At 72.1% G+C, this 55,516-nt stretch carries 50 protein-coding genes, 7 tRNA genes, 1 other RNA gene and 2 pseudogenes (2 of these 60 cut by a window edge); 33 read left to right on the top strand and 27 right to left on the bottom strand.

Features of this window, described 5'->3' with window-relative positions:
* The 6 genes from purF to purS all read right to left on the bottom strand — a co-directional run.
* Window positions 1-1,147, bottom strand: the 5' portion of a protein-coding gene (gene purF / locus ACGFT1_RS11165; RefSeq protein WP_356819309.1) for an amidophosphoribosyltransferase. 383 nt of this gene lie to the left of the window's left edge; only the first 1,147 of its 1,530 coding nucleotides appear in the window; the start codon lies at window positions 1,145-1,147; its stop codon lies beyond the left edge, outside the window.
* Window positions 1,148-1,347: 200 nt separating this feature from the next.
* On the bottom strand, window positions 1,348-1,782 hold the full coding sequence (locus tag ACGFT1_RS11160; RefSeq protein WP_373908710.1) for an META domain-containing protein: 435 nt from the start codon (window positions 1,780-1,782) through the stop codon (window positions 1,348-1,350).
* A 127-nt stretch (window positions 1,783-1,909) separates the two neighbouring features.
* Entirely contained in the window at window positions 1,910-2,707 is a 798-nt protein-coding gene (locus ACGFT1_RS11155; protein ID WP_373908709.1) for a sterol carrier family protein, read from the bottom strand.
* Between the two features lie 198 nt (window positions 2,708-2,905).
* Window positions 2,906-5,164, bottom strand: coding sequence for a phosphoribosylformylglycinamidine synthase subunit PurL (gene purL, locus ACGFT1_RS11150; RefSeq protein ID WP_373908708.1), 2,259 nt, complete (start codon window positions 5,162-5,164; stop codon window positions 2,906-2,908).
* Window positions 5,161-5,841: a phosphoribosylformylglycinamidine synthase subunit PurQ gene (gene purQ, locus ACGFT1_RS11145; protein WP_373908707.1), complete on the bottom strand. Its 681-nt coding sequence runs from the start codon at window positions 5,839-5,841 to the stop codon at window positions 5,161-5,163. The genes purL and purQ overlap by 4 nt, the downstream gene beginning before the upstream one ends.
* A complete protein-coding gene (gene purS, locus ACGFT1_RS11140; protein ID WP_373908706.1) occupies window positions 5,838-6,101 on the bottom strand; it encodes a phosphoribosylformylglycinamidine synthase subunit PurS in 264 nt (87 codons plus the stop codon). The genes purQ and purS overlap by 4 nt, the downstream gene beginning before the upstream one ends.
* A gap of 333 nt (window positions 6,102-6,434) precedes the next feature.
* Between purS and ACGFT1_RS11135 the strand changes: the two genes are divergently transcribed.
* From ACGFT1_RS11135 to ACGFT1_RS11100, 8 genes are all read left to right on the top strand, one after another.
* Window positions 6,435-6,752, top strand: a complete 318-nt coding sequence (locus tag ACGFT1_RS11135) for an Lsr2 family protein (RefSeq protein WP_020940956.1) — start codon at window positions 6,435-6,437, stop codon at window positions 6,750-6,752.
* A 166-nt stretch (window positions 6,753-6,918) separates the two neighbouring features.
* A tRNA-Gly gene (locus tag ACGFT1_RS11130) sits at window positions 6,919-6,990 on the top strand.
* 79 nt (window positions 6,991-7,069) lie between these two features.
* Window positions 7,070-7,142: transfer RNA gene (locus ACGFT1_RS11125), tRNA-Gly, on the top strand.
* 170 nt (window positions 7,143-7,312) lie between these two features.
* Window positions 7,313-8,248, top strand: coding sequence for an ABC transporter ATP-binding protein (locus tag ACGFT1_RS11120; protein ID WP_373908705.1), 936 nt, complete (start codon window positions 7,313-7,315; stop codon window positions 8,246-8,248).
* Between the two features lie 65 nt (window positions 8,249-8,313).
* Window positions 8,314-9,069 carry an ABC transporter permease gene (locus ACGFT1_RS11115; protein ID WP_373908704.1) on the top strand — a complete coding sequence of 252 codons (756 nt, stop codon included), beginning with the start codon at window positions 8,314-8,316 and terminating at the stop codon, window positions 9,067-9,069.
* A gap of 16 nt (window positions 9,070-9,085) precedes the next feature.
* Entirely contained in the window at window positions 9,086-10,330 is a 1,245-nt protein-coding gene (locus ACGFT1_RS11110) for a sensor histidine kinase (protein ID WP_373908703.1), read from the top strand.
* Complete coding sequence (locus ACGFT1_RS11105) at window positions 10,327-10,941, top strand: response regulator (RefSeq protein ID WP_373908702.1); 615 nt, start codon at window positions 10,327-10,329, stop codon at window positions 10,939-10,941. Before ACGFT1_RS11110 ends, ACGFT1_RS11105 begins: the two co-directional genes overlap by 4 nt.
* A 23-nt stretch (window positions 10,942-10,964) precedes the next feature.
* A tRNA-Gly gene (locus ACGFT1_RS11100) sits at window positions 10,965-11,037 on the top strand.
* A 44-nt stretch (window positions 11,038-11,081) separates the two neighbouring features.
* Here ACGFT1_RS11100 and ACGFT1_RS11095 read toward each other — a convergent pair.
* From ACGFT1_RS11095 to ffs, 6 genes are all read right to left on the bottom strand, one after another.
* The gene (locus ACGFT1_RS11095) at window positions 11,082-11,981 is read right to left on the bottom strand and encodes a phosphoribosylaminoimidazolesuccinocarboxamide synthase (protein WP_373908701.1); all 900 of its coding nucleotides are present in this window, start codon (window positions 11,979-11,981) and stop codon (window positions 11,082-11,084) included.
* 70 nt (window positions 11,982-12,051) lie between these two features.
* Window positions 12,052-13,548, bottom strand: coding sequence for a N,N-dimethylformamidase beta subunit family domain-containing protein (locus ACGFT1_RS11090; protein WP_373908700.1), 1,497 nt, complete (start codon window positions 13,546-13,548; stop codon window positions 12,052-12,054).
* 237 nt (window positions 13,549-13,785) lie between these two features.
* On the bottom strand, window positions 13,786-15,549 hold the full coding sequence (locus tag ACGFT1_RS11085; RefSeq protein ID WP_373908699.1) for a hypothetical protein: 1,764 nt from the start codon (window positions 15,547-15,549) through the stop codon (window positions 13,786-13,788).
* A 343-nt stretch (window positions 15,550-15,892) separates the two neighbouring features.
* A complete protein-coding gene (purD, locus tag ACGFT1_RS11080; protein WP_373908698.1) occupies window positions 15,893-17,173 on the bottom strand; it encodes a phosphoribosylamine--glycine ligase in 1,281 nt (426 codons plus the stop codon).
* Between the two features lie 341 nt (window positions 17,174-17,514).
* The gene (locus ACGFT1_RS11075) at window positions 17,515-19,788 is read right to left on the bottom strand and encodes a DNA polymerase III subunit gamma and tau (protein ID WP_373908697.1); all 2,274 of its coding nucleotides are present in this window, start codon (window positions 19,786-19,788) and stop codon (window positions 17,515-17,517) included.
* Window positions 19,789-19,898: 110 nt separating this feature from the next.
* Window positions 19,899-19,997: signal recognition particle sRNA small type (gene ffs / locus ACGFT1_RS11070), an RNA gene on the bottom strand.
* 96 nt (window positions 19,998-20,093) lie between these two features.
* On the opposite strand from ffs, the gene ACGFT1_RS11065 reads away from it, so the two are divergent.
* Window positions 20,094-20,181 (top strand) — tRNA-Ser (locus tag ACGFT1_RS11065).
* Between the two features lie 360 nt (window positions 20,182-20,541).
* A complete protein-coding gene (locus ACGFT1_RS11060) occupies window positions 20,542-20,763 on the top strand; it encodes a hypothetical protein (protein ID WP_121788003.1) in 222 nt (73 codons plus the stop codon).
* Window positions 20,764-21,461: 698 nt separating this feature from the next.
* Here the strand turns inward: ACGFT1_RS11060 and ACGFT1_RS11055 are convergent.
* From ACGFT1_RS11055 to ACGFT1_RS11045, 3 genes are all read right to left on the bottom strand, one after another.
* A complete protein-coding gene (locus ACGFT1_RS11055) occupies window positions 21,462-23,297 on the bottom strand; it encodes a copper resistance CopC/CopD family protein (RefSeq protein ID WP_373908696.1) in 1,836 nt (611 codons plus the stop codon).
* Window positions 23,298-23,419: 122 nt separating this feature from the next.
* A complete protein-coding gene (locus tag ACGFT1_RS11050; protein WP_373908695.1) occupies window positions 23,420-24,007 on the bottom strand; it encodes a GNAT family N-acetyltransferase in 588 nt (195 codons plus the stop codon).
* Window positions 24,000-26,228 carry a penicillin acylase family protein gene (locus tag ACGFT1_RS11045; protein ID WP_373908694.1) on the bottom strand — a complete coding sequence of 743 codons (2,229 nt, stop codon included), beginning with the start codon at window positions 26,226-26,228 and terminating at the stop codon, window positions 24,000-24,002. The genes ACGFT1_RS11050 and ACGFT1_RS11045 overlap by 8 nt, the downstream gene beginning before the upstream one ends.
* 72 nt (window positions 26,229-26,300) lie before the next feature.
* Here ACGFT1_RS11045 and ACGFT1_RS11040 point away from each other — a divergent pair, with 72 nt between their 5' ends.
* From ACGFT1_RS11040 to ACGFT1_RS11025, 4 genes are all read left to right on the top strand, one after another.
* Window positions 26,301-27,023: a siderophore-interacting protein gene (locus tag ACGFT1_RS11040; RefSeq protein ID WP_373908693.1), complete on the top strand. Its 723-nt coding sequence runs from the start codon at window positions 26,301-26,303 to the stop codon at window positions 27,021-27,023.
* Window positions 27,024-27,047: 24 nt separating this feature from the next.
* Window positions 27,048-27,620, top strand: coding sequence for an HhH-GPD-type base excision DNA repair protein (locus ACGFT1_RS11035; RefSeq protein ID WP_373908692.1), 573 nt, complete (start codon window positions 27,048-27,050; stop codon window positions 27,618-27,620).
* Window positions 27,621-27,911: 291 nt separating this feature from the next.
* The gene (locus tag ACGFT1_RS11030; protein WP_003986294.1) at window positions 27,912-28,208 is read left to right on the top strand and encodes a type II toxin-antitoxin system VapB family antitoxin; all 297 of its coding nucleotides are present in this window, start codon (window positions 27,912-27,914) and stop codon (window positions 28,206-28,208) included.
* Window positions 28,209-28,305: 97 nt separating this feature from the next.
* Window positions 28,306-28,968 (top strand): LytR C-terminal domain-containing protein, encoded by a 663-nt coding sequence (locus ACGFT1_RS11025; RefSeq protein ID WP_373908691.1) that lies wholly within the window; start codon window positions 28,306-28,308, stop codon window positions 28,966-28,968.
* 48 nt (window positions 28,969-29,016) lie between these two features.
* Here ACGFT1_RS11025 and upp read toward each other — a convergent pair whose 3' ends face one another.
* On the bottom strand, window positions 29,017-29,652 hold the full coding sequence (upp, locus tag ACGFT1_RS11020; RefSeq protein ID WP_373908690.1) for a uracil phosphoribosyltransferase: 636 nt from the start codon (window positions 29,650-29,652) through the stop codon (window positions 29,017-29,019).
* A 93-nt stretch (window positions 29,653-29,745) separates the two neighbouring features.
* Between upp and ACGFT1_RS11015 the strand changes: the two genes are divergently transcribed.
* From ACGFT1_RS11015 to ACGFT1_RS10980, 8 genes are all read left to right on the top strand, one after another.
* Complete coding sequence (locus ACGFT1_RS11015) at window positions 29,746-29,991, top strand: hypothetical protein (RefSeq protein ID WP_373908689.1); 246 nt, start codon at window positions 29,746-29,748, stop codon at window positions 29,989-29,991.
* 334 nt (window positions 29,992-30,325) lie between these two features.
* Entirely contained in the window at window positions 30,326-30,865 is a 540-nt protein-coding gene (locus ACGFT1_RS11010) for a hypothetical protein (protein WP_373908766.1), read from the top strand.
* Window positions 30,866-30,924: 59 nt separating this feature from the next.
* Window positions 30,925-31,356 carry a tRNA adenosine(34) deaminase TadA gene (tadA, locus tag ACGFT1_RS11005; RefSeq protein ID WP_373908688.1) on the top strand — a complete coding sequence of 144 codons (432 nt, stop codon included), beginning with the start codon at window positions 30,925-30,927 and terminating at the stop codon, window positions 31,354-31,356.
* Between the two features lie 45 nt (window positions 31,357-31,401).
* Window positions 31,402-31,486, top strand: a tRNA-Ser gene (locus ACGFT1_RS11000).
* Window positions 31,487-31,641: 155 nt separating this feature from the next.
* A complete protein-coding gene (locus ACGFT1_RS10995) occupies window positions 31,642-31,821 on the top strand; it encodes a hypothetical protein (RefSeq protein ID WP_373908687.1) in 180 nt (59 codons plus the stop codon).
* 10 nt (window positions 31,822-31,831) lie between these two features.
* Window positions 31,832-32,125 (top strand): Dabb family protein, encoded by a 294-nt coding sequence (locus ACGFT1_RS10990; protein ID WP_373908686.1) that lies wholly within the window; start codon window positions 31,832-31,834, stop codon window positions 32,123-32,125.
* A gap of 149 nt (window positions 32,126-32,274) precedes the next feature.
* Window positions 32,275-33,135 carry an RNA polymerase sigma factor SigF gene (locus tag ACGFT1_RS10985; RefSeq protein ID WP_373908685.1) on the top strand — a complete coding sequence of 287 codons (861 nt, stop codon included), beginning with the start codon at window positions 32,275-32,277 and terminating at the stop codon, window positions 33,133-33,135.
* Between the two features lie 358 nt (window positions 33,136-33,493).
* Entirely contained in the window at window positions 33,494-34,435 is a 942-nt protein-coding gene (locus ACGFT1_RS10980) for an RNA polymerase sigma factor SigF (protein ID WP_373908684.1), read from the top strand.
* 446 nt (window positions 34,436-34,881) lie between these two features.
* Here ACGFT1_RS10980 and ACGFT1_RS10975 read toward each other — a convergent pair whose 3' ends face one another.
* Window positions 34,882-35,076, bottom strand: coding sequence for a hypothetical protein (locus tag ACGFT1_RS10975; RefSeq protein WP_356819260.1), 195 nt, complete (start codon window positions 35,074-35,076; stop codon window positions 34,882-34,884).
* Window positions 35,077-35,292: 216 nt separating this feature from the next.
* On the opposite strand from ACGFT1_RS10975, the gene ACGFT1_RS10970 reads away from it, so the two are divergent.
* The 4 genes from ACGFT1_RS10970 (at window position 35,293) to ACGFT1_RS10955 (ending at window position 39,849) form a co-directional block, all read left to right on the top strand.
* The gene (locus tag ACGFT1_RS10970; protein WP_373908683.1) at window positions 35,293-35,784 is read left to right on the top strand and encodes a MarR family winged helix-turn-helix transcriptional regulator; all 492 of its coding nucleotides are present in this window, start codon (window positions 35,293-35,295) and stop codon (window positions 35,782-35,784) included.
* A 13-nt stretch (window positions 35,785-35,797) separates the two neighbouring features.
* Window positions 35,798-38,347 carry an MFS transporter gene (locus ACGFT1_RS10965; RefSeq protein ID WP_373908682.1) on the top strand — a complete coding sequence of 850 codons (2,550 nt, stop codon included), beginning with the start codon at window positions 35,798-35,800 and terminating at the stop codon, window positions 38,345-38,347.
* 103 nt (window positions 38,348-38,450) lie between these two features.
* Entirely contained in the window at window positions 38,451-39,272 is an 822-nt protein-coding gene (locus ACGFT1_RS10960; RefSeq protein ID WP_373908681.1) for a YceI family protein, read from the top strand.
* A gap of 106 nt (window positions 39,273-39,378) precedes the next feature.
* The gene (locus tag ACGFT1_RS10955) at window positions 39,379-39,849 is read left to right on the top strand and encodes a PPOX class F420-dependent oxidoreductase (protein ID WP_373908680.1); all 471 of its coding nucleotides are present in this window, start codon (window positions 39,379-39,381) and stop codon (window positions 39,847-39,849) included.
* Here ACGFT1_RS10955 and ACGFT1_RS10950 read toward each other — a convergent pair whose 3' ends face one another.
* The 8 genes and pseudogenes from ACGFT1_RS10950 to ACGFT1_RS10915 all read right to left on the bottom strand — a co-directional run bounded on the left by ACGFT1_RS10950 (window position 39,850) and on the right by ACGFT1_RS10915 (window position 48,854).
* On the bottom strand, window positions 39,850-40,608 hold the full coding sequence (locus ACGFT1_RS10950; protein ID WP_373908679.1) for a TetR/AcrR family transcriptional regulator: 759 nt from the start codon (window positions 40,606-40,608) through the stop codon (window positions 39,850-39,852).
* A gap of 205 nt (window positions 40,609-40,813) precedes the next feature.
* Window positions 40,814-43,012 carry an ArnT family glycosyltransferase gene (locus ACGFT1_RS10945; protein WP_373908678.1) on the bottom strand — a complete coding sequence of 733 codons (2,199 nt, stop codon included), beginning with the start codon at window positions 43,010-43,012 and terminating at the stop codon, window positions 40,814-40,816.
* On the bottom strand, window positions 43,009-44,532 hold the full coding sequence (locus ACGFT1_RS10940; RefSeq protein ID WP_373908677.1) for a glycosyltransferase: 1,524 nt from the start codon (window positions 44,530-44,532) through the stop codon (window positions 43,009-43,011). Before ACGFT1_RS10940 ends, ACGFT1_RS10945 begins: the two co-directional genes overlap by 4 nt.
* A gap of 13 nt (window positions 44,533-44,545) precedes the next feature.
* Window positions 44,546-46,177, bottom strand: coding sequence for an ATP-binding protein (locus tag ACGFT1_RS10935; protein WP_373908676.1), 1,632 nt, complete (start codon window positions 46,175-46,177; stop codon window positions 44,546-44,548).
* On the bottom strand, window positions 46,174-46,914 hold the full coding sequence (locus tag ACGFT1_RS10930) for a response regulator transcription factor (RefSeq protein WP_356819245.1): 741 nt from the start codon (window positions 46,912-46,914) through the stop codon (window positions 46,174-46,176). Before ACGFT1_RS10930 ends, ACGFT1_RS10935 begins: the two co-directional genes overlap by 4 nt.
* A gap of 101 nt (window positions 46,915-47,015) precedes the next feature.
* Window positions 47,016-47,408: an antibiotic biosynthesis monooxygenase gene (locus tag ACGFT1_RS10925; protein WP_373908675.1), complete on the bottom strand. Its 393-nt coding sequence runs from the start codon at window positions 47,406-47,408 to the stop codon at window positions 47,016-47,018.
* A gap of 146 nt (window positions 47,409-47,554) precedes the next feature.
* On the bottom strand, window positions 47,555-48,427 hold the full coding sequence (locus ACGFT1_RS10920) for a DUF2797 domain-containing protein (protein ID WP_373908674.1): 873 nt from the start codon (window positions 48,425-48,427) through the stop codon (window positions 47,555-47,557).
* Between the two features lie 54 nt (window positions 48,428-48,481).
* Window positions 48,482-48,854, bottom strand: a pseudogene (locus tag ACGFT1_RS10915) (HGxxPAAW family protein).
* A gap of 283 nt (window positions 48,855-49,137) precedes the next feature.
* On the opposite strand from ACGFT1_RS10915, the gene ACGFT1_RS10910 reads away from it, so the two are divergent.
* The 5 genes and pseudogenes from ACGFT1_RS10910 to ACGFT1_RS10890 all read left to right on the top strand — a co-directional run.
* Window positions 49,138-49,764 (top strand): hypothetical protein, encoded by a 627-nt coding sequence (locus ACGFT1_RS10910; protein WP_373908673.1) that lies wholly within the window; start codon window positions 49,138-49,140, stop codon window positions 49,762-49,764.
* A gap of 768 nt (window positions 49,765-50,532) precedes the next feature.
* Window positions 50,533-51,135: a hypothetical protein gene (locus ACGFT1_RS10905; protein ID WP_373908672.1), complete on the top strand. Its 603-nt coding sequence runs from the start codon at window positions 50,533-50,535 to the stop codon at window positions 51,133-51,135.
* 307 nt (window positions 51,136-51,442) lie between these two features.
* On the top strand, window positions 51,443-52,450 hold the full coding sequence (locus ACGFT1_RS10900; protein ID WP_373908671.1) for a hypothetical protein: 1,008 nt from the start codon (window positions 51,443-51,445) through the stop codon (window positions 52,448-52,450).
* A 321-nt stretch (window positions 52,451-52,771) separates the two neighbouring features.
* A complete protein-coding gene (locus ACGFT1_RS10895; RefSeq protein WP_373908670.1) occupies window positions 52,772-53,254 on the top strand; it encodes a hypothetical protein in 483 nt (160 codons plus the stop codon).
* A 40-nt stretch (window positions 53,255-53,294) separates the two neighbouring features.
* Window positions 53,295-53,801, top strand: a pseudogene (locus tag ACGFT1_RS10890) (tyrosine-type recombinase/integrase); the annotation flags it as partial.
* Window positions 53,802-53,882: 81 nt separating this feature from the next.
* Here ACGFT1_RS10890 and ACGFT1_RS10885 read toward each other — a convergent pair.
* Both ACGFT1_RS10885 and ACGFT1_RS10880 read right to left on the bottom strand, forming a co-directional pair.
* Window positions 53,883-53,955: transfer RNA gene (locus ACGFT1_RS10885), tRNA-Arg, on the bottom strand.
* 204 nt (window positions 53,956-54,159) lie between these two features.
* Window positions 54,160-54,250: transfer RNA gene (locus ACGFT1_RS10880), tRNA-Ser, on the bottom strand.
* Between the two features lie 201 nt (window positions 54,251-54,451).
* On the opposite strand from ACGFT1_RS10880, the gene ACGFT1_RS10875 reads away from it, so the two are divergent.
* Window positions 54,452-54,919: an SSI family serine proteinase inhibitor gene (locus ACGFT1_RS10875; protein ID WP_373908669.1), complete on the top strand. Its 468-nt coding sequence runs from the start codon at window positions 54,452-54,454 to the stop codon at window positions 54,917-54,919.
* A gap of 247 nt (window positions 54,920-55,166) precedes the next feature.
* Window positions 55,167-55,516, top strand: partial view of a PAS domain-containing protein gene (locus ACGFT1_RS10870; protein WP_373908668.1) — the start only. The gene runs 4,516 nt beyond the window's last position; only the first 350 of its 4,866 coding nucleotides appear in the window; it begins with the start codon at window positions 55,167-55,169; its stop codon lies off the right edge, out of view.

The raw sequence follows: 55,516 nt of genomic DNA, 5'->3' as shown, positions 1-55,516 counted from the left end.
GCACGATCGAGTCGTCGACGACGACCAGGCGCTTGCCCTTGATGACTTCCTTCAGCGGGTTCAGCTTCAGGCGGATACCCAGCTGGCGGATGGTCTGGGAGGGCTGGATGAACGTACGTCCGACGTAGGCGTTCTTCACCAGGCCGGCGCCGAAGGGGATGCCGGAGGCCTCCGCGTAGCCGATGGCGGCCGGGGTGCCGGATTCCGGCGTCGCTATGACCAGGTCGGCCTCGGCGGGCGCTTCCTTGGCCAGGCGGCGGCCCATCTCCACGCGGGAGAGGTACACGTTCCGGCCGGCGATGTCGGTGTCCGGACGGGCCAGGTACACGTACTCGAAGACACAGCCCTTGGGCTTCGCTTCCGCGAATCGCGAGCTGCGCAGGCCGTTCTCGTCGATGGCGACGAACTCGCCCGGCTCGATCTCGCGCACATAGCTGGCGCCGCAGATGTCGAGGGCGGCGGACTCGGAGGCCACCACCCAGCCGCGCTCCAGACGGCCGAGGACCAGCGGCCGGATGCCCTGCGGGTCGCGGCCGGCGTAGAGGGTGTGCTCGTCCATGAAGACGAGGGAGAAGGCGCCCTGGACCTTCGGGAGGACCGCGTGGGCGGCCTCCTCGATGGTCAGCGGCTTGCCGTCCTCGTCGACCTGGGCGGCCAGCAGGGCCGTCAGCAGGTCGGTGTCGTTGGTGGCCGCGACGCGGGTGGAGCGGCTGTTGTTGTCGTTGGGCAGCGCGGCGACCATCTCGGCGAGCTGCGCCGTGTTGACCAGGTTGCCGTTGTGCCCGAGCGCGATCGAGCCGTGCGCGGTGGCGCGGAACGTCGGCTGGGCGTTCTCCCACACGGAGGCACCGGTGGTCGAGTAGCGGGCGTGTCCGACCGCGATGTGGCCCTGGAGCGAGCCGAGAGAGGTTTCGTCGAAGACCTGGGAGACCAGGCCCATGTCCTTGAAGACGAGGATCTGGGAGCCGTTGCTGACCGCGATTCCCGCGGATTCCTGGCCCCGGTGCTGGAGGGCGTAGAGCCCGAAGTACGTGAGCTTTGCGACCTCTTCACCCGGCGCCCAGACACCGAAGACGCCGCAAGCGTCCTGGGGGCCCTTTTCGCCGGGAAGCAGATCGTGATTGAGTCGACCGTCACCACGTGGCACGCCACCGAGTGTAGGCGAGATCGACCACGGGTCCGAATTGGGGATCGTGTCGGTTGCCGAGAACGCGGATGCGATCACCTTGGGTGTTTTCGCGTTAACGCAGGTCAGGGCCGCGCGCCATGGACGGCCGGGGGCTCGGACCGTGCCGTGCGGGCCCGCCACGAGGCTTTTCGCCGGGTGCGTGAGTGAGGTGTCGCACATCATGCGGGCGTGCGGCGGCTGAGGTGGACGCGGTCGCCGTCGCCGTCGGTGAGGGTCGCCTTCACCCCGTCGGCCCGGGCGGTGAGCGTGCCGGTGGTGAGGGCGCGGGCGAGGGCGCGCTCGAAGTCCATCCGGGCCGGGGCGCAGGCCATCCGGGTCGTACGCAGGTCGCCGATGGTGATCCGGTCGCCGTGCACGGTGGCCCGGGCGCTGAAGCGGTTGCAGCCGAGATTGCCGGCCGCCCTGCCGTCCTCGTCGATGCGCAGGCGCGCCGTGGCGGGCGCGTGCAGGGTCGCGCCGCCGACGGTGATGCCGTCGACCCGCCAGTCGATCCCGGTCACCGGCTGCTGGGCGCTCACCGCTCCACTGTCCCCCGCCGCGCTGGCGCCGGCCACCACCAGCGGGAGGAACACGGCGGCCACCGCCAAGGACATGTACCGCTCGTACCGGTTCATACGGATTCGACGGGCGAGCGGTGCGACCGGTTCCGCGGGGGCCTGACGGACCGGCGGGCAGCGGCATGACCGGCGGACGGCGCCGCGGCAGGACCCGCGGGCAGGCCTACGACATGACCGGCAGGAGTCCGCCGATGTCCGCCCGCTCCCCGCTCGCGCCGACCTTCGCCCCGGCCAGCGCGTCGGCCCAGGACAGGCGCCCGGTGGCCAGCCGGATCCAGGTCAGCGGGTCGGTCTCCACGACGTTGGGCGGGGTGCCGCGGGTGTGCCGGGGCCCCTCGACGCACTGCACGACGGCGTACGGCGGCACCCGCACCTCGGTGGAGCCGCCGGGTGCCTTCACGGCGAGGGCGTCGGCGAGCAGCCGGGTGGCGGCGGCCAGGGCCTGCCGGTCGTACGGCACCTCGAGGCCGGGGACGGCGGCGTTGAGGTCGTCGGTGTGGACGACGAGTTCGACGGCGCGGGTGACGAGGTAGTCGTCCAGCGGCATGGCGCCCGCGTTGGTCTCCAGGAGCCGGCTGCCGGGGTGTGCGGCGAGCAGGGCGCGCAGGCCGTCCTCGGCCTCGGTGAGGTAGGCGCCGAGGTCGGGGTGGTCCGCGGCGAGGTCGCGGGTGAAGTCGGCGATCTCGGCGGACTTGGCGGCGGTGGCGAAGGGCCACTGGACCACCTGGACGTCCTGCCTGGGCGGGGCCGGCCGGTCCAGGGCGCGGTGGACGGCCGTGACGGCCATGCCGATGTGGGCGATCAGGTCCCGTACGGTCCAGTCGCCGAGCCGGGTGGGCAGGGCGAGTTGCCCGGGGTCGAGCCCGCGGACGGCCTCCCGTACGGTGCCGAGCTGGGTGAAGACCGCGGCGCGGGTCTTGGCGGGGTCATAACTGCGGGCGCGCTTCCTGGCCGGTGGCATGGGAGCGACCTTAACCCCGCGGGCGCCGGGGCTTCAGCGGCTCTTGCCGGGGTCACCGCTGCGAAGCCCACCGCGGCCGCCCGGGCTCCTCCGGTGGCACGGGGCGGCCGCCCGGGACCCGGGGACGACGCCGCCCCGGGCGGTACGCGCGAAAGCCCCGCCCGGTGCCGGGCAGGGCTTTCGGCGGGACCGCGGCCACTACGCCAGCAGCGCCGGGATCGTGCTCTCGTGGACCTCGCGGAGTTCGGTGAGGGTGAGGGTGAACTCGCCCTGCACCTCGACCGTGTCACCGTCCACGACACCGATGCGGGTGACCGGCAGGCCGCGCGCACCGCACATGTCGTTGAAGCGGACCTCCTCCGAGCGCGGCACGGCGACGATCGCACGGCCGGCCGACTCGGAGAACAGGAAGGTGAAGGCGTCCAGGCCGTCCGGGACGACCAGGCGGGCGCCCTTGCCGCCGAGCAGCGCCGACTCGACCACGGCCTGGACCAGGCCGCCGTCGGACAGGTCGTGCGCGGAGTCGATCATGCCGTCGCGGGAGGCGGAGATCAGGATCTCGGCCAGCAGCCGCTCCCGTTCCAGGTCCACCGTGGGCGGCATCCCGCCGAGGTGGTCGTGGATCACCTGCGACCAGGCCGAGCCGCCGAACTCCTCGCGGGTGTCGCCGAGGAGGTAGAGCAGCTGGCCCTCCTCCTGGAAGGCGACCGGGGTGCGGCGGGCGACGTCGTCGATGACGCCGAGGACGGCCACGACCGGGGTCGGGTGGATGGCGGCCTCGCCGGTCTGGTTGTACAGCGAGACGTTGCCGCCGGTCACGGGCGTGCCGAGCTGACGGCAGCCGTCGGCGAGACCGCGCACGGCCTCCGCGAACTGCCACATGACCGCCGGGTCCTCGGGCGAACCGAAGTTCAGGCAGTCGGAGACGGCCAGCGGCTTGGCGCCGGTGGTCGCCACGTTCCGGTAGGCCTCGGCCAGGGCCAGCTGGGCGCCGGTGTACGGGTCCAGCTTGGCGTAGCGGCCGTTGCCGTCCGTCGCGATCGCGACGCCGAGCCCGGTCTCCTCGTCCACGCGGATCATGCCGGAGTCCTCCGGCTGGGCGAGGACGGTGTTGCCCTGCACGAAGTGGTCGTACTGGGACGTGATCCACTTCTTGGAGGCCTGGTTGGGGGAGCCGACCAGCTTCAGAACCTGGTCCTTCAGCTCCTCGGAGGTCTCCGGGCGCGCCAGCTTGTTCGCGTCGTCCGCCTGGAGCGCGTCCTGCCAGTCGGGGCGCGCGTAGGGGCGCTCGTAGACCGGGCCCTCGTGCGCGACCGTGCGCGGGTCGACGTCGACGATCTTCTCGCCGTGCCAGAAGATCTCCAGCCGGTCGCCGTCGGTCACCTCACCGATGACGGTGGCGATGACGTCCCACTTCTCGCAGATCTCCAGGAACCGGCCGACCTTCTCCGGTTCCACGACCGCGCACATGCGCTCCTGCGACTCGCTCATGAGGATCTCCTCGGGCGAGAGCGTCGAGTCGCGCAGCGGTACGTCGTCCAGCGTCACGCGCATGCCGCCGGAGCCGTTGGAGGCCAGCTCGGAGGTGGCGCAGGACAGGCCGGCCGCACCGAGGTCCTGGATGCCGACGACCAGCTTCTCGCTGAACGCCTCCAGGGTGCACTCGATGAGGAGCTTCTCCTGGAAGGGGTCGCCGACCTGGACCGCGGGCCGCTTGGACGGCTTGGCGTCGTCGAAGGTCTCGGAGGCGAGGATCGAGGCGCCGCCGATGCCGTCGCCGCCGGTCCGGGCGCCGTACAGGATGACCTTGTTGCCCGTGCCGGAGGCCTTGGCGAGGTGGATGTCCTCGTGCCGCATCACACCGATGGCACCGGCGTTGACCAGCGGATTGCCCTGGTAGCAGGCGTCGAAGACGACCTCGCCGCCGATGTTGGGCAGGCCCAGGCAGTTGCCGTAGCCGCCGATGCCCGCGACCACGCCCGGCAGGACGCGCTTGGTGTCGGGGTGGTCGGCGGCGCCGAAGCGCAGCGGGTCCACGACCGCCACCGGGCGGGCGCCCATGGCGATGATGTCGCGGACGATGCCGCCGACGCCCGTGGCCGCGCCCTGGTAGGGCTCGACGTAGGAGGGGTGGTTGTGCGACTCGACCTTGAAGGTCACCGCGTAGCCCTGGCCGACGTCCACGACGCCGGCGTTCTCGCCGATGCCGACGAGCAGGGCGTCCGACTCGGGTGCCTTCTCGCCGAACTGGCGCAGGTGGACCTTGGAGGACTTGTACGAGCAGTGCTCGGACCACATGACCGAGTACATGGCGAGTTCGGCGCCGGTGGGACGGCGGCCGAGGATCTCCACCACCCGCTCGTACTCGTCCTTCTTCAGGCCCAGCTCGGCCCAGGGCAGCTCGACGTCGGGGGTTCCGGCCGCGTGCTCGACCGTGTCCAGAGGCGTCCGGCTCATGCGTTGACCAGCTTCTTGAGGATCGAGGTGAAGAAGGGGAGGCCGTCGGTGCGGCCGGTGCCGACGAGCGGCTCCACGGCGTGCTCCGGGTGCGGCATCAGCCCGACGACGTTCCCGGCCTCGTTGGTGATGCCGGCGATGTCGCGGAGCGAGCCGTTCGGGTTGAAGTCCACGTACCGGAAGGCGACCCGGCCCTCCGCCTCCAGCTCGTCCAGCGTGTAGGCGTCGGCGACGTACCGGCCGTCCATGTTCTTCAGCGGGATGTGGATCTCCTGACCGGCACGGTAGTCGCCGGTCCAGGCCGTCCCCGCGTTCTCCACCCGCAGCTTCTGATCGCGGCAGATGAAGTGGAGGTGGTCGTTGCCGAGCATCGCGCCCGGGAGGAGGTGGGCCTCGGTGAGGATCTGGAAGCCGTTGCAGATCCCGAGGACCGGGAGGCCGGCCTTCGCCTGTTCGACAAGGGTCTCCATGACCGGCGAGAAACGGGCGATGGCGCCGGCCCGCAGATAGTCGCCGTAGGAGAAACCGCCGCACAGGACGACGGCGTCGACCTGCTTGAGGTCCTTGTCCTTGTGCCACAGGGCGACCGGCTCGGCGCCCGCCAGACGGACCGCGCGCCGGGTGTCCTGGTCGTCCAGGCTGCCCGGGAAAGTGACGACGCCAATACGAGCGGTCACTTGGCCGCCTCCGCGACTTCCTCGACCCGGACGGTGAAGTCCTCGATCACGGTGTTGGCGAGGAAGGATTCCGCAAGATCGCGGATGCGGGTGAGCGCGGCCTCGTCGACCGGTCCGTCAACTTCCAGTTCGAAACGCTTTCCCTGACGTACGTCCGAGATCCCCTCGAAACCCAGGCGCGGCAGCGCACGCTGGACCGCCTGGCCCTGGGGGTCGAGGATCTCCGGCTTGAGCATGACGTCGACTACGACGCGTGCCACTGGCACTCCCGGTGTGTGGTGCTGAGCAGGTCCCTTCAGACTACCCGCACAAAATTTCTACGCGAGTAGAGTTGGAGGAAACTACGTGAGGCGCATCACGATCGGGTGTCGGACCTGCCCGCCCGTGAAAAATTCTGGGAAAGTTCGACCATCCTCCCGATCCGCCTATTGTGCTGGGACACGCGGGCGGATTTAGTCGGGCTTCACTTTGCAATGCCGGGCGCGGTACATTTGCATTGCCGGGCACCATACAAATGAATTGGCAATAGCCGATACCCGGCACGTCGTCGGCGATGAGCTGTATCGACGTGCCGCACGAAGGGACCGATATTCGTGGCGCAAAAGGTCGTGGTCACTCTCTTCGACGACATCGACGGCTCGGAAGCGGCGGAGACGATCGCCTTCGGACTCGACGGCCGGTCGTACGAGATCGACCTGAACGAAACCAACGCCAGGAAACTGCGCAAGGCGCTCGCGCCCTACGTCGAGGCCGGCCGCAAGCGGTCGCGGTCCGGCAAGGCGTACAAGCAGACCGAGGTCGCCCCCGACCCGGCGGCCGTCCGCGCCTGGGCCCAGGCCAACAAGATGGACGTGCCCGCGCGCGGGCGCATCCCGAAGAAGGTCTACGAGGCGTTCAGCGCCGCGCAGTGAGCCCGCGAAGGGGCGAGTCCTCAGGGTCCGTCAGCGGGCCCTGAGGACCGTGCACTTGGGGCGAACCGGGTCACAAGGGGAGCCGACTTGCGCAACCCCCCCGCCGATCGGCTAATGTCTGGGACACGCCGAGGGGCGAGGCCGGAAGGCCGGATCCCGAGGACACGCGGGTGTAGTTCAGTAGTAGAACATCCCCCTTCCAGGGGGAAGGCGCAGTGTGCAATTCCTGTCACCCGCTCTGCACCGCTGACATGACCACCCCGGTGGATCAGGTAGGCTGGTGCCGCACCGATCGGTGGGAGCCGGTCGGGGGCAGTGCGGACGTAGCTCAGTTGGTAGAGCGCAACCTTGCCAAGGTTGAGGTCGCGAGTTCGAGCCTCGTCGTCCGCTCGGGAAGAAGACCCCGGTCCACTGGACCGGGGTCTTCTCGTTGTCCGCCCCCTTGTCGCCCCCTCCCGTCGTCCGTCTCCTCCGTGTGCGTGACCCGTACTGACATATGTCATGCCGGGTGATGACACCGCGCACTGCCTGCCGGGCCGCGCCGCCGGGACGCTTGCTCCATGGACATCGACGGACACGAGCACGTGATCGAGGCCACCGGCCTCAGACGTGTCTACGGAGGCGGGTTCGAGGCCGTGCGCGGCATCACCTTCTCCGTGCGGCGCGGGGAGATCTTCGCCCTGCTGGGCACCAACGGTGCCGGGAAGACCTCCACGGTCGAACTGCTGGAAGGGCTCGCGGCACCCGCCGCCGGCCGGGTCCGGGTCCTCGGCCACGATCCCCACCGCGAACGGGCCGCCGTGCGCCCCCGCACCGGCGTGATGCTCCAGGAGGGCGGCTTCCCCGCCGAGCTGACCGTCGCCGAGACCGCCCGGATGTGGGCGGGATGCACCAGCGGGGCCCGGCCGGAACACGAGGTCCTCGCGCGGGTCGGGCTCGCGGACAAGCGGCGGGTGCGGGTCAAGCAGCTGTCCGGCGGGGAGCGCCGGCGCCTCGACCTGGCGCTCGCCCTGCTCGGCGATCCCGAGGTGCTCTTCCTCGACGAGCCGACGACCGGGCTCGACGCGGAGGGCCGCCGGGACACCTGGGCGCTGGTGCGGGAGCTGCGGGACGCGGGCACGACCGTGCTGCTCACCACGCACTACCTGGAGGAGGCCGAGGATCTCGCCGACCGGCTCGCCATCCTGCACGAGGGGCGCATCGCCGCCTGCGGCACCCCGGCCGAGGTCACCGCCGGCCGGCCGTCCCGGATCTCCTTCGAACTGCCCGCCGGCCACTTCCCCGGCGACCTGCCGCCCCTCGGCGGCCTCGGCGTCTGCGGACACGAGAACGACGGCCGAGTCGTGCGGCTGCGCACCCGCGAACTCCAGCGGACCGCCACCGCCGTCCTCGCCTGGGCCGAGCGGACCGGTGTCGAACTGCGCGGCCTGGAGATGCACCCGGCCTCCCTGGAGGAGGCCTTCCTCGGGATCGCCCGGGACGAGGTGGCGGCGTGAACGGCGTGCCCCCCGAAGCCGGAGCCGGCCGCGCGCACCGTGCGTCCCCCGGTGCCCCGGCGCCCGTGACCCGGCGACTGCGGGCGCTGGCCCTGGCCGAGCTGGTCCTGCTCGGCCGCAACCGCGGCGTCCTGTTCACCGCGCTCGTCGTGCCGCTCGCGCTGCCGTTCAGCGTGCGGCCCGCCCTGGACCAGGCGGGCCTGGAGAAGCACGGCGTGAGCGCCGGCGCGGCCCTGCTCACGGCCGCCGTCGCCTTCTCCCTGCTCTTCACCGTCTACACCGCGCTGGTCAACGTCTTCGTCGCCCGCCGCGAGGAACTCGTCCTCAAACGGCTGCGCACCGGCGAACCGACCGATGCCGAGATCCTCACCGGCACCGCCCTGCCCGCCATGGCCGTGGGGTTCGCGCAGGCGCTGCTGCTGTGCGCCGGGGGCGCGGTGCTGCTGCACGCCGGGGCCCCCAGGGCGCCGTACCTGAGTCTGCTGGGACTCGCGGCCGGGCTGGTGCTGAGTGCCGCGCTCGCCGGGCTGACCGCCTCCTTCACCCGGTCCGTGGAGAGCGGCCAGATCACCTCGCTGCCCCTGGTGTTCGTGACGATGATCGGCTCGGGGGTCGCGTTCCCCACAGAGGCCATGCCGGACGGACTGGCCTTCGTCTGCGAACTGCTCCCGCTGTCCCCGGCGATACGGCTCGTCCGGGCGGGCTGGACCGGGCAGCCGGGCGCGTACGAGATCCTGGGCGCCCTCGCGACCGCCCTGGCCTGGACGGTCGTGGCGGTGTTTGCTGTACGGCGGTGGTTCCGGTGGGAGCCGCGGCGCTGAGGGGCGGGGAGCGCGCATGACGGGGCGGATACGGCGCTGGCAGCAGCGGCAGTGGCGGGAGCGCAGCAAGGCCGAACGGGTCGAGCTGTACACCGTCGTCTCCTGGTACGTGTCGGTCTGGGTGTTCTCGCTCGGCTGGCTGCTTCTGCCCTTGGTGGCGGGGCTCGGCCACCGGCCCGTGGCGGTCGCTCTCGGCGCGCTGCTCGTCCTCGTCTCGGTCCTCCAGTGCGCGGTCTCCAACCGGCTCACCCGGTCCGCGCTCGACCACTACCTGGGGCGCGCCCGGCTGCCGGCCGGCGCGCACCGCGTCCCGGCGGTCCTGCTCGGGCTCGCCCTGGCGCTGGTCCTGGCCCTCTCCGCGCTGGACGCGGCTGACCCGATGACCGTCCGGTGGGTGGTCGCCGCCGTCCTGCTGCCGTTCGGACTGCTCCACGGACTCACCGTCCCCGTACGGGTGTTCCTGCGCCGGTCGGCGGTGCTCGCGACGCTGGTGTCGGGTGCCGTCTGGCTCACCGACCGCGACGGCGCCGGGCTCCTCGTGACCGCTCTGACGGCCGCTTTCCAAGCGGTGTTCGCGCTGTTCGCCTGCCGCGTCGGCGCCTGGACCCTGGCCGTGCTCTGGGAGGCGGAACGGGCCCGTGAGGCCGAGGCCCGCCTCGCGGTCGCCGAGGAACGGCTGCGGTTCGGGCGGGACCTGCACGACGTGCTGGGCCGGAACCTGTCCGTGATCTCCCTCAAGAGCGAACTGGCCGTCCAACTCGCCCGCCGGGGGCGGCCGGAGGCCGTGGAGCAGATGATCGAGGTGCAACGCGTCGCACAGGAGTCCCAGCGGGAGGTACGGGCCGTCGTACGGGGTTACCGCGAGGCCGACCTGGGGGCCGAACTCGCCGGGGCCGAGGGGGTGCTGGCGGCGGCCGGGATCGACTGCTCGGTGCGTGCGGAGGTCCGCGGGCTGCCCGCCGAGGTGCAGTCCGCGCTCGGCTGGGTGGTGCGTGAGGCGACCACCAACGTGCTGCGGCACGGGAACGCGGGGCGGTGCGACGTGGGGCTGTCCGTGCGGGAGGGACATGTGGTGCTGACGGTGGAGAACGACGGGGTCCCGGACGGGCCGGGCGGCGGCGGCACGGGACTCGCCGGGCTGCGGGAGCGGCTGGCCGCCGTCGACGGGACCCTTCAGGCGGGCGTGGTCGGGACCGCACGCGACCGGTTCCGGCTGGTCGCCGACGTGCCCCTGACCCAGGTGGAAGGAGTCACCCCGTGAACGCTCCGGTACGGCTGCTGCTCGCGGACGACGAGCATCTGATCCGGGGGGCGCTGACCGCGCTGCTCTCGCTGGAGGACGATCTGCTGGTCGTCGCCGAGGCGGCCACCGGGCCCGAGGCACTGGCCATGGCCCGGGCGCACACCCCCGACGTGGCCGTGCTCGACCTTCAGATGCCTGGCGCCGACGGTGTGAAGGTCGCCACATCCCTGCGTACGGAGCTGCCCGGCTGCCGGGTGCTGATCGTCACCGGGCACGGACGGCCCGGGCATCTCAAACGGGCGCTCGCGGCCGGTGTGCGCGGGTTCGTCCCGAAGACCGTCAGCGCCCGGCGTCTCGCCGAGATCATCCGGACGGTGCACGCGGGAAACCGTTACGTGGATCCGGAGTTGGCCGCCGACGCGATCTCCGCGGGCGACTCGCCGCTGACCGCGCGGGAGGCCGAGGTGCTGGAGCTGGCCGCCGACGGCGCGCCCGTCGCGGAGATCGCCGAGCGGGCCGCGCTGTCCCCGGGGACCGTGCGCAACTACCTCTCCTCGGCCGTCACGAAGCTCGGCGCCGAGAACCGGCACACCGCGGTGCGTCTCGCCCGCGAGCGCGGTTGGGTATAGTTGCTCTCGCGCCACGGCGCCACGCGGACGTAGCTCAGTTGGTAGAGCGCAACCTTGCCAAGGTTGAGGTCGCGAGTTCGAGCCTCGTCGTCCGCTCGGGATGAGCCCCCCGGTTTCCACCGGGGGGCTTCTTCGTTCCCCTACGACCAGCTGGTCCCCGTCAGCCGCTCGTACGCCTCCACGTACTTCTGGCGGGTCGCCGCCACGACCTTCTCCGGCAGCGGCGGCGGGGGCTGCTCGCTCTTGCGGTCCCAGCCGGACTCCGGCGAGGTCAGCCAGTCGCGCACGAACTGCTTGTCGTACGACGGCTGCGCCCGGCCCGGCTGCCACTGGTCGGCCGGCCAGAAGCGGGACGAGTCCGGGGTGAGGATCTCGTCGGCGAGGACGAGCGTGTCACCGTCGAAGCCGAACTCGAACTTGGTGTCCGCCAGGATGATGCCCCGGTCCCGGGCGATGTCCCGGGCGCGCGCGTACACGGCGAGCGTGGCCTGGCGCAGCTCGGCGGCGGTGTCCGCGCCGACCTGGCGGGCCACCTCCTCGTAGGAGACGTTCTCGTCGTGCTCGCCGACCTCGGCCTTGGTGGCCGGGGTGAAGATCGGGGCGGGCAGTTCCGAGCCGTCCACGAGTCCCTCGGGGAGGGCGAGCCCGCAGACCGTGCGGGACTCCCGGTACTCCAGCAGGCCGGAGCCGGTGAGGTAGCCGCGCGCCACGCACTCCACCGGGACCATGCGCAGCGACTTGCAGACCAGTGTGCGGCCCTCCCAGTCGGCGGGGGCGCCCTCGGGGACGTCCGTGCTGATGACGTGGTGGGCGGCCAGGTCGCGCAGCTGGTCGAACCACCACAGGGAGAGCCGGGTCAGGACGCGGCCCTTGTCGGGGATCTGGGTGGGTAGCACCCAGTCGAAGGCGGACATGCGGTCACTGGCGACCATCACGAGGTCGCCCGCCTCGTTGCGGTACAGCTCGCGCACCTTCCCGGTGTGCAGGTGCACCAGGCCCGGAACCTCGATCGGCTCGGGCTTTTCTACGAATCCGGACACGGTTCCTCCCCGTGGGTCTGTCCAATCGCCTCGATTCTCCCGTATGGGGGCGATCGGCCGCGCCCGGGGGTCAGTCGCGCTTGCAGATGCGGTCCAGCAGGTTCGCCGTGGCGCGCTGGACACGGGCGTCCAGGTGCTCGGGGCGGTCCAGGGCCGGGGACCAGGCGAAGGTGCCTGAGGCGAACACCCAGGCGCCGGAGGGCGCGCGGTAGAGGGAGGTCTCCTGGTGGCGCAGGACGCCGTCGTTGTCCGTGTAGGGGGAGTGCGCGAGCAGGATCCGCTCGTCGTGCTCCGGCAGCGGGGTGCGCGGGAAGTAACGGTCCGCCTCGCCGGCGACCAGACCCTCGATCGCGTCGCCCTCGTGGGCGCCGGTCGCCTCCCACAGCCAGTGGTCGGCGTTGCGGACGATCAGCGGGTGCGGCTCGGGGACGCGGCCCGCGTACTGGATGCCGGCCAGCTGCTGCTCGGGCCGGTCGACCTCGCGCCACAGCACCGGCCGGCCGGGGCCCTTGCGTTTGCGGCAGGTCAGCAGCCGGTCCGGGACGCCGGACGGGGACGGTCCCAGCTCCACCCGCCAGTACATGGTGTTGGCCGAGAGGAACACCAGTGAGGTGCCGCGGGCGCGGGCGTCCTCGACGGCGCGGCGCATCGGCACCGACCAGTACTCGTCGTGGCCGGGGAAGACCAGGCCCCGGTAGCGGGTGGGGTCGACGCGGCCGGCGTGCAGGTCACGGGCGTCTGCGTAGGCGAGGTCGTAGCCGTAGCGCTCGGCCCAGCGGATGAAGTCGTAGGCGTGGCCGACGTGCAGGGGCAGGCCCGCGCCCGCGTACGGGCGGTCGAAGGAGACGGTGGTGGCCGCGTCGGCCTCGCCGAGGAGACGGCCGTGCTCGTCCCAGGCGTGGTAGAGGCTGGCGCCGGTGTGGCCGTCCTCCGGATACAGGTTGTAGGCCTGCCAGGTGATGTCCGGCAGCAGCAGGAGCAGATCGGCGGGGTGGTCGTCGCGGACCGTGAACGGCACGTGGGAGCGGTAGCCGTCGACGGTGGTGAGGACGGCCACATAGGCGCCGATGTTCCAGTAGGAAGGCACCTGGAGGCGCCAGGACAGCCACCAGTGGTGGCAGGAGACCGTGCGGTCGGCGGTCAGCGGCGGGGGCTGGACGATGCCGGAGAGCCGGGGGCTCGTGGTGATCTTGGACGCGCCGTCGCCGCCGTAGTGGCCGATGCGGTAGATGTCGACGCTGAACTCCTGCGGCGGGTCGACCGTGACGTGGAAGTCGATCGCCTCGCCCGGTGCGACCGCGCCGGTGGCGGTGAAGCCCTTGATCTGGCGGTGCACGTCGTCGGCCGAACGGGGCCCGGCACCCGACCGCGGTGCGGGAACACGCGCGCCGGACCTGCCGGTGGACTGCTGCGGGCTGGGGTCGACGTACCAGGGGACGACGTGACCGGTGTCGTCGAAGTACGTCTCACTGCCGCGCAGCCACGGCACCGGGCCCTGACCGAAGGGGTCCGTGACGGCGTGCGCGAGTGCTCCGGACTCCCAGCGGCGGATGTGGTCCGAGGCCATGGTCGCTCCCCTCCCTGGTGCCCCCGTGTCCTGTTCGTGCACGCCGGGCCGTGCCCGCCCGTGCTGCCGTATGCGGTGTCGTACGTCGCCGTGTCGTATGTCGTGAGCCTTTGCCAACGGCGTGGTCGGTCCCAGCACATCACATAACGCACGGGCCCGGTCACTAGTCGTTGCGAATTGACCTGAAGTGGAAGTCGTCTTTCCGTTACGGCGGACGGTGCGGACGGGACGGCGGGGTCAGACGAGCCGTACGGGCTTCTCGGGGCGTATGCCGGACGCGGCCAGCCAGTCCCGCAGCGGGCCCGGGTCCCCCTCCTCTATCAGGCTCAGCACCCTGGGCGTCAGATCGGCGGCCCGCTCGCCGTCCAGCAGCAGGGACGGGCCGTCCAGCCAGTCCAGGGCCGGAGCCGCACCGGCGGTGTCGACGGCCGCGCAGCACACCATCGCGGTGACATGGTCGGTGAGCAGCTCGCGGGCGGTGCGCGGCGGTTGCAGCGGGAAGAGCGGCAGACCGCCGCCGTCCCACAGGTCGCTCTCCGCGCTGCGCCGGGCCGCGCCGGCGCCCGTCACGGCACCTTCCTCCCGGGCCACCTCGGCACTCAGCCCGGCGGCGAGAACCGCACTGCGCTCGGTGGTGGGATCGGGATCCTCTTCGTCGCCGCGGGAAGCGCCGGTACCGGTGGCGGCGACGGGAGCCGCGGCCCGGCCGGCCGGTTCCGTGAGGTGGTCCAGGACGCGGGCCAGGGTGGCGGCGCCGGGATCGGGGGCGGCGGGGTCCGGGGAGGGGCGCACGCCCAGGGCGTCCAGGACGCGGTGCAGGCGGGCCGCGTGGGCGCGCCAGGCGCGGTCCACGACCTCCTCCGGATACGCCTGCCAGTCCACCGGGGCCCAGTCCTGACCGGTCTCGGCCGGGCCGCCGTGGAAGAGGCGGGCGGCGAGCAGCGAGGCGGCCTCGTCCACGGCGCCGGGCTCCTCCAGCAGGTCACAGGCGGGGCGCTCGCCGAGCCGGGAGGCGAAGCCCTCGGCGAGACGGTCACGGCGGGACAGCTCGGTGAGCGCCGCCACCACGCCCGCGTCCAGCCGGGCGGGCCAGCGGCCCATGCGCCAGGCGGGCAGCGCCACCCTGGTCAGCAGCCGGTCCCAGCCGGCGTAGGCGAGTCCCACCTGCTCCTGGGCGACGATCCGCAGGCCGTAGTCCACCGTCTTGGCGCGCTCGGCCGCCGCCGCCGCGACCCCGCGCTCCATCAGCGTGGCGTGCTCCCGGCAGCCGCGCAGCAGCAGCCGGGCCACCCAGCCGAGGGCCGCGCACAGCCCGCGCACCGGCGGACAGCGCCCCGGTGTCGAGGCGACGGCCACGGCCGCGTCCAGCCCGCGCACGAAGCGGCGGGCGGCGGCTATGTCCGGGTGCGCCGAGGGGCCCGTACCCGCGATGACCGGGGCGAGGACCGCGCGCAGCTCGCCGACGCGCATCCACCACAGGAACGGGGAGCCGATGACGAGGACCGGCGCGGCCGGGGTCCGGCGGCGGGCCGGGGCTGCCGGCCCGCCGGGCGCCGGCCCGTCCGGCGCGGGGCGCGGAGGCGGACCGTGGGCCGCGTGGGTGCGGTCCTCCAGCCAGCTGTCGCAGTCAGGGGTGAGCGCTATGGCGGACGGGACCGGCACGTCCAGGCGGTCGGCCAGGTCGCGCACCATCCGGTACAGGTCCGGGGCGGTCCTCTCCGCGATCGGCACCGTGGGGCTCACGGCGGGGCGGGCCCGGGCGACGACCAGGCCGACACCGGCTGCGGCCAGCAGCACCAGCACGGCGAGCACGCCCACCGTCCAGCGGGCGGCGTCCCACGCCGGGCCGGCGAGACGGCCGGTGGAGGCGCCGGCCAGCAGGATCACCGCGGCGCCCGCGGGCAGCAGGGCGACGGCCAGCGCCCGGCCCCGCACCCGCAGCACCGCGAGCGCCCGGGAACGCGCGGCCTGCGCGCCCGCCTCCACACCGATTCCGGTCACGTGCCGACCTCGCCCCCTCGCTGTCCGACGTGTGCCGTTCTGGTCTTGCTCACTCCCCCACTGTGGCACCCGCCGCTGACATCGCAATGCCGGTGGGGCCAAGTGCCGGAACGCTTGCGCGGCACCCTAGTTGGGGCCCAGGCGCCAGTCAGCCGTATGGGCGATCGCTCACTCGATGGAATGGCTTTGGTCAGAGCTGGGTGACAGACAGCGAAGATCAGGCCCCGGATCGCAATCCGGGGCCTGAGGGAGAAGGAGCAGGTCGCACAAGGGGGCGCGCAAGGACCGGACAGGGCCCGCGGCCGGAGGGCCGGCCCGCCGGCCGCACCGCCTTCGCCTCGGGTCAGCCCTCCGGCTGCGCCACCTTCCTGGCGATGTCCGTGCGGTACTGCGAGCCGTCGAGCCGGATCCGGCCCACCGCCCGGTACGCCCGCGTCCGCGCCTCGGCCAGGTCCGTGCCGGTGGCCGTCACGGACAGCACCCGGCCGCCCGCGCTGACGACCGCGTCGCCGTCCCGCCGGGTGCCGGCGTGCAGCACGTACGCGTGCGGGGCGTCCTCGGCGACCACCTCGTCCAGACCGGTGATCGGGTCCCCGGTACGCGGGGTGCCCGGGTAGTTGTGCGAGGCGACGACGACCGTGACGGCCGCGTCCTCGCTCCAGCGCAGGGGCGGCAGGTCGGCCAGGGTGCCGGTGGCGGCGGCCATGAGGACACCGGCCAGCGGGGTCCTCAGACGGGCCAGCACGACCTGCGTCTCCGGGTCACCGAAACGGGCGTTGAACTCGATGACCCGGATCCCGCGCGAGGTGATCGCGAGACCGGCGTAGAGCAGTCCCGAGAAGGGCGTGCCCCGGCGGCGCATCTCGTCCACCGTCGGCTGGAGCACCGTCTCCAGCACCTCGTCGACCAGCTTCGGGTCGGCCCACGGCAGCGGCGAGTACGCGCCCATGCCGCCGGTGTTCGGGCCCTCGTCGCCGTCCAGCGCACGCTTGAAGTCCTGGGCGGGCTGGAGCGGTACGACCGTCCGCCCGTCGGTGACGGCGAACAGGGAGACCTCGGGACCGTCGAGGAACTCCTCGATCACCACGCTCCCCCGCTTCCCGGGAGGCGCCCCCATGCACGCCGCGGCGTGCGCCTTGGCGGCCTCCTGGTCGGAGGTGACGACGACGCCCTTGCCGGCGGCGAGGCCGTCGTCCTTGACGACGTAGGGAGCGCCGAACGCGTCGAGCGCGACGGCGGCCTCCTCCGCGGTGGTGCAGACGTAGGACCGGGCGGTCGGCACCCCGGCCCGCGCCATGACGTCCTTGGCGAAGGCCTTGGAGCCCTCGATCCGCGCGGCCTCGCCGGAGGGGCCGAACACGGGAACGCCCGCGGCGCGGACGGCGTCGGCCACCCCGGCGACCAGTGGGGCCTCCGGGCCGACGACGACCAGGTCGGCCCCGAGACGGGTGGCCAGCCCGGCCACCGCGGCACCGTCGAGCGCGTCGACCTGGTGCAGCTCGGCGACCTCGGCGATGCCGGCGTTGCCGGGGGCGCAGTGCAGCGCGGTGACGTCGGGATCGAGGGACAGGGAGTGGCACAGGGCGTGTTCGCGGGCGCCGGTTCCGATGACGAGGACCTTCACGCGCCCAGCCTAATGGCAAGGTCGCCGAACCCAGGGGGGCGGGTTTGTCGTACGTTCCTCCGAACGGGGCGGCTACCCGCTCCGGCTCTGCTCACCCCACGGGACAGACACCCCCCGGACGGACCCGTCGCCCGGGGCGGCGCGGCATCCGGCGGCGCCGGGCGTCACCGGCCGGGGCGGTCCGTCAGCCGGCGAGGCGAGGTGTCGTTCGGCGGGCCGACCCGTCACTCGACGGTCCGGGCCCGTCACCCGGGGCCTCCGCTCAGCCGGCGGGGCACGCGGCACCCCGGGCGACCGTCACCCGGGAGTGCCGTACCGCGGCTCGACCGGGGAGCGGCCTGTCACTCGTTGGCGATTTCCTCCACCACCGTCGCTCCCAGTTCCCGCACGATCAGCTCGTGGCCGGAGAGTGCCGACTCGTCCAGGTCCGGGTCGTCGTCCTCGGGGGTGTCGTCCTCGGGGGCGACGGACCGTGGTTCGGGGGCGGCCACCGGCCGGGGAGCAGGGGCGGGCGCGGCGGACGCGCTGTGCGGGGCGGCGGGGGCCTGGGGCGCCGCGGGGCGGGGGGCGGCGGCCGGTGCGCCGTAGCCACCGCCGGGGGCGCCGCCGTGGCCGGCCGTGGGAGCGCCGCCGTAGCCACCGCCGCCGTAGCCGGACGGGCCGCCCGGGGCTGCCGGGGCGGAGCCGCCACCGGACGGGTCGACGACCGCCTCGATCTTCCAGTGCACGTTGAACTGCTCGGTCAGCGCCTGCCGCAGCACGTCCTCGCTGCCGCTGCCGGCGAAGTTGTCACGGGCACCGGCGTTGACGAAGCCGAGCTGGAGCGTGGTGCCGTCGAAGCCGGTCACCTGGGCGTTCTGGCTGAGCAGGATCCAGGTGAAGCGGCGGCGGTTCTTCACGGCCTCCAGGATGTTGGGCCAGAGCGAGCGCGGGTCGGGGCCGCCGGCAGGGGCGGGCGCCGGGGCCGCCGGTGCGGGCGCGGCCCGGCTCGGCTGGGGCTGCGGCTGGGCGGGGGCCGCCGGGCCGGCACCCTGGCCCGGCCCGGCCTCCGCCGGAGCGGCGGCCGTCGGCCAGCCACCGGGACGCCTGCCGCCACCGGCGGTGGCCGCGGTGGGCCAGGCGCCGGGGGCCGGGGCGGCCGGCGGTGGCGCCGGGGCCTGGGCGGCGGGTGCGGAGACGGCGGCCTGGGCCGGAGCCGGGGTGGGCGTGGGGGCCGGGGTGGGAACCGGGGCGGGCGCCGGAGCAGGGGCCGTGGGCGCGGCAGCGGCCTCAGGCCCGTCCGCGGCGGCCGGATCCGCGGGAGAACCCGGACCTCCCCCCCGTACGGCCGCGCGGGCCGCCGCGGGGCCGCCGCCGGGCGGCACGGCCACCGCACCGGCGCCCGCGAGGGCCGCGCCGTGGGCTTCCGGACCCGGGGCGTAGCCCATGGCGGGCGCGCCGGCGCCGCCGGAGAACTGGACGCCGCGCTCGATGCGGTCGAGGCGGGCCATCAGCGACCGCTGGTCGCCGTAGGCGGCGGGCAGCAGCACGCGGGCGCAGATCAGTTCCAGCTGCAGGCGGGGCGAGGTGGCGCCGCGCATCTCGGTGAGACCCTCGTTGACGAGGTCGGCGGCGCGGCTCAGCTCGGCGGCGCCGAAGGTGCCGGCCTGGGCCTGCATGCGCTCCAGGACGTCGGCCGGGGCGTCGATGAGCCCCTTCTCCAAGGCGTCCGGCACCGCGGCGAGGATGACCAGGTCCCGCAGCCGCTCCAGCAGGTCGGCGACGAACCGCCGCGGATCGTTGCCCCCCTCGATGACATGGTCGACGACCTCGAAGGCGGCGGCCCCGTCGCCCGTGGCGAAGGCCTCGACCACGGAGTCGAGCAGGGAGCTGTCCGTGTATCCGAGGAGGGACGTGGCCATGGCGTATGTCACACCCTCCGCCCCGGCGCCGGCGAGCAGCTGGTCCATGACGGACATGGAGTCACGCACGGACCCGGCACCGGCGCGCACGACCAGCGGCAGCACGCCGTCCGCGACCGGGATGTCCTCTCGCCGGCACACCTCGGCGAGGTATTCCCGCAGGGTGCCCGGGGGGACGAGCCGGAAGGGGTAGTGGTGCGTACGCGACCGGATCGTGCCGATGACCTTCTCGGGCTCGGTGGTCGCGAAGATGAACTTCAGATGCTCGGGCGGCTCCTCGACGACCTTCAGCAGGGCGTTGAAGCCGGCCGACGTGACCATGTGGGCCTCGTCGATGATGTAGATCTTGTACCGGCTGCCGGCGGGGCCGAAGAAGGCCTTCTCGCGCAGGTCACGGGCGTCGTCCACGCCTCCGTGGGAAGCGGCGTCGATCTCGATGACGTCGATCGAACCCGGTCCGTTGCGGGCCAGGTCCTGGCAGGACTGGCAGGTGCCGCACGGGGTGGGGGTGGGACCCTGCTCGCAGTTCAGGCAACGGGCGAGGATGCGCGCGCTGGTCGTCTTGCCGCATCCCCGGGGACCGCTGAACAGGTACGCGTGATTGACCCGGTTGTTCCGCAGCGCCTGCTGCAACGGGTCGGTGACATGCTCCTGCCCGATGACCTCGGCAAAGGTCTCCGGTCGGTAGCGGCGGTACAGCGCGAGAGACGACACGCTTACGAGGTTAATGGCGCCCACCGACAACGGGCTCCGCCCGCAGACCCCGGGAACGCGGACTTCAGGAGCGCGGACCTGAACGCAGACCTCGGGAACGCGGACCCGGGAACGCAAGCGCCCCCCACGCACCCGCCAGAGCCGACCTACCCTTGCTGCCTTCCGGCCCTGGGGGAGTTCAGTCAGATAGCGCCGCGTGAGGGGCTGCGCCCACAGTACCCGATGCGGGCCCGCGGTCAGTACCCGGTGCGGGCCCGCGGGAACGGGTTCGTGAGCACCCCCCACGGTCATGTAATGTTTGCGGCGGAGGATTCGCCTAGAGGCCTAGGGCGCACGCTTGGAAAGCGTGTTGGGGGCAACCCCTCACGAGTTCGAATCTCGTATCCTCCGCCAGTGCCTCACCGGGCACGATGTCGAAGGGCCCCACCGTTCACGGTGGGGCCCTTCGGCGTTGCCCGTCCGGCCGAGGGAGCGGGGACGATCGACGCCGGACGCCGGACGCCGAGAGGATCCGACGCGGCACGCCGGAACGAGCGAGGCGGGACACCGGAACCAGCCGGGGCCGGATGTCGGAAACGACCCGAGGTCCGGCGGTCACCTCGGCCGGCAGCCGCCTGGCCGTGGAAGGCGCAGGTCACGGGCGGGGCGGTCGCATCCCGCCCCCGCACGGCCGGTGCCGGCCGGACCCCCGCCTTGATAACGGATGTGTACGGCCGCAGCGGACCGGAGCCACTTGGGCGCATACTGGGGACAATGACAAAGCCTGCTGCACCCAAGCGTCACTTGCCGACCAGCCCCTTCAAGGCCCCGGCCGCACCGGCTCCCAAGCATTTCGCCGTGGGCGACCAGGTCACACACGACATGTACGGCCTCGGCCGCGTGATCGGCGTCGAGGAAGGAATCGCGGTCCTCGTCGATTTCGGCTCTGCGCAGATGCGGATCCTGAGCCCGTACGCCAAGATGACCAAGCTGTAGACCGCCGTGCCCGGGCACGGCACGCCGGGCCCCGACAGGGGCCCGTAACGAAAGAGAGACCTCTCATCGAACCCACGTCGCTGTTCTCCGCTCCGGAAGGCCAGCCCAGCAGTTCCACCGCGGGCTCGCCGCGTCCGGCGACGAACCCCTTCCAGGCCCCGGACTTCGGGGAGGACGAGACGCTCTGGACCGAGGATGCCGAGGACCAGGGCCCTGACAGTGTCCCCGACATGCGCGTGGCGCGGCGCGCGGCGGCCTAGCCCCACCCGAGCGCCTCGCGCGGCCGCCGGCCCGGTGCGGCCCGCCTCCACAGGCGGCCGGCCGCTACCTCCTGCCCGGCGACTCCGGTCTCCTCCGCGACGTCGGACGGCGTGCCGCCGCGCCCCATGACGATCCACCGCGTGGTGCCGCGCCCACCGTACGGCGGTGAACAGCCGCACCGTGCTGACCAGGTTGCCCGGGGAGCGGCGCTCCCCGCCGATCTTCCGGTGCTGGTCCGGGTGGAGGGTGACGGATTCGCGCGCCCGCGCCGTCCCGTCTCGTCTCGCTCATCCTCCTGCGTGACCGCGTGAGTTCTGGCCGCGGTCCAGGCCCCCGTTGACGCCCTTGCACTCCTGCGTGCGCACTCCTGCGTGCGCACTCCTGCGTGCGCTTCGGCCCCCCAGGCAGCCGCTGCCTGCCCTGCCGAGCCGAAGCGGCTAGCGCGTCACCCGTAGCGGTGCCGTCACCGTCACCTGGTCGAGGTCAGAGACGCGGACCGTCGCCTTCATCGTCCACGTGCCGGGCAGGGGCAGGGTGAAGGAGGGGGCGGACCAGTAACCGCCGCGGTCGGTGACGCGCGTGTCCAGGGGGCCCAGGTGCCGGGACGGGAGCGTGAGGGTGACGCGGAGTCCGGGGACGGTGGAGAGGCCGCCGTCGGCGCCGTAGACCACCGCTTGGACGGAACCGGTGCCGACGCGGCCGGGGTCCAGGGTGATCTGGACCGTGCCCCGGCCCCCGGGGGCGCCGGTGTCGAAGGGGATGGTGGTGACGGATGCCGAGGGGATGCCGGCCGTCACCGGGGCGCCGGCCGGCGCGGACCCGGTCGCCGCGCGGCCGGGCTCGGTGCTGGTCAGGAGTGTGGTCAGGGCCAGGACCAGCAGGGCGACCGTCGCCTCCGCCAGCACCGAGCGCCGCAGCAGGTGGAGTGGGACGGCGGGGGCGGGCTCCGGGGGTTCCGGGGGCAGCGGGGGGCCCGTGGCCGGTTCGGGCACGCGTGCGCGGGCGGGGGTGGCGGCCCGGGTGAGGCGGGCGGTCCAGGTGCGTGAGCAGGCCGCCGCCAGGAGGAGCGCGGCGACCGCGGCGAGCTTGGCCAGGAGGGTACGGCCGTACGTCGTGTCCGTCAGCGCCTGCCAGGAGCCGAGGCCCCGCCAGGACTGGTAGACGCCGGTCAGGGCCAGGACCGTCACCGAGACGGCGGCCAGGCGGGAGAAGCGGGCCGGGACCGTCGCCGGCAGGCCGCCCGGCGCCGTGGTGTGCCGGAACGTCCACAGGAGGGCGGCCAGGCCGCCGAGCCAGGCCGCCATGGCCAGCAGGTGCAGGGTGGCGGAGACGATCGCGGCCGGGACCTGGATGCCCGCCGAGGCGTGGTCGGACGCCGGCCAGGTCAGGGACAGGGCGACGGCGAGGACCGCGGCCGCCGCGAGACCGGCACGGCGCGGGAGCCGGACCCGGCGGGTTCCCGGCAGGGCCACGGCCACCGCGGCCGGCAGCAGCAGCGCCAGCCGGGTCAGGAGTAGTTGCCCCGGGCGGGTCGTCGCCGTGTGGGTCAGGCCGGAGAGTTCGAGGGCGGTCGCCGGGGAGGCCGCCTCCTCGTAGGGGGCGCGCAGGAGGTACAGCGCGACGGTGGACAGGACGAGCGTGACCACGGCGGCCAGGGCCGGGGCGCGCAGGTGGGCCGTCTCCGGCGGACGGCAGTACGCCACGAACGCGGCCGTGCCCAGGAGCAGGGCGAGGGAGAGGTAGGCGAGGTAGCGGGCGATGGTGTGCAGGGCGGTGGTCGCCCCGTTCTCCGTGCGCTCCGGGGGCGGGGCCACCGGGGCCGCCGTGCGCTCGCCGACCGAGAAGGTGAGGGCGCCGGACACCGGGTGGCTGTCGGCCGACACCACCCGCCAGGCGACCGTGTACGTGCCGGTGGCCAGCCGGGCGGGCAGGGACACGCGGGCCGTGTCGGAAGAGCCGGGCGCGTGGCCGGCGGGGCCGGTGCGGAGCCGGTGGTTGCGGGGGTCGTACACGCGGAAGGAGTCGGTCAGCAGGCCGACCGACTCGGTGAAGGTGAGGGTGACGTGGCGGGGGGCCGTGCGCAGGACCGTTCCGTCGGCGGGGTCCGAGGCGCGCAGGACGGCGTGCGCGGAGGCGGGGGCGGCCGTGCCCAGCACCAGGCCCGGCAGGAGAGCGAGCAGGAGCGCCGGGAGCAGCAGGAGCGCCGGGAGCGGGCGCCTCGTGGCACTTCGGGTGTGCCGCCGCGCCGGTCGCCGGGGTCCGTCGCGCAGCACCGTCGTCAGCCTCCGTCCCCACGACCACGTGCACCAGTGCCGGTGCCTCGGTAGGGGTACGGGAAGAAACGCCCGTCTGCTCACCGGGCCGGGACGCCGTCAGGGGCGCTTTTCGGGCGTCGTCATCCGGGGAGGGCCACCGCCCGGTCGAGGAAGGCGAGTTGGGCGTGCTTCTCCGGCAGGTACACGTCGGGCAGGTCGATCTCGGGGAGGACGACCGCGGGGCCGCGGCGGAAACCCTGGCGTGCGAGGCGGGCGAGCGCCTTGGTGTTGCGGACGTCCGGGTCGGCCACGATCCGCTGCCGGTCCAGGACCTGGAGCGCGAACGCCGTCACCGCCGTCAGCAGGGCCGACGTCCAGCCGGGGTGCGGGCCTGCGGGGCCGGCGGGGGCGAGGAGGATGTGCAGGCCGAGGTCGCCGGGGCGGACGTCGTAGCACTCGCCCACGCGGTCGGCGGCCGGTTCGTACGTCTGGAGGAGTGCGGCCGGCCGGCCGTCCTTGGTGACGAGGTAGGCGTGGTGGGTGTCGAGGGTGGCCAGGTGCCCGTAGATCTCGGCGACCTGGGCCTCGGACAGGCCGTTCATGCCCCAGAACGCGGCGCGTTCCTCGCTCACCCAGGCGTGGACGAGGCCCGCGTCGCCGTCCGGGTCGAGGGGGCGGACGCGGACGGTGCCGTAACCGTCGATGTGCTGGACGTGCAGGTCAGTCATCGGTCTCCTCCGGGGTGAGCAGGGTCCAGTCGGTGACGACCGGGGCGAGGTCTCCCCCGAGCCACAGGGGGAGCTGGTCGCGGTGGTGGGCGGCGCCGGGGACGCCGTCGGCGCCGAAGGGGACCACCCAGCGGCTGTTGTCGCGGTCGGCCAGGTCCCAGACGTAGCGGGCGGCCGGCCCGCGGGCGCAGTGGTCGGTGAGACCGGGGAGGGACGAGGTGCAGAGCACGCAGTCGTGGTCACCGGCGAGGCCCGGGCCGGGCGTGTCGGGGCCGGGGGGCGGGTCCGCCGGCAGCGCCCTCCAGGGAGCCAGCCGGTGGGTGGCGGACCAGGGCCCGGTGGGAGGTGCGGCGGCGATCTCCTCCAGGGCCGCACGGACGGCCGCGGCGCGGTCGATGCCGTACAGGCTCCCGGCGCGCAGCAGGTGTTCCAGGGCGTGGCCGACGCGGGGGACCAGGGCGAGCCATGGGAGCAGGACGTCCGGGTAGGCCGGGGGCTCGCCGAGCGGGGCGAGGACGGGGTGCGCGGCGAGGTGGCGGACGACCGCACCCCGCACCGCCGCGTACACCGCCGCGTCCGTGCTGTCCGCCTCCATGCGGCGGTCCCAGGCCAGGAGGCGGTCGCGGAGGCCGGCCGCGGCGGGGGTGAGGGCGGTGAGGGCGGCGACGTGGTCCAGGAGCGGGCCGGCGGAGGCGAGGTGGGTGTCCGTGTGGATCGCGGCCATGTCGTCGGCGGTCCAGGTGCGGCGCGCCTCGAGGAGGGCGCGGATGCGGGCGGCGCGGTGCGGTGGGGCGAACTCGACGCCGAGGGGGGCGGCGAGCCCGCGTTCGTTCGCCATCACCGCGATGCCGTCGTCCGGGGCGGCGTACGGCGTCTCGTGCGTGCCCCGCCATGCGTGACCGGGACTCCAGGCGGGGACCGGGTGGACGCGGTTGGCCTCGGCGCGCAGGGGGACGCGGCCGGCGACGCGGTGCAGGGTGCCTCCCTCGGTGTCGGCGGCGTGGACGACGTTGACCGGTTCGGCCCAGGCGTCCAGGGCCCTGTCGACGTCGCGGACGGTGCGGGAGCGGAGGAGGGGGAGGAGGGCGCCGAAACCGAGGTCCTCGGTGACCCGGGGCGGACAGCGGAGGGCGAGCGCCTCGGCCACACCCTCGGCGGCCCCGACGCTCCCGCCCGGACCGGCCGTGCGGCGCTCCGACGTGCCCGTACGGCTCTCACCGGCGGGGGTGAGCGGCCCCGGCGGTACGGCCCCGCCGTCGGCGGCCTCGGGCCCGTGTGCCCCGTCCCGGCCGTCCGGGCCGTCCGGGCCGCCCACGATGACCGGGCCCCGGGCGGTCTCGACGATCTCCAGTACGAGCGGGTGTCCGCCGGCGATCTCGACGGTCTCGGTGTGGCGGGCGGCGCGGTGCCAGGTGCCGTCCGGTGAGAGGGCCTCGACGCCGGTGCCCGTGCGGCGCAGGCGTTCGCGGTAGAGGTCCTGGTAGTCGGCCATGGCGTTGGTGATGGCCCAGGCGACGGTTCCGGTGTGGCCGAAGTGGGCGATGCCGGGGACCCCGGGGACGGCGAGGCCGACGACATCGAAGTCGGGGCAGGAGAGGCGGATCTGCTGGTAGACGCCGGGGTCCTCGATGAAGCGGTGGGGGTCGCCGGCGATGAGGGCGTGGCCGGTGGCGGTGCGCTCGCCGGTGAGGAGCCAGCCGTTGCTGCCGGCGGTGCCCGGGCCGTCGGTGGCGAACAGGCCGACGGCGTCGGGGCCGAGGTGGCGTATCGCGTGCTCGCGCCAGAGCTTGGCGGGGAAGCCGGCGAAGAGGAGGTGGGTGGCGAGCCAGATGCCGAGGGGGGTCCAGGGCTGCCACCGGCCGGGTGCCAGACCGGTGCGGGTGAACTCGGGGGCGCGGCGGGCGCCCGCGGGCAGGCCCGCGTTGACACCGTCGACGTACGCCCGGACCCAGTCCGCCGTCCCGGGGTCCCGGCGTTCCAGGGCGGCGAAGCAGCGGCGGGCGGTGTCGTCCAGCCGGGCACGGCGGGCGAGGACGTCCCAGGAGACGGCCGGGGCGCCGAGGAAGGCGGCCGAGGTGCCCTGCGCGCGGTGCCGTTCGACCTCCAGCTGCCAGGCCCGGTCGTGGGCGGTGACCCTGCCCTGGGCGTGGGCGAGTTCGCGGACGCCGGACGCGCGCAGGTGGGGAATGCCCCAGGCGTCGCGGTAGGTCTCGGTGGTCACCCGGAACACCTCCCTCTTAGGTTAGCCTGACCTAATTATCAGCGGGAATCGTACGCGAGCGGCGGAGGGGTCATGGGGCAGGGGCGGGGTTGGGAAGGCACGTTGCTCAGGCTGCTCGGCGGCAAGGACTTCCGCTGCACGGTCCTAGAGGCGGAGGACGTCACCCCGCACTACCGGCGGCTCCGGCTGAGCGACGGCGGCCTCCTCGCCGCGGCCGGCGTCCACCCCACGATGTGGGTACGGCTGTGGTTCGCGAACGCCGGCCGGCCGCACCAGCGCGCCTACACCCTGGTCGACCCCGACCCGGCCGCCGGCACCTTCGGCCTGGAGTTCGCGCTGCACGAGGGCCGGGCCTCCGACTGGGCGCGGGCCGCGCGCCCCGGCGACACCGTCGGGGCCACCGTGCAGGGCACCGGGTTCCGGTACCCGGACCCCACGCCTTCGCACCTCGTCGCGATCGGCGACCCGGCCTCCCTGCCCGCCGTCAACTCCCTGCTGGGCGCGCTGCCTTCCGTCCCGGCGACCGCCTGGTTCGAGGGGGACCCGGCGGGACTGCCCGGCCCGGCCGGACGGGGCCCCCACGCGATACGGCCGGTGCCGCGCCGGGACGCGGGCGCCCACCTGGTGGAGCGGGTCCGCGCCGAACTGCCCGCCGTCCTCGCCGGCAGCCCCCACCCGTATGTGTGGATCGCCTGTGACACGGCGACGACCCGGGCGCTCGCGGGCTACGTCCGCGGGGAACTGGGCGTGCCGAAGCAGCGGGTGCACGCGCTGGGGTACTGGCGCGCGGACTGAGAGACCGCGCGGGATCATCGACCCATGGATGTCACCCTGCACCTCGCCCAGGAGCCCGCGGCCGACGCGCTGCTGGGGCGCTCCCCGCTGGCCGCGCTGACCGGGATGCTGCTCGATCAGCAGATCCCGATGGAGTGGGCGTTCAAGGGCCCCCGAACCATCGCGGACCGGCTCGGCACCGAGGAGCTGGACGCGCACGAGATCGCGGCGGCGGACCCGGAGGCGTTCGCCGCGGTGCTCGCCGAGAAGCCCGCGGTGCACCGTTATCCGGGCTCGATGGCCAAGCGGGTGCAGCAGCTGTGCCAGTACCTCGTCGAGCACTACGGCGGGGACGCCGAGGCGCTCTGGCGGGACGCCGGCAGCGGGGCCGAGCTGCGGCGGCGGCTGGAGGACCTGCCGGGGTTCGGGAAGCAGAAGGCGCAGATCTTCCTGGCCCTGCTCGGCAAGCAGCTCGGGGTCACCCCCGAGGGCTGGCGCGAGGCCGCCGGCCCCTACGGCGAGCCGGACTCCTTCCGCTCCGTCGCCGACATCACCGGCCCGGACTCGCTGGCCAAGGTCCGCGCGTACAAACAGGAGATGAAGGCGAGGAAGAAGTAAGAGGCCGATCATGCACACGCCCTCACCCCCTCGCAGGCCGGCTCACCGTCCACAGCCTGTGCACAACGTCCGCGCGCCGGCCTTCCGCGCCCCCCGGAGGAACGATCCCGCAGGCTCCTGCGGGCCGTCCGGCGGGCTCCTGCGGGCCGGCGGACGGCGCGGTGCCACTGCCACTCGGCCCCCGCTCCCGTCCCCCTACTAGCCCGTTCGCCTGATTTGTTCCATCTTTTCAAGCGTTGCACTCGGCCACCATGGCTGCGCCCGGAACGTCTTGACCGGTAGGCTTTCCGTGTGATCTTCAAGCGCATCGGAAACGGCCGGCCGTACCCCGACCACGGCCGGGAAAGCACCCGGCAGTGGGCGGACGTCGCGCCGCGCCCGGTCCGCCTCGATCAGCTCGTCACCACCAAGCAGCAGCTCGATCTGGAGACCCTGCTGGCGGAGGACTCGACGTTCTACGGCGACCTCTTCGCGCACGTAGTGAAGTGGCAGGGCGACCTGTATCTGGAGGACGGCCTGCACCGCGCGGTCCGCGCCGCCCTCCAGCAGCGCCAGGTGCTGCACGCTCGCGTGCTCGAACTGGGCTGACCCGGGGCGACACGGCCGTTGCCCCTTTCGGGTTCCCCGGACGGCATCAGCTGATCATCTGATAGGCATCGCCGCCCGGGCGCACTACGCTGCGTTCATGAGCATGCTGACTCCGCCCGGCATGGGCGGCCGGTACCGCATCACGGGGGACACATACCCGCGGATGCGTCCGCCCCGTCGGCGCGTCAGGCTCGTGGCCGTCGTGGTGGCGTCGGCAGCGGCGCTCGGCCTGACCGGCTGGGGCACCTTGCAGCTCATCGACGTGTTCTCCGGCGACAGGAACCCGGCGGCCGGTTCCGCGGCGGACTGCCGGCTGAAGGCCGCGGCGGCCCCGGCGGCCCGGGTCGAGGCACTGCCCGCGCCCGGCCGGATCACGGTGAACGTCTACAACGCCACCCCGCGCACCGGACTCGCCAAGGACACCGCGGACCAGTTGCGCAAACGGGGCTTCCGCATCGGTGCCGTGGGCAACGCACCCAAGCAGTTCGACAAGAAGGTCAAGGGCACGGGGCTGCTCCTCGGCCCCGCGGCCGCGCGGGACACCTCGCTGCGGGTGCTCGGCACCCAGCTCGGCGGTGCCGACCTGCGCACCGACGCGGGACGCAAGGGCGCCGACCTCGACCTGGTCATCGGGGACGCGTTCAAGGGCCTGACCCGGCAGGCGTCCGCCGACCAGGCCCTGACCAGGCTGAGCGCACCCGCGTCCGCCGCCCCGGCCTCACCTTCGGCCAGGACGAAGAAGGGCTGCGCGGCGCAGTAGTACCCGCCCCGCCCAGCCCTCGTGCCGCGCTCGTACCCCGCGCGGTGCCTACTCGGCCGCGCCGTACAGCCGGTCCCCCGCGTCACCCAGACCCGGGATGATGTATCCGTGCTCGTTGAGGTGGTCGTCCACGGCCGCCGTGACGACCGTGACCGGCGTGCCGGCCAGTTCGCGTTCCATGACCTCGACGCCCTCGGGAGCGGCCAGCAGGACGACCGCCGTGACGTCGTCGGCGCCGCGCCTGATCAGCTCCCGGATCGCCGCGACCAGCGTGCCGCCCGTGGCCAGCATCGGGTCCAGGACGTACACCTGGCGGCCCGACAGGTCCTCGGGCATGCGCGAGGCGTACGTGGAGGCCTCCAGCGTCTCCTCGTTGCGGATCATGCCCAGGAAGCCCACCTCGGCGGTCGGCAGCAGCCGGACCATGCCGTCCAGCATGCCCAGACCGGCGCGCAGGATCGGCACCACCAGCGGGCGGGGACGGGCGAGCTTGACGCCGGTGGTCTGCGCGACCGGCGTCCGGATGGCGACCGTCTCGGTGCGTACATCCCGCGTGGCCTCGTAGGCGAGCAGGGTGACCAGTTCGTCGGCGAGTCGCCGGAAGGTCGCGGAATCGGTGCGCTGGTCGCGCAGCGTGGTGAGCTTGTGGGCGACCAGGGGGTGGTCGACGACGTGGAGACGCATGCCCTAACGGTACCTGCGCCGCGCGCTCCCTCACGCTGGCGTCAAACCGGCCGTCCGGGGGAAGGTGGGAAGGACGGACAGGGGTGGTGTGACGTGTCTGACCTGCCTGACAAGCGTGCGGACGCCTTCGGGGCCACCGGCGGTGCGGCCGGCTCCGGGAAGGGGTCCGCACAGACCGATCCCGACGCGCCCGAGAGCGCGGCCGACCGCCGGCGCCGCCGCGCCCAGTTCCTGCGCGATCTCGCCGAGGCCCGGGAACTGCGTGCCCGGGTCCAGCCGAGGCGCGCCAAGGTCGCCCGATTGCGCCACGCGATGCGGATGCGAACGTTCCGCCGGTAGGCGGGCCGGACGGACGGAGCCGCGCAGGCCGGGGCCGGTGCGGCCGTCCGGAGTGCGGAAGATCCGCGCCCGCGCCGGTGTCGGGGTGGCGGGCATGCGTGAGCGCGGGGAAAGCCGCGTACGATCCGCAGGTGGCGGCAATGAGCGCACTGGTGGACCGATCGCTGATCGCGATCGAAACAGCCAGACACAGGGGGCCGAAGACGTCCCCTGGACGCCTTGTTTCTGCCACGATTCCGAGTGGGTGGGGCTCGGAGCCCAGGCTCTCCCCTCCCACGTACCTCCGCCGGGGGAACCCCCAACCGGCACGCCTATGACCAGTGGGAGAGTCACGGTGTACTTCGCCGCACTGCTCGCGCGCACCGAAGACGGGTGGGAAGCGAGCGACACAGAGCTCGACGATGTGGAAACCCTGTCGGATCTGGCCGACCTGGCCCGGGAAGCCTCTCCCGACGAGGACACGGTGCTCGTCCTGATCGAGCAGGAGGACTCCTGGTTCGGAGTCGTCCGCGTGGACGGCGAGGAGGACCCTCGCATCTACGTCTCGGACGCCGCCGCCGCCCGGCGCAGCGCGTACGGCGAGCTGCTGCTCACCGACGAGTTGCTCGGCCGGGAGCCCGGCTCGGACGACGTCGTGGACCTGGACTCCCTGGACCTCGACGGCACGGAGGACGGCGACTCCGACGACGACGCCGAGGAGGAGGAAGGCACCCCCGGCGCCGACTCGGTGCCGCACAGCCCGGTGGGCGACAGGGAGATCCTGGACGACCTGGGCATCGGCGAGAAGGAGCTGCGCGCGCTGGACGCCGACGACGCGCTGAACACGATCGCCGAGGCCCTGGGCGCCTCGGAGGTGCTGGAGACCGTCCGCTGACCGCGATCCAGGACCCGCGGGACACACCGGACCCGGTCCGCGACCCCTGGCGGGCCGCGATGCGGCTCGCCCTGGACGAGGCCGGACTGGCCGCCCGGGGCGGGGACGTCCCCGTCGGCGCGGTCATGCTGTCCCCGGACGGTACGACCGTACTGGCGGCCGGGCACAACGAGCGCGAGGCCACCGGTGATCCCACGGCCCACGCGGAGGTCCTCGCGATCCGGCGGGCCGCGGCCCGGCTCGGGGAGTGGCGGCTGACCGGCTGCACCCTGGTCGTCACCCTGGAGCCGTGCACGATGTGCGCCGGCGCGCTGGTCCAGTCCCGGGTGGACCGGGTGGTGTACGGCGCCCGGGACGAGAAGGCGGGCGCGACCGGTTCGCTGTGGGACGTGGTGCGCGACCGGCGGCTCAATCACCGTCCGGAGGTCATCGAGGGCGTCCTCGCGGCGGAGTGCGCCGGGCTCCTCACCGGGTTCTTCCGGGACCGCTGAATTCCGATTTCGAACCGGGCCGCGGTGTGCTGTAGGGTCTCCCTCGGTAGCGTGTCCGAGCGGCCGAAGGAGCTCGCCTCGAAAGCGAGTGTGGCGCAAGTCACCGAGGGTTCAAATCCCTCCGCTACCGCTCAGGGAAAGGCCCCGCCGAACGGCGGGGCCTTCTTTGTGTTCCGGGGCAACCGCGCCGCACCGGCGGGCTCTTGGCGGTGGAAGAAGGCGCGGAGGTTACACTCGCGGCCGGCAGCAGGGGGCCCTCGGGGCACTGGCACAGGGGAGGCCGCGATGGCGGTGAACGCCAAGAAGATCGCCGTGTACGCGCTCGTGGTCTTCGCGCTGTACGTGATCATCACGGACCCGGCCAAGGCGGCCGACTACGTGCAGATAGGCTTCGAGGGCATCTCGGACGCGGCCAGAGCCATAGGCGACTTCATGACCTGGCTCGCCCACGGAGGAAAGGGCTGAGGTACCTCCCATGATCCGCCATCTGGTCCTCTTCAGGCTCAACGACGGCGTCGGCCGCGACGATCCGCGCGTGGTCGCGGGCGTCGAGGCCTTCCGGGCGCTCGGCGGGCAGATCGAGGAGCTGCGGTTCTGGGAGTGCGCCTGGAACATCAGCGACCGGCCGATCGCCTACGACTTCGCGATCAACTCGGCCGTCGAGGACACCGACGCCCTCCGGCGCTACCTGGAGCATCCGGCCCATCAGGCGGGCGTCGCGCTGTGGCGCGAGTTCGCCACGTGGGTGATCGCCGACTACGAGTTCTGAGCCCTTCCCCGCAGAAGCCCCCCGCTGGAACAGCGGGGGGCTTTCCCGCGTCTGGGGCCCCAACTTGTCTTTATTTGAGCACAACACGGTGTTACGCGGTGCTTGCGCACAGTGCACCTGTCTTGTGATGCTATGACCGCTTTTGACGGATGATTGACCGTGAAGAGGTGGCGTTGACCGTGTCGGCCAGTAGTGCGCCGCCCCAGGAGGAGGCACCCGCTCCGCCTCCGCCGGCCCCCGAGAGGCGCCGGGGCGCGGACACCCGGGCTCTCACCCAGGTGCTGTTCGCCGAGCTGAAGACGCTGACCCCGGGCACGCCGGAGCACCACCGCGTACGGGGAGCGCTGATCGAGGCGAACCTCCCGCTCGTGCGCTACGCCGCCGCCCGTTTCCGCTCCCGCAACGAGCCGATGGAGGACGTCATCCAGGTCGGCACCATCGGCCTGATCAACGCCATCGACCGCTTCGACCCGGACCGGGGCGTGCAGTTCCCGACCTTCGCCATGCCGACCGTGGTCGGCGAGATCAAGCGGTACTTCCGGGACAACGTCCGCACGGTCCACGTCCCCCGCCGGCTGCACGAGCTGTGGGTGCAGGTCAACAGCGCGACCGAGGACCTGACCACGCTGCACGGCCGCTCACCGACCACCGCCGAGATCGCCGACCGGCTGCGGATCAGCGAGGAGGAGGTGCTGAGCTGCATCGAGGCGGGACGCTCGTACCACGCCACCTCGCTGGAGGCCGCGCAGGAGGGCGACGGGATGCCCGGGCTGCTCGACCGGATCGGCTACGAGGACCCGGCGCTGGACGGCGTGGAGCACCGCGACCTGGTCCGCCACCTCCTCGTCCAGCTCCCCGAGCGCGAACAGCGCATCCTCCTGCTGCGCTACTACAGCAATCTCACCCAGTCCCAGATCAGCGCGGAACTCGGCGTCTCCCAGATGCATGTCTCGCGGTTGCTCGCCCGCAGCTTCCAGCGGCTGCGTTCCGCGAATCGGATCGAGGCGTAGCCCCACGGACTCCACGTCCGCCGAACCGTCGCACCACGGACGGCGGTGGTTGCACAGCAGGCGCACGGAAGCACGCCCCGGATGGCCCTGCATCGCATATCCGAGCGATCCGTAACCGGCGCGAGCGAATCCCTCACCAGGGCTGTTGCCGACAGTTGCGGCCCGACACACTGTCAGACGCCCTATGTGCAGGGCGTATTCGGTTCTCACATGTCGACATGTCACTACAGCGCGTTGCCGACATGTGACATTCTGCGGGAAGCGCGTTTGCCGAGGCTTCGGCTCCGGTATTCAGGTGAAGGCTGCGTCGCTCGGGAAGGACGCGGCCGCGACCGTCCCGCGACCCAAAGGGGGTGGCATGTCCGCAGACCAGGGCAGCTCGAAGGTGCTGACGCCCACGCTGAGCGAGGCAGCGCCCAAGGAGCTCGACGCTCTCGACGTCCTCGACGGCTTCGAGGGTGTCACGGCCCTCGAAGCCGTGCCGTCCCCGGCCGCCGCCCCGGCCGCCGAAGCTGTCCCGGCCATGCCGGCCACGGCGAACCTCGACACCCGCACCCTGTCCCGCTCCCTCTTCCTGCGCCTCGCCGCGCTGGACGAGCACAGTCCCGAGCGGGGCTACGTACGAGACACCCTCATCGAGCTGAACCTGCCGCTGGTGCGCTACGCGGCAGCGCGGTTCCGCTCGCGCAACGAGCCGATGGAGGACATCGTCCAGGTCGGCACGATCGGCCTGATCAAGGCGATCGACCGGTTCGACTGCGAACGGGGCGTGGAGTTCCCGACGTTCGCGATGCCGACCGTCGTCGGTGAGATCAAGCGCTTCTTCCGCGACACGTCCTGGTCGGTGCGCGTCCCGCGCCGCCTCCAGGAGCTGCGCCTGGCGCTCACCAAGGCCAGCGACGACCTGTCGCAGAAGCTGGACCGCTCGCCCACGGTGACGGAACTGGCCGCCGTGCTCGGCGTCTCCGAGGAGGACGTCGTCGACGGCCTCGCGGTCGGCAACGCCTACACCGCGTCCTCCCTCGACTCGCCGGCCCCCGAGGACGACGGCGGCGAGGGCTCCCTGGCCGACCGGCTCGGCTACGAGGACACCGCGCTGGAGGGCGTCGAGTACCGCGAGTCCCTCAAGCCGCTGCTGGCCAAACTCCCGCCCCGGGAGCGGCAGATCATCATGCTGCGCTTCTTCGCCAACATGACCCAGTCGCAGATCGGCGAGGAGGTCGGCATCTCCCAGATGCACGTCTCCCGGCTGCTGACCCGGACGCTGGCCCAGCTCCGCGAGGGCCTGATCTCGGACTGACCCGGCCACCGCCCGCCGGGCTCCCGTCACGACAGCCGTCGGCGACGCGAGCCGGGACCGGGTGGGGTCACAGGGACGACGACGCGTACGACGGATACGCGTGGCCGCCGAAGCGCCGTCATGGCCGCGTCGGCGGCCGTCGTCCGTCCGGGACGAGCCCGCGCCCCGCCGGCCACCCGGCCGCGACGCCGGTTACGGCGGTAGGACGAGGACGCTCTGCGGCGGTGGGCCGGGCAGCCGGGGTGGGCCGGACACCTGAGGAGGTACGCGCCGCCGGTCTCCGGCAGTCCGGCAGTCCGGCAGTCCGGACGGGCGTACGTCATTGCGCGCTCGGCATCGACCGGAGGGCGCCGGACGCGCGACGGACGCCGGACGGGTCCATCCGGGTCAGCGGGTCCCCGGCGGACGCGGGACGGGTTCGTCCGGGTCAGCGGGTCCCGCCGGCGTTACTTGAGCGCCAGCCAGGCGACTCCCGCCACCACGACGAGCGCCACGACGATTCCGATGATCAGGCCGATCCGGGGGCCCGAGGGGGCCGCCTGCTGCTGTCGGCCCTGTGGAGCCTCGTCGACGAACGCGCGGAACATCTGGGTGTTGCCGGCGGGGTCGTAATTGCCCTGGGGGCCCTGGGTGTTAGCCATGGCCCGAGACCTTAGCGAAGTCACGCCCCGCGGCCCAAGCGGGGGCCTGCCGGCAGGGCTCCACGGGGAGATGGGCACTGTCCCCGAACTCACCTGCGGATTTACGCCAGCAATACTTGTCTTTGCCAATTTTTTGCGCCTTCAACCATCCATTTGTTTGCCTTCAGCAACCAAGCACCCTTATGGTTGCTTCAAGCAACGAATACGGGAGGTGTGATGGCCGGGCAGGCGCAGTTTGAAGAGCTGGCGCGTCAGCTCAGTGCCGTCGGAGCCGTGAAGCGGGACATGGGGCGCATCCTGCCGCCCGACTGCCCGGCCGGCTCGGCCGCCGTGCTGACTCTGCTCGGCCGCCACGGCGACATGCGCATGAGCAAGCTCGCGGAGCTGCTCGCCGTGGACATGTCGGTCACCAGCCGGCATGTCGCACACGTGGCGGCACGCGGCTGGATCGAACGGCACCCGGACCCCGCGGACAAGCGCTCGCGCATCCTGCGCCTGACGCCCGAGGGTCTGGAGCAGCTGGACGAGCTGTCCCGGCGGACCACGCATCTGCTGGCCGAGCGGCTGGCCGACTGGACCGACGAGGAGGTCGCCCAGCTGATCCGGCTGATGACGCGACTGCGCGCGTCCTTCGGTGACTGCCGGTCCGTGCCGCGGCTCCCCGCACCCGTACTCGAAGAGACCACCCGTACACCCGCAAGCACGTAAGAAAAGGAAGCACATGGCAACGACCACACCAGCCGGTGTGCGGGCTCACGCCAAGCACGGGGGAGGCTCCCACGGCGACGCCCCGATGACGCACCGGCAGATCATGGAGGCCCTCTCCGGGCTGCTGCTCGGCATGTTCGTGGCGATCCTGTCGTCGACGATCGTCTCCAACGCCCTGCCGCACATCATCGGGGACCTCGGTGGCGGCCAGTCCGCCTACACCTGGGTGGTCACCGCCGCCCTGCTGTCGATGACCGCGGCCACTCCCCTGTGGGGCAAGCTCGCCGACCTGTACAGCAAGAAGGCGCTCGTCCAGATAGCGCTGATCATCTACGTGGTCGCCTCGATGGCGGCCGGGCTGTCCCAGAACCCGGGCATGCTGATCACCTTCCGGGTGTTCCAGGGCATCGGCGTCGGCGGTCTGTCCGCCCTGGCGCAGATCGTCATGGCGGCGATGATCTCCCCGCGTGAGCGCGGCCGTTACTCCGGTTACCTCGGCGCCACCTTCGCCGTCGCCACCGTCGGCGGCCCGCTGCTCGGCGGTGTCATCACCGACACCTCGTGGCTGGGCTGGCGCTGGTGCTTCTACGTCGGTGTCCCCTTCGCGGTCATCGCGCTGATCGTGTTGCAGAAGACCCTGCACCTGCCCGTGGTCAAGCGGGACGTCAAGGTCGACTGGGGCGGCGCGACCCTCATCGCCGCCGCGGTCTCCCTGCTGCTGATCTGGGTCACCTTCGCCGGTGACAAGTACGACTGGGTCTCCTGGCAGACCTACGCGATGGTCGGCGGTTCGATCGTCCTCGGCGCGCTCTTCGTGCTCGTCGAGTCCAAGGCGAGCGAGCCGATCATCCCGCTGCGCCTGTTCAGGAACCGCACGATCACCCTGGCGTCGCTCGCCTCGCTGTTCGTCGGTATCGCGATGTTCTCCGGCACCGTGTTCTTCAGCCAGTACTTCCAGCTGGCCCGGGACAAGTCCCCGACCATGTCGGGCGTCATGACCATCCCGATGATCGGCGGTCTGTTCATCTCCTCGACCGTCTCCGGTCAGTTCATCACCCGTACCGGCCGCTGGAAGGCGTGGCTGGTCAGCGGTGGCGTCCTGGTGACGGCCGGCCTGCTGCTGCTCGGCGGCATCCGGTACGACACCGACTACTGGAAGATGGCCATCTACATGGCCCTGCTGGGTCTCGGCATCGGCATGATGATGCAGAACCTGGTGCTCGCCACGCAGAACCAGGTGGCCCCCTCCGACCTCGGTTCGGCGAGCTCCACGGTGACCTTCTTCCGCTCCCTCGGCGGTGCGGTCGGCGTCTCCGCGCTGGGCGCCGTGATGGCGAACAAGATCACCGACTACGTCAAGGACGGCGTCTCCGACCTCAGCCCCAAGTACCAGGCCGCTCTGGCCGGGGGCTCCGGCTCGACCGACACCATCCCGGACATGGACAAGCTGCCGGCCCCCATCCGGACCCTGATGGAGAGCGCCTACGGCCACGGCATAGCCGACGTCTTCCTGATCGCCGGCTGCCTCGCCGCCGTCGCCTTCCTGATCACGCTGTTCATCAAGGAGGTCCCGCTGAGGACCAAGGGCGCGCTCGCCCAGGGCGCCGAGTCCCAGGCCCCGGTGACCGACCCGGCCGCCGCTCCCGCCGTCGCCGAGGCCCAGGCCCCGGCCACCGAGCCGGTCCCGGCCGCGGTCTCCGCAGCTCCGGTGTCCGACGGCACGGCGTCCGACGGCACGGCCGCGGCGACCGCCACCCGGCAGCTGACGGCCGTCGCCTCGGCCGCCGAGTCCGGTACCTCCGGCGGCACCCCGGTCCACGGCTTCGTCCGCGGCGCCGAGAGCGCCCCGGTCGCGCAGGCCGCCGTCACCCTGATCTCGCTGACCGGCCGCCAGCTGGGCCGCTCGGTCGCGCAGGCCGACGGCTCCTACACGCTGGCCGCCCCGGGCGCCGGCTCGTACGTCCTGATCGCCTCCGCCGACGGCTACCAGCCGCAGGCCTCCACCGTCGTGGTGGGCGAGGACGCCCTGTCGTACGACATCCTGCTCAGCGGCACCAGCGGGCTGACCGGTGTGGTCCGGGCCGCCGGGAGCGCGCTGCCGGTCAAGGACGCGATGGTGATCGTCACCGACGTGCGCGGAGACCTGCTGGCCACCGCCGCCAGCGGCGAGCAGGGCGACTTCGCCCTCACCGACCTGGTGCCCGGCACCGTGACCGTCGCGGTCAACGCCGCCGGGTTCCGGCCGCGCGCCCTGCCGGTCGAGGTCGGCGCCACCGGCGTCACCCGGATCGAGGTCGACCTGGACGCCGGCGCCCAGCTCCAGGGTGTCGTCCGGGCCCCGCACGGTCCGCTGGCCGACGCCCGGGTCACCCTGGTCGACCAGGCGGGCAACGTGGTCGGCACCGCCACCACCGGCACCGACGGCGCGTACGCCTTCACCGACCTGGACAGCGGCGAGTACACCGTCATCGCGACGGGCTACCCGCCGGTGGCCACCGCGCTGACCGTGGCCGGCCCCGGGGTGGACGGCCACGACATCGAACTCGCCCACCCCGGCGAGTAGTCCGCACCCCGGCCCGTGGCGGCGCGCGCCCTGAGCGGAGGGCGCGCCGCCACGGGCCGGTCTCATACGACCGATTTTTGAGCTTTTCCAGGGAGATAACGGGATGGGACTGACCGCGAAGATCCGTACGCGGGACGGGTGGGCCGTGTCGCACGCGGTCGTCACGGTGACCGACATGACCGGCACGCAGGTGCTGCGGGCCGAGGCGGACGCCGAGGGGGCCGTACGGGACACCACCGAGCTGACGCCGGGGGCGTACACGGTGATCGTGACCGCCGTCGGGTACGCGCCGGCCGCGTCCAGCGCGATCGTCACGGCGAGCGGCCGGGCCGAGGTCGGCACGGTCACGCTGACCCGGCAGGGCGGCACCGAACTGCCGCCGCCCGGCCCCTGGACCATCGACCCGGTGCACTCCTCCGTCGCCGCGGTCGCCCAGCACCTGGGCATCTCCAGCGTGCACGGCCGGTTCACCGAGTTCGGCGGCACGATCGAGATCGCACCCGACGATGTCGCCAAGTCACGCGTGGAGGCGGTCATCCGGGCGGCCTCCGTCGACACCGGCAACGGCATGCGGGACACCCACCTGCGCTCCGGCGACTTCCTCGACGTCGAACGGCACCCGGAGATCACCTACCGGTCGACGGGCCTGACGCTGGCCGCCCAGGACCGCTGGACCGTGCACGGCGAGCTGTCCCTGCACGGTGTCGTACGCCCCGTCGACCTGGATCTGGCCTACCTGGGCACCGGCGCCGACCCGTGGGGCGGCACCCGGGCCGCGTTCCGGGCCACCGCGGAACTGCACCGCGAGGACTTCGCCATGAACTACAACCAGGTCCTCCAGGCCGGCATCGCCGCCATCGGCACCACCCTCAGGGTGGAACTGGACATCCAGGCCGTACAGGGAGACTCCCTGCCCGCCGCCTGACACCCCCGGGCCCCGAGACCCGTGTGACAACCCGAGGCCCCGATCAGCCGAACCTGCCCCCGGCAGGGACAGGCCGACCGGGGCCTCCTCGGCCTAGGCTGCCTGCATGGCACCGAACATCGCGTCCAACACCCGGGTATCGGCGGCCGAGCTGCTGGACTTCGTCCGCCCCCGCCACCGCGCCCTGCTCATCACCCGCCGCGCCGACGGCAACCCGCAGGCCTCCCCGCTGACCTGCGGCGTCGACGACTCCGGCCGGATCGTGATGTCGACCTACCCCGAGCGCGCCAAGACCCGCAACGCCCGGCGGGACAGCCGCGTCAGCCTCGTCGTCCTCAGCGACGACTGGAACGGCCCCTGGGTCCAGATCGACGGCACCGCCGAGGTCGTCGACCTCCCCGACTCCGTGGAGCCCCTGGTCGAGTACTACCGCAACATCGCCGGTGAGCACCCCGACTGGGACGAGTACCGGCAGGCCATGGTCAAGCAGGGCAAGTCCGTCATCCGGGTGACACCCGAACGGTGGGGCCCGGTGGCCACCGGCGGCTTCCCGGCACGGCTGGCCCCCGGCGAGTAGTCAACCGCGGGCGACCATCGCCTCGATTCCGGCGACGAGCAGGTCCAGGGCGAAGGTGAAGTCGCGCTCCATCATCTCGGCCACCGTGTCGCCGCCGCGGGCCGCCATGAGCTCCTCGGACTCCCGCATCACCTCGGCGGTCCCCGGGGCCTCGGCCACGACGGCCATGGCCTGCTCGAAGTACTCGTCGGGGCTCAGCCCCGTGTCCGCGCTGCGGGCGAGGAAGTGGCCCTCGATCGTGCCGTGGCCGTACACGAACCGGAAGACGGCCGCGATCGCCCCGGTCACCCCGTGCACGGGCAGCCCCGCCCGCCGGACGACCCGCTGGACCACGCGGGAGAAGGACACCGACCGGGGTCCGATGTTGAGGAAGCGCCCGGCCAGCGGGGACACCCAGGGATGGCTGACCAGCAGCGTCCGGTACGCGGTGGCCAGCTCCCGAAGCTGCTCCCGCCAGTCCTCGTCGGTGTTCTCCGGGTCGGGCAGGCGCAGCTCGGCGTAGGTCGCGTCCAGGGCGAGTTCCAGCAGGTCGTCCTTGGTGTCGACGTACCAGTACAGGGACATCGCGGTGACGTTCAGCTCGGCGGCCAGCCGCCGCATGGAGAATTTGGCGAGGCCCTCCGCGTCCAGCAGCCGCACCGACGCCTCGGTGATCCGCTCCCGGTCGAGCCCCGAGGGCTGCCCGCTGCGCCCGCCGCGGCGGGCCCTGTCCTCCAGCCACACGCTGTGCCGCGCCGACCGACCAGCTGCCTTCGTCATCGGCGCACCTTCCTCCACCTCGGCTGTCGCTCCCGATGCTAGGGCTGCGCCGGCCGCGGGGGCGCGAGACCGAGCCGGAGCGCGGCTCCGGCCCCGCGAGCGCGGCCGGGCCCTTCCCACCCGTCTACCCTCCCCGCACGTCTACCCCTGCCCCGGCTGCCCGGTCCCCAGCCCGGCCGGCCGCGACTCACCGGAGACTGCGACGTCAGCCGCCGGTCTTCCGTGTGAGGTCGTAGAAGGTGGCCGAGCCGGCCGTCACCTTCTCGAAGGTGCTCTGGACCCACGAGCTGATCCGCGAGGCGCTGCCGCTGTCGCCCCCCATACCGCCGCCCATGCCGCCGCCGGTGATGAAGTAGTGGATCCTGCCCTCCTCCACGTATTCCTTGAACTGGGCGAGCGTCGGGGACGGGTCGGTGCCGTTGAAGCCGCCGATCGCCATCACCGGGTCACCGGTGGCGAGCTGGTAGCCGGCCGCGTTCTGGGAGCCGATGGAGGCGGCGACCCAGGTGTACACGGAGGCGTTCTCCTCCAGCAGCTTCCTGGCCCCGGCCGACACGCTCGTGCCGTTGAGGAGACCACCGGCGCCGCCGGGTCCGCCCTCGCCACTGCGGCCGCCACCGGGGAAGCCGTTGCCGTTCTGCCGGCCGGGCTGACCCGGCTGTGCCTGGGAGCCGCCGTTGCCGTTCTGCTGGTTCCGGCCCGGCATGCCTCCGCCGAAGCCGCCGCCGCCCGGGAACCCGTTGCCCTGCTGGTTGCGCCCCTGCCGGCCCGGTCCGCCGGGTGCGCCGCCGCCGAAGCCGCCCGGCATGCCGTCACCGCCCGGACCGCCGCGCCGGCCGCCCATCATGCTCGCGCCCGCCGGGCCCGCCGTGACGATGGAACCGCTGTGCCCTTGCCCGAGCGTGCTCAGCGTGTACGCGGTCGGTCCGGCCAGCGCGGCCACGAGACCCACCGCCGCCGCCCCGAGTGCCGGTCGGCGCGGGAGGCGGCCCGCGAAGACCAGGCCGAGCGCCGCGGTGAGCCCGCCGACCAGGACCAGCCACTTCAGCCAGGGCAGATAGCCGGAGGTCCGGTTCAGCAGGACGTACCCCCAGGCCGCCGCCGCGACCACGGACGCGGCGAGCGCGATCGACGCCCACAGCTCCCGCCGCTTCTCCCACAGCAGCCCGGCACCCATGCCGGCGACCGCGGCGAGGTAGGGGGCGAGGGCCACCGTGTAGTACTGGTGGAAGATGCCCGCCATGTAGCTGAACACCACCGCGGTCATCAGCAGCGAACCGCCCCAGACCAGGAACGAGGCGCGGGTGACGGACGTCCGCCCGAGCCTGCGGGTGGCCACCAGACCGGCGACGAGCAGGATCAGCGCGGCGGGCAGCAGCCAGGAGATCTGGCCGCCGACCTCGGAGCTGAACATCCGGTCCCAGCCGGTCTCGCCCCACATGCCGTTGCCACCGCCGCCGCCACCTCCCACGCTGCCGGTCTCCTCGCCGTTGAGGCGGCCGAGACCGTTGTAGCCGAAGGTCAGCTCCAGGAAGCTGTTGTGCTGCGAACCGCCGATGTACGGCCTGGAGGAGGCCGGCCACAGCTCGACGACGGCCACCCACCAGCCGCCGGACACGACCAGCGCGAGCGTCGCCGCGGCCAGCTGCCCGAACCGCCGCCGCAGCCGCACCGGCGCGCACACCGCGTACACGGCCGCCAGCGCCGGAAGGATCAGGAACGCCTGGAGCGTCTTGGCGAGGAACGCGAAACCGATCGCGACACCGGCCCACACCAGCCACTTCGTACGGCCGTCCTCCACCGCGCGGACGACGAGGCAGCAGGCCACCGACATCAGCAGGGCCAGCAGGGCGTCCGGGTTGTTGAACCGGAACATGAGCGCCGCGACGGGGGTCAGCGCGAGCACCGCGCCCGCGATCAGACCGGCCGCGGGGCTGAACCGGCGGCGTACGGACGCGTGGACGACGGCGACGGCCGCCACGCCCATCAGCGCCTCGGGAGCCAGGATCGCCCAGGAGTGCAGGCCGAAGACGCGGACCGACAGCTCCATCGGCCACAGCGCGGCCGGCGGCTTGTCGACGGTGATGGCGTTGCCCGCGTCGAGCGAACCGAAGAAGAACGCCTTCCACGAGGTGCTGCCCGCCTGGACGGCCGCCGAGTAGAAGGAGTTGGCGTACCCGGAGGCGCTGAGGTCGTACAGGTAGAGCACGAGGGTGGTGGCCAGCAGGCCGAGGAGGGCCGGGCGGGCCCAGCGCGGGTCCTCCGGCCGGCCGCGCCACAGTCCGCGGACGAACGGCTGCCGCGGCGTACCGGCCCCGGGGGCCCGTGAAGGTGCGGCCGGAGACGGTTCCCCGCCACCCGGGGCGCCCCGCGGTGCGGTCGGCGGGTCGTAGTGCGTGGTCATCGGGCATCCCCCGGGTCGTTGTGGTGAGGGCGTACCGGCTCGCAGCCCTCTCGGCTGTGCACCTGTCGCTCGTACGGTTCTTGCTCGTACGGTTCTTGCTCGTACGGTTCTTGCTCGTACGGTTCTTGCTCGTACGGTTCTTGCTCGTACGGTTCTTGCTCGTACGGTCGTTGCCGGTATGGCTGCGGGGCCGGCACCCGGCGCTGCGGCGGGGGTGCGGACGGCGCCGGCGTGCCGTGGGCCGGTGGGGTCACGGTGTGGCCCGGACCGCCGCCGTACCCGTCGCGGTCCGGGAAGACCCAGGCGCGGAAGAGCAGGAACCGCAGCACGGTCGCCGCGAGGTTGGCGGCGATGAGCACCGCCAGTTCGGTGGAGTGGGCCGGGCTTCCGGCGGCCGCGCTCAGGGCGGCCAGGGAGCCGCTGGTCAGGGCGAGACCGATACCGAGGACGACCAGGCCCTGCGCCTGGTGGCGTACGGCGCCGCCCCGGCCGCGCACCCCGAAGGTGAGCCGGCGGTTGGCGGCGGTGTTGGCCACGGCGGAGACCAGCAGGGCGAGCGCGTTGGCTGTCTGCGAGCCGGAGAACTGCCGGAAGACGCTGTAGAGCGCCAGGTAGAACAGGGTCGACAGGCCGCCGACCACGCAGAACCCGACGAGCTGACGGGCCAGCCCCTTGGGCACGTCGGGCAGGTCGCGGTCGCGCGGGTCGTCGCCGAAGGGCCGGGCCAGCCGGTCCAGCGGCAGCGAACCGGTGGCCAGGGCCCTGCCGACCCGCCACACGCCCCTGAGGTCGTCGATGGCCGTCCTGACGATGTGCACCGTGGAGTCCGGGTCGTCGACCCAGTCGACCGGCACCTCGTGGATCCGGAGGCCGGCCCGCTCGGCGAGCACGAGCATCTCGGTGTCGAAGAACCAGCCGGTGTCCTCCACCAGCGGCAGCAGCACCTGGGCAACCTCACGCCGGATCGCCTTGAATCCGCACTGCGCGTCCGAGAAGCGGGCCTGGAGCGATCCGCGCAGGATCAGGTTGTAGGCCCGGCTGATGAACTCCCGCTTGGGGCCGCGTACGACCCGGGAGTCACGGGCGAGCCGGGAGCCGATCGCGAGGTCGGAGTGGCCCGAGATCAGCGGCGCCACCAGTGGCAGCAGGGCGTTGAGGTCGGTGGACAGGTCGACGTCCATGTAGGCGAGCACCGGCGCCGGGGACGCGGACCACACGGTCCGCAGCGCCCGCCCCCGTCCCTTCAGCTCCAGGCGGAACGTGCCCACCTCGGGGATGTCCGCCGCCAGCCGCGCCGCGACCAGCGGGGTGCGGTCCGTGGACGCGTTGTCCGCGATCGTGATGCGGAACGCGTAGGGGAAGGTGCGTGTGAGGTGCTCGTGCAGTCTGCGGACGCATGGCTGGAGGTCCTTCTCCTCGTTGTGGACGGGGATCACTACGTCCAGGACAGGCGTTCCGGCGTCTGTGGCCGGGAGGTGCTCCCGCGCCGGCAGGGTGCCGGGAGAAGAGTCGGTTCGCATGGACCGACTCTCGTCAAGTGCCCTGTCGCGCCCATGTGGTGGCACTGTGCTGCGCCTGTGAGGACGATCCCCGGCCGGTCCGCGGGGAGGGCCGCGGGACGGCGGGGTCGAGCGTGGGCAGGCGCACGGTGAACACCGTGCGGCCGGGCACGCTGTCCACGGTCACGGCACCGCCGTGCGCGGACGCGACGGCCTGCACGATGGCGAGCCCCAGACCCGTGGACCCGGTGGCGCGGGACCGCGCGGAGTCGCCCCTCGCGAACCGCTCGAAGACGTGCGGCAGCAGCTCCGGCGGGATGCCCGGCCCGTTGTCCTCCACGTCGACGCACATCCACGTCCCGCGCCGCCGCACGCGCGCGGTGACGGTCGTACCGGGCGGGGTGTGCTTGCGGGCGTTGCCCAGCAGGTTGACCAGCACCTGCTGCACCCGTGCCGCGTCCGCCGGGACCAGCGCCGGTTCGTCGGGCAGGTCGAGCCGCCAGTTGTGGTCCGTGCCGGCCGCGCGGGAGTCGCTGACGGTGTCGACGACCAGCGGGACCAGATCGGTCCGCTCCGACTGGAGCGGCCGGCCGGCGTCGAGCCGGGCGAGCAGCAGCAGATCCTCGACGAGGAGGGTCATGCGGCCCGCCTCGGACTCGATCCGGCCGAGGGCGTGCCGGGTGTCGGGCCCGACCTGCTCGCGGCCGCGCCGGGTGAGTTCGGCGTAGCCGCGGATGGAGGCCAGGGGGGTGCGCAGTTCATGGCTGGCGTCCGCCACGAACTGCCGTACCCGCGTCTCGCTCTGCTGCCGGGCGAGCAGCGCCCCGTGGACGTGGTCCAGCATCCGGTTGAGCGCGGCACCGACCCGGCCGACCTCGGTGTGCGGGTCGCACTCGGCTTCCGTGACCCGCTCACTGAGGTTCACCTCGCCGGTGTGCAGCGGGAGTTCGGCGACCCGGGTGGCGGTGGCGGCGACCTTGCGCAGGGGGCGGGTGGCGACGCCGACGAGGACGTAACCGGCGATGGCGGCGGCGACCAGGCCGGCCACGGTGACGCTGACCTCGATGAGGACGAGGGCGTCGATGGTGCCGTCGGCCGCCTTGGTGGGGATGCCGACGTAGTAGTCGCCGGCCGGGCCGTGGGCGTACCGCACGCGGTAGGAACCCAGGCCGGGAAGGTCCACGGAGTGCGCCTTCTCGTCGCGGGCGACGGTACCGAGGGCGGCGAGCTGGGCCCGGCTGAGGGGCTCGGCGGTCATCACGTAGGTGTCGCTGGACGCGTCGCCCACCTTGCCCTCGGTGGCCGTGCCCTTCTCGACCTCCGCCGCGACCGTGTGCTGCGGTTGCGGGGCCCGCGAGACGAAGAACGAGAGGTCGAGGGCCCGGCCGGTCCGCCCGTTCCGGCCGCTGTGCCGGCCGTCGGGGCCGAGGCCGTCCTTGGCGGCGCCGGGCGGCGGGAAGCCACTGGCCGCCCGGGCCCCGACCTCGTTCAGCTGGCCGTCCAGCTGGCCGTACAGATGACTGCGCAGGGCCAGCGTGGTCACCGTACCGATCACGGCGCACACCGCCGCGATCAGCACCACCGACGCGACGACGAGCCGCGTCCGCAGGGTGCGCGGCTGTCCCGCCCGCCGCTTCCGCGGACGCGGCCGCCGTCGTGAACTCATGACACGGCGGGCTTGATCAGGTAACCGGCCCCACGCCGGGTGTGGATCATCGGCTCCCGGCCGGCGTCGATCTTCCTGCGCAGGTACGAGATGTACAGCTCGACGACGTTGGCCTGCCCGCCGAAGTCGTACGACCACACGCGGTCCAGGATCTGCGCCTTGCTGAGCACCCGCCGGGGATTGCGCATGAGGAACCGCAGCAGCTCGAACTCGGTCGCGGTGAGGTGGATGTCGTCCCCGGCCCGCGACACCTCGTGGCTGTCCTCGTCCAGGGTCAGATCGCCCACGACGAGCACGGAGTCGGACCGCCGGTCGGCGGCGCCGGCGCGGCGGATCAGCCCGCGCAGCCGCGCGACGACCTCCTCCAGGCTGAACGGCTTGGTGACGTAGTCGTCGCCGCCGGCGGTCAGTCCGGCGATGCGGTCCTCCACCGCGTCCTTCGCGGTGAGGAACAGGACGGGCACGTCCGGCAGTTCACGGCGCAGCCGGCCGAGCACGGCCAGACCGTCCATGTCCGGCAGCATCATGTCGAGCACGACGGCGTCGGGCCGGAACTCGCGGGCCGTCTGCACGGCCCCCTGCCCGTCCCCCGCACTCCTGATCTGCCAGCCCTCGTAACGCAGGGCCATGCTCAGCAGTTCGGTGATCGACAGCTCGTCGTCCACCACAAGCACGCGGACGGGGCTCCCGTCCGGCCTCAGCAGTTCGGTGCGCCCCTGGGGCGAGGTCGTGGTCATGCCGGACACCCTGTCGGCGTCCTCTGAGAAGACGCTTTCCGGAGTCTGTGTTTTCTCTGAGAAGCGCACAGGAACCTCTCAGGCAACGCCTGGGAAGCGCGTCAGGAACGCTGGAAGGCGTGAGCGTGCTCGACCCGCGCTATGTGGATCACGTACCGGTCGAACCAGTGCTCCCGCCCCAGCCGCTTGGCCTCCAGGTGTTCGGGGTGCCGGCGCCACTGCTCGATCCCGGCGAGGTCCCGGAAGTAGACGACGGAGATCGTGAGCCCACCGGGGGTCTGGGCGAGGTCCTCACCGAGGAAACCGGGGATGTCCTTGACGAGCCCGGAGAGACGGGCGCCGGTGCGGTCGTATCCATCGGGGTCGTGGTCGGTACGGACGCTGGTGAACACGACGGCGTAGTAAGGTGGTTCGTACGGGGGCACCGGCTCGGCGACGGAGGCCGGGGCGGCACCGGCTTCGGCTTGGGTTGTCGTTGCTGACTGATCGCTCATGCGGCCACGATGACTGCCGAAAGGCCGTGCGGACCATGGTCCTGACCGAAGGGGATCCGTACGGGATCCGATTCTTGACCTTCCCCCTCACGGGGTCCGTGCGTCAACGGACCGGCCCCCCGCCCCGCCGCCTCCGGGGCCGTACGTCAGAACAACCCGTCCTGCTCCCGCCGGAACTGCCTCACCGGGACGGTGAACGTGCCGGCCGGCGGGGCCACCGGCGCCAGTTCCCAGCCGGTCATCAGCCGGGTGTCCAGCACGACGGCACCGAGGCCGGCGACCACCAGATGCAGATCGGGTCCGGCAGCCGCGACCAGCTCACCGTGCACGGCGCCGCCCGGCACGAGCCGCATGACCTCGCCGAGCGCCGCCGGCACCCCGTCCAGCCCGAACGCCCCTACCAGGTCCGTGACTTCGCAGTCCTCCCGCCGCAGCGACTCCGGCCACCCGGCGAGCGCGACGGCCCGGGCGTGCAGCTCCCGCACCTCGGCGGCACGCTCGGCCTCCGTCCCCGGCAGCGCCGAGCGCACGGCACGCTTCTCGGTGTACGCGATCCGGTCCGGCACCCGCAGCGCGGCCCGCAGCAGCTCCTCGGTACGCCGGGCGGCCATCAGTGGACCGGTGCCGAGCCAGCTGAAGCAGACGGCACCCTGTTCGAGCAGCCGGGCCGGACCGCGTTCGAGAGCGGTGATGCCGACCTTCACCAGGCCCGGCCCGAACCACGCCAGATACACGCGGTACGGCCGCGGGTCGTCCGCGACGGTGTCGGCGGCCACGGAGTGCGCCCGGTCCAGCCGCGCACACTCCTCGCACCGGGCTCCCGTGCTCCGCCCCGGCACGACGGCCCCCCGCGCGCAGGCATTCCCCCGAGCCCCCACACACGTCCGAACGCTCCCCTCCGGCACCGCGAAAACGACCCGCTTCCCCCAGGGCAAGGCACTGCGCCGCCCACCGCCCCACTCCAGCGCGGGCCGCTCGCCCACCCACCGGAGTCCCGCGCATCTCCAGACCTGTGCCATCACTCGCCAGGGTAGAGGGGGGCACTGACAGTGGCGGGACGACAGCGGTGAGACCTACTCGACAGCTGACAGAGGCACCGATCCGGCGCCGTCGCCCCCGTCCGGCACGGCCGCCCCGGCTGCGCGCGTGGTCGTCCGGCGCCCCCGGCCCGCCAGCCGGCAGCCGACGCAGCCGGCGTGGCCCTCCCGGGCCCGGGCGTCCCGGACCCGCATGCCCTGTTGGGACCGCGGCCGCACTCCCGGTGGTTTGCCCCAGCCGGACAGGTGCAGGCACCAGGTCACCAGGACACTCAGGGCCACGACGGCCAGCCCGGTGCCCGTCACGGGAAGCGAGGCCGCGCAGACCCCCCACCCCGCCACGCAACTGCCCAGGGATGCCGACGCCGGTCCAGCCGGCGATCGTGTGACCCTCGTCGTACAGACTCATGAAAACGCCTCCAGAGATCCCTGACGGCCCTGTTCTCCGACTACTCCCCGGAGAAACTGGCGGTCGTCACGGACGGGTTCACCCGCGTCACGGCCCTGGCCCACGAATACCTGGAGAAGCTGAACCGGAACGACCCGGACGAGGAGTGCTGAGCACCGGCCGGACGCCCGCCGAGCAACTTCTCCCTATGGCAGTCGTCCACACTCGGCAGAAGCGGAGCCTGTCGGCCGCCGTGCACACGGGCGGATCGCGCCAACAGGCCGTTGAGGCGATGATCTGTGGCGTGACAGAGACGACGGCCTCGGGCATCGACGACGATCAGGAGTGGACCGAGCGTCCGGCGTGGGCGTACGGCTTGATAGCGACGGACCCCGCCGAACGTGCCGTTGCCCTTGTTCGACTCGCCCGTGCTCAGACAGAGGTCGAGTCCGCTCGTCGCCGGATCATCAGGGCCTGGCTCCCGACCCCCCGGTTGCGGTTCAAGACGTGGGACCGGAGAACCGCCCAGAAGGCTTACGACGAGGCCGCGAGTCGGTGTCTGCCCGAAGCCTTGTCGAGCAGGTGGGTCACCGGGGAGATCAGCACCTGGGCGGGGTTGCCCTTCGCCTTGCTGTTCATGGAATGGAAGGCCCGGTACCCACAGGAGTGGACACGGCACGCGAAGGCGTGGGGCATGAAGCAGTGGCTGATCAGCAAGCCGGCCACTGCCGACCATGAGGACCAGGTGAGAACGAGACTCATCGAGCTGGTCGATCTCGCTGTCCAGCGGGTCTATCGCTGCAAGGACCGTGCATACGTACGGGTGGCCCGGGCGGTAGACGGGGACGAGCTGCGCGCCAGGCTCCTGGCCAACCCCGAGGTCCCCCGACACGTCTGGACGACGTGGCTCGCCGGCACTCAAGTCCGCTGATCCAGGGGACGGAGGCCAAGACGCAGCACAGCAGCCGCCTGGCACGCCACCGGCCGCGGCCGCCGGGGCGGAGACAGGGGACAGGGGACAGGGGACAGGGGACAGGGGACAGGATGCCAAGGCTTGTCAGCGGTGCGGTGCCGTCGGGGAGTGCCGTGAGGCTACGCCGGGAACGGATGGCGGCCGGCGAGGGAGAGGTACGGGTCGCGCTCGGCGAGTTGTCCGCCGCCATGGGCGGTGCCGGGTGATGCCGTTGCTGTACTTCGCCGCGGCAAAGAAATAGCAGCGCGCGTGTCTCGCTGCATCCCCATCAGCCTCAGCTACGGTGCAGTGCCGTCGACGGGAGCAAGCCGCGCCGGCCGGACCGTGGGGACGGTGCAGTCTTGCCGCCTCGCAAAGCCTCAGCTTGGGAAGCTTGGGTTACTTGCGGGCGGTTGTCGGGCTGACCTGCGGCGGAGCGGCCACGGGGCTTGACTGGCTGCCGGCCTGGTCCCCGTCAGTCCCCGTGGTACCCCGCACGATCTGGCACGTGTCTGGCACGGGTGCGGTCGTCCGGACTGCCCAAATGGCGACCACCGCTTTAGGAGTTCGATCCGAGCCTGCTACGGCTGTCGTCGGTGACTGGTGCGACGGACGTGCAGGGACGTTGGTGTACGCCCCCGTCCGGCGTCGTTGATGTCAGCCGTGGATGTCAGAAGCCTCGGTCATTGAGACGGAGCGCGCGCAACTTGGATGACTGCGGGCTTCGGCTGGCGCTAGCGTGCGGTAGTGATCAGCTGTGAGGGAGTAGGCCTGGGGGCGGAGGCCGCGCGCCGTCTGGCAGAGACAGGCCCCTATGAGTTTGAGCCGGGGCTGACGGACACCGAGTTCGAGCGCATCGAGCGCGAGTACGGCTTCGAGTTCGCGGACGATCACCGGGCGTTCCTTGCGGCCGGCCTCCCGGTCAACGTCCCTCCCGAGGAGGGGCAGACCTGGTCCAGGCCCTGGCCGGAGTGGCGCGGTGGTGATCTGGACAGCCTGCGTCGACAGCTCGACTGGCCGGTCGAGGGCGTTCTGCTCGCCGTTGAGCACAACGGGTTCTGGTACGAGGGCTGGGGGGAGCGTCCAGTCGACGGGACCGCGGCACTGGATACGGCGCGGCGTCATCTGGCGGAGGCGCCGGTGCTGGTGCCCTTGTATGCCCACCGCTACCTGCCCGCCGGCCGGGGAAGCTTCGGGCATCCGGTGCTCTCGATGTGGCAGACCGACATCATCTATTACGGGCTGGACCTGGTCGACTATGTGCATCAGGAGTTCGATGAGGCGCGGGGTGAGGTCGACGAGAGCTGGAACCCGCGAGCGACGGTCCCCTTCTGGCGGGACCTTCTCTGATGTTCCTCTACTCTGCTTCACTGATCAGCACCTGCGCCGGTACCCGAGGCACCGCCTCTGAGCAGGGGAAGAGCCGTCGTCGACTGTCGTCATCTGTCGTCGTTGAGCACTCCCGCACGGCCCAGAGACGGCCCGAGCGGGGGCGTCGCGGTGTGCCCCTCGATGCGAACTACGGGCGGGGAGGTCGCTGAGGTCTACTCGGCCGGGCAGCCGTGTTCCTGGTAGTGCTGCCGGTCGACTGCGGTCTATGCGGTTGCTGTACTCCGTTGCTGCCCAGACTCCAAGCTCGCATGCCATGATGCCGCCCATGGACTGGAAGCTGGTGCTGGAATACATCAGAACCCTGATATGGCCCACCACGATACTTACCCTTGGATTCATTTTCAGAAAACAGCTAAGTGGACTTTTCGGTAAAATTGACTCACTTGAAACGCCGATAGGGGCGATCACTTTTCAAAGGCAAGTGGAGGCAGTTGCACAAGAGGCGGCAGAGATTGAAGGCGAGATCGCCGCCGAAGTCAGCGAGCCATCCCGCCAGACTGATCCAGTGGTGGAAGGTGGCGGCGATTCAGGTGAGGGCATCCGAAGTCTCCCAAAGATGCGCCCCGATCGATACGAACGAGAAATGGCTAATCTTCTTCGGGCTGCTGAGTCGGATCCAACTGCGGCCGTGCTGGGAGCGTGGAGGGAACTTGAGAGTGCGCTCACGGACGTAATCCCACCCTCATCCATCCGCCACACCCCGGGAGCTATGATCCGGCGGGCCGAGCTGCAGGGCGTCCTACCTAACAACCTGGCGCGCGTAGCATTTGACTTGAAGGCTCTGCGCGATCGCGTCGTACGTGAAGGTGATGTGAGCCTTACCAGGGAAGGCGCATCCTCGTATATTGCTGCTACTCAGAGCGTCTTGGACGCCCTCTCGCTGGCAAGGACTCCGATCGCACGCGGTATTAGGTACGAGCAAGCGGTGCTACGCACGATCATTGAACTAGGATTCAATATTCAGCAGGCCACGTGGGACGGCAGTCACGACTTCTTCGTTAGCGTTGACGATAAGAAGGTCGGCGTAGTCGTACGGCATCGCACGCGGGGCCCCTTCATGGGGTTGGACGTGAGGAAAACTGCCGAGCAAATCCCCGCCTCCATTGCCCCTACATTGATAGTGACGAATGTAGCTCTGAGCCCATCAGCCATAAAGGCGGTTTCGGAAAATGCGAATCCTGCGGAAACGGCGCTGCGTGAAGTAGTGCAATGGCGAGATGGGCGAGATGATAGTTCCCTAGTTGATGCCTTGCAGCGCATAGCCGCAACCTGAAAGATAACCGGAAGGTCGGTGGAGTCTCAATGGCCGATTCAAGCTGACAGGCTGCCACCCTTGATCGATGAGGGCCCCGCCTAGGTAGGCTCGGGCCTCATCCTTATCAGGTCGATCATGGGGCCTCGGTGACGGTGATCAACAGGGCGTGCTCCTGGGCTGACCATCCGCTGGGGTCCGACGCCAACCGCTGCTGTTCGGGGCTGTTGGTGTCAGGCGTTGGTGTCAGCCACCGCGGACGGGCTTGACAGATTCGCCGGGGTGCGGCGGTGGACGGCTACCGCATCTCCGGCTATCGGTGCTGCATGGCACTGTGCCGCCATGACGACAACGACAGAGCTCACCCTCTTCGCCGACTACTTCCAAATACACGTAGCCGATGCGGATTCAGACGGTGATCTAAGCGACGCGTGGACTGACCAGGCCGTTGCGGATCACCTCGCGGTTGCATCAGACGCGCTGGGCATCGGCACGTCGGTCAATGTCAACGTATCCGTTACTGTCGTCGTCCTGTCTCAGGAGCCGAGTGATGACAGCTCGGAATTCGATCACGTCTTTGAGGCCAGCCTCGATGTGTCGTTGGGCCGCCTGATGGTTCTGGGCTGCACTGACTACGCCCCCGATGCGGCAACGTTCGATGTCCCGAGAGGCTGGAACCGCGTCCGCGTGTCCCGGAGCAACTTGGCCCGGGCAGCTCAGGCCGACGTCGACTCTGACGAGAACCCCGAGACCACTGAGAAGATCCGAATCCAGGTGTGGGCGGCCCTGGAGCGTCCAGCAAAGATCATCAAACGGTGGTCTTAGAGTGGACGGGAACGGCGCCCCCTCCATCCCGGTGCCGGGGAAGTCGATCGACTTCGAGGCGGGTGAGCTGTACGTGGACCACCAGATCCAGCGAGCGGGCCGTCAGATCCTCCATCGCGAGACCAAGACCGAGGAGTCCGACGACTTCCTTCCCCTCCCCGCCTTCTGCCTCAGGGCGCTCCGCATGCGCCGCGCCCAGCAGACCGGGGACCGGAAGGCGGCCGGGGGTCTCTGGCAGGACGCCCGGGGCCTGATCTTCACCACGAAGTACGGCACGCCCATCGAACCGGGGAACCTCACCCGCATGTTCGCCCTGCGCGCTCGCCGCGCCGGCCTCCGCGTGATCCCGCTGCGGAACACCCGGCACGCGTGCAGCTCGCTCCTGGTCGCCCTGAAGGTTCATCCGAAGGTGGCGCAGCGCATCCTCCGCCACTCACAGATCGCCATGACGATGGAGGTCTACGCCGAAGCGAGCGAAGAGGAGGTGCGGGCCGCGCTCGGCAAGCTGTCCGAAGCGATGGGCGGCGAGGGCGCGGGAGCCAGCTGACATCAGCCGTTGCTGTACTTCGCTGCTGTACGCCCCTGAAACGCAAGAGGCCCCGGATCTCTCCGGGGCCTCTCACCTGTGTGCACTCGGCAGGATTCGAACCTGCAACCTTCTGATCCGTAGTCAGATGCTCTATCCGTTAAGCTACGAGTGCTTGTTCTCTTGTTTTGCCTTCGCTCCCGGCCCTTTCGGCCCGCTCGCGGCGACAGGAAGAACATTACATGACTGCCGCCGTCATGTGAAATCCGGTCGGCATACCCCTTGTGACCTGCGGAAACGTTGTTCCTGGGTGGAGGGGGCGATCTAGGCCCGGGAACGCCGAAGCCCCGGTCCTGGGGACCGGGGCTTCGGATCGGTGCGGAGGCGGAGGGATTTGAACCCTCGATGGGCTTTAAGACCCAAACCGCATTAGCAGTGCGGCGCCATAGACCGGACTAGGCGACGCCTCCAGCACAACCGCTCACGCGAGCGCGCAATCGGTGCGTGCAGATGATGACACAGGCGAGCGCCCTGTCACCAATCGCCCCCCACGGTACTAGGCAGCCGGGCCGCAGGGCAAAGGGCTTCCCGGCGAGGCGGAAAGGGGGAGACCCGAGGGGCGGAAGGGGGTGGGTGCGCAACGTCCTGGGCGCTTCGGCGTTGGACGGGGTATGACCTCTCTACTGCCGGGCGCCGGGCGGCGCCTGCTGCCGGCGTCTCTCGCCGGCGCCGCCTGCCTCCTCCCCCTCCTCACCGCCGTACCCGCCTCCGCGGCCGGTGCCGTGCCGCCGCCCGTCCGGCCGGAGGAACGGGGTGATCACCTGACCGTCGTGGTGCGGCACGCCGGGGCCGGGCGGGACGGGACGTATCAGGTGTCCTGTCACCCGGATGCCGGTCGTCACCCGGACGTGGCGGGAGCCTGCCGGGTGCTCGACACACGCACCCGGTGGGGACGTGATCCCTTCGCGCCGGTGGACCCGGGTGCCGTCTGCACCTGGGTCTACGGCGGCCCGGCCACCGCCCATGTCACCGGCGTCTGGGCCGGACGCCCGGTGGACGCCTCGTACGACCGCCGTGACGGGTGCCAGATCGAGCGGTGGGACGGGATGGTGCCCCTGCTGCCGCGCGCCGGCGCGTAGACGGCGGGCGGAGTGCGCGCGAGGGAGCTTGGCGGACGCAGTGGTTCCGTAAAGGTCCGGGGGAGGGATCGGGGAGCCGGGGCATGCGGTCACACGTTCGGCGTCACTTCCTCGTGGGACCTCCCTCTCATCCGGCGCCGCTAGCGCGACCCGTGCGCTTAGACTCCCTCGCGTGACACGTCGCGGGCCGGTTGGCAAGATGGCCGGAGCGGTCGGCAAGGTGCGGTAACAGGGAGGAAGGCGTCTCGTGAGCAGCAGGCCATCCCGAGGCGCTGCTCGCCTCGCAGCCATACTCGACGCGCTGCCGGACGCGTTGGTCCTGGTCAACGCGAACGGAACCGTCGTCAACGCCAACACCATCGCGTTGGAGGCCTTCGAGGCGCCGGGGACCGCGCTCGTCGGGCGCGGGCTGCTCGATCTGCTGCCGGAGTTCGACTCCCGGCTGATCCCCGGCTCGATGCGGCGCCCCGATCACATGGATCCCCGCGGGCGTACGAAGCCGACGCGGATGGTCGCGCGGCGGACCGACGGGAACGAGTTCCCGGTCGAGGTCACCAGCGCGAACCTGGAGAACGGGCAGCAGGCGTACGACGGTTA

It is taken from the genome of Streptomyces sp. Y20, assembly GCF_043195475.1.
Lineage (GTDB): Bacteria > Actinomycetota > Actinomycetes > Streptomycetales > Streptomycetaceae > Streptomyces.
Note: the sequence above shows the minus strand (reverse complement) of the source record. Positions and strands in the feature narration are given on the sequence as shown.

What these genes read in the sequence shown, in the direction of transcription:
- ACGFT1_RS11110 (WP_373908703.1), top strand. Translation starts at nt 9,086, where the DNA reads ATGACGGGGCGGATACGGCGCTGGCAGCAGCGGCAGTGGCGGGAGCGC.
- ACGFT1_RS10965 (WP_373908682.1), top strand. Translation starts at nt 35,798, where the DNA reads ATGGCAACGACCACACCAGCCGGTGTGCGGGCTCACGCCAAGCACGGG.
- ACGFT1_RS10920 (WP_373908674.1), bottom strand. Translation starts at nt 48,427, where the DNA reads ATGGCACAGGTCTGGAGATGCGCGGGACTCCGGTGGGTGGGCGAGCGG.
- ACGFT1_RS11025 (WP_373908691.1), top strand. Translation starts at nt 28,306, where the DNA reads ATGAGCATGCTGACTCCGCCCGGCATGGGCGGCCGGTACCGCATCACG.
- ACGFT1_RS11050 (WP_373908695.1), bottom strand. Translation starts at nt 24,007, where the DNA reads ATGACTGACCTGCACGTCCAGCACATCGACGGTTACGGCACCGTCCGC.
- ACGFT1_RS10970 (WP_373908683.1), top strand. Translation starts at nt 35,293, where the DNA reads ATGGCCGGGCAGGCGCAGTTTGAAGAGCTGGCGCGTCAGCTCAGTGCC.
- ACGFT1_RS11035 (WP_373908692.1), top strand. Translation starts at nt 27,048, where the DNA reads ATGGATGTCACCCTGCACCTCGCCCAGGAGCCCGCGGCCGACGCGCTG.
- ACGFT1_RS10995 (WP_373908687.1), top strand. Translation starts at nt 31,642, where the DNA reads ATGGCGGTGAACGCCAAGAAGATCGCCGTGTACGCGCTCGTGGTCTTC.
- ACGFT1_RS10985 (WP_373908685.1), top strand. Translation starts at nt 32,275, where the DNA reads ATGATTGACCGTGAAGAGGTGGCGTTGACCGTGTCGGCCAGTAGTGCG.
- ACGFT1_RS10930 (WP_356819245.1), bottom strand. Translation starts at nt 46,914, where the DNA reads ATGACCACGACCTCGCCCCAGGGGCGCACCGAACTGCTGAGGCCGGAC.
- ACGFT1_RS10980 (WP_373908684.1), top strand. Translation starts at nt 33,494, where the DNA reads ATGTCCGCAGACCAGGGCAGCTCGAAGGTGCTGACGCCCACGCTGAGC.
- ACGFT1_RS10990 (WP_373908686.1), top strand. Translation starts at nt 31,832, where the DNA reads ATGATCCGCCATCTGGTCCTCTTCAGGCTCAACGACGGCGTCGGCCGC.
- ACGFT1_RS11160 (WP_373908710.1), bottom strand. Translation starts at nt 1,782, where the DNA reads ATGTCCTTGGCGGTGGCCGCCGTGTTCCTCCCGCTGGTGGTGGCCGGC.
- ACGFT1_RS10940 (WP_373908677.1), bottom strand. Translation starts at nt 44,532, where the DNA reads ATGCGAACCGACTCTTCTCCCGGCACCCTGCCGGCGCGGGAGCACCTC.
- ACGFT1_RS10950 (WP_373908679.1), bottom strand. Translation starts at nt 40,608, where the DNA reads ATGACGAAGGCAGCTGGTCGGTCGGCGCGGCACAGCGTGTGGCTGGAG.
- ACGFT1_RS10945 (WP_373908678.1), bottom strand. Translation starts at nt 43,012, where the DNA reads ATGACCACGCACTACGACCCGCCGACCGCACCGCGGGGCGCCCCGGGT.
- tadA (WP_373908688.1), top strand. Translation starts at nt 30,925, where the DNA reads ATGCGGCTCGCCCTGGACGAGGCCGGACTGGCCGCCCGGGGCGGGGAC.
- ACGFT1_RS11040 (WP_373908693.1), top strand. Translation starts at nt 26,301, where the DNA reads ATGGGGCAGGGGCGGGGTTGGGAAGGCACGTTGCTCAGGCTGCTCGGC.
- ACGFT1_RS11060 (WP_121788003.1), top strand. Translation starts at nt 20,542, where the DNA reads ATGACAAAGCCTGCTGCACCCAAGCGTCACTTGCCGACCAGCCCCTTC.
- ACGFT1_RS10900 (WP_373908671.1), top strand. Translation starts at nt 51,443, where the DNA reads ATGGACTGGAAGCTGGTGCTGGAATACATCAGAACCCTGATATGGCCC.
- ACGFT1_RS11090 (WP_373908700.1), bottom strand. Translation starts at nt 13,548, where the DNA reads ATGGCCTCGGACCACATCCGCCGCTGGGAGTCCGGAGCACTCGCGCAC.
- ACGFT1_RS10935 (WP_373908676.1), bottom strand. Translation starts at nt 46,177, where the DNA reads ATGAGTTCACGACGGCGGCCGCGTCCGCGGAAGCGGCGGGCGGGACAG.
- purL (WP_373908708.1), bottom strand. Translation starts at nt 5,164, where the DNA reads ATGAGCCGGACGCCTCTGGACACGGTCGAGCACGCGGCCGGAACCCCC.
- ACGFT1_RS10895 (WP_373908670.1), top strand. Translation starts at nt 52,772, where the DNA reads ATGACGACAACGACAGAGCTCACCCTCTTCGCCGACTACTTCCAAATA.
- ACGFT1_RS10975 (WP_356819260.1), bottom strand. Translation starts at nt 35,076, where the DNA reads ATGGCTAACACCCAGGGCCCCCAGGGCAATTACGACCCCGCCGGCAAC.
- ACGFT1_RS10955 (WP_373908680.1), top strand. Translation starts at nt 39,379, where the DNA reads ATGGCACCGAACATCGCGTCCAACACCCGGGTATCGGCGGCCGAGCTG.
- ACGFT1_RS10925 (WP_373908675.1), bottom strand. Translation starts at nt 47,408, where the DNA reads ATGAGCGATCAGTCAGCAACGACAACCCAAGCCGAAGCCGGTGCCGCC.
- ACGFT1_RS11120 (WP_373908705.1), top strand. Translation starts at nt 7,313, where the DNA reads ATGGACATCGACGGACACGAGCACGTGATCGAGGCCACCGGCCTCAGA.
- upp (WP_373908690.1), bottom strand. Translation starts at nt 29,652, where the DNA reads ATGCGTCTCCACGTCGTCGACCACCCCCTGGTCGCCCACAAGCTCACC.
- ACGFT1_RS10875 (WP_373908669.1), top strand. Translation starts at nt 54,452, where the DNA reads ATGACCTCTCTACTGCCGGGCGCCGGGCGGCGCCTGCTGCCGGCGTCT.
- ACGFT1_RS10960 (WP_373908681.1), top strand. Translation starts at nt 38,451, where the DNA reads ATGGGACTGACCGCGAAGATCCGTACGCGGGACGGGTGGGCCGTGTCG.
- ACGFT1_RS11155 (WP_373908709.1), bottom strand. Translation starts at nt 2,707, where the DNA reads ATGCCACCGGCCAGGAAGCGCGCCCGCAGTTATGACCCCGCCAAGACC.